We start from the raw sequence: 56086 nt of genomic DNA on the forward strand, positions 1-56086 counted from the left end.
GGCGGATCTTCGCGGCGCGGCCGGGCGCGCCCTGGCCGTCGAAGGTCCAGGCGTCGTTTATCAGGAACATCACGATGATCGCGCACTCGGTCCCGACCACCTTCGCCCACTGCGGCTCCAGCAGGGCCGTGAGGGTGAGCGCCGAGCTGATCGGCAGGTCGATCATCGCGCCGAGCGCGCCCACCGAGAGGAACCTCCCAAACCGAGCGCCGGTCGCGAGCTCGTCGAGGGTGTCCTCGAGGATACTCACGTCGGCTCCCTCCGTCCATCGCGTCCGGCCGTCCCGTGCAGCCGATCCAACAGTGACGGTCCGGGGTCGATCGGGAGCAGTCGGTGGAGCCGGCTCCCGGAGACGACCGCGGACCGGTGGTGGGCCACCGCGAGCCCGCGGAACATCCGGACGGTGTCACGGACCGGATCGACCGTCGATCCGGGCTGGTCCTCCCAGCTGATCGGGACCTCACGGATACGGGCGCCGTACGCGCCCGCAAGCGCGACGAGTTCGATGTCCCAGGCGAATCCCGGTTCGTAGACGTCGTCCCGCACCCGACGCCACGTCTCGGCGGTCATCGCCTTCGCGCCACACTGGTAGTCGTACAGCGACGGACCGAGAACGCGGCGGGCAAGCCACGCGAACCCGTCGCCGAGCGCGCGCCGGAGCACGGTCTGGTGGGACTGAACGACCGCCTCCGGGTGTCGCCTGGAGCCGACCGCGAGGTCGGCCGTGCCGTCGAGAACGGGATCGATGACGGCTGCGGCCGCGTCGGCGTCGGTCGCCCCGTCGGCGTCGAAAAAGGCGAGGACGTCGGTCTCGAGCGCCTCGAACCCCGCCGTTATCGCGGTGCCCTTTCCCCGGCGACGATCGACCGCGTTGACGTGGGCGGGAAGGTCGGATGCGTCCTGAAGCGCGTCGCGAACGGCCGGCTCGGGATCGTCGAGTTCGATCCGGATCGTCTCCGGGTCGAGCCCATCGTCGAGCGACCGGACGTACGCCATCAGTCGGTCGACGTCGGGGCGAAACGCGGGGACGACGATCCCGAGCGTCGCGGACATACCGGTCGATACCCGGCCACCGCTAAAAAACGCCGTGACTCGCCACGCGGACACGCGACCACGCCGGCGGCGGTGAACCGTCGTGGGACCGCCGGTTCCACACCGGCCCGACCCGAAGGGATTACACCGTGGCCGGGTCTTCCGGGGATATGGAGGTCCTGCTGGTCGGACGGTGGCTTCTCACGGTCGCAGTCCTTGCGGCGCTTGCGATCCCGATCGCGGCGCGGCTGTTTCGGTGGACGCCCGGGCGCGGCATCGGGCTCGCGCCGATCCTCGCGGTCGCCATCCTCACGACCGTTGGCTATTGGGTCGGTCGCGTCAGCTTCGGCGTCGATGCCCTTGCCGCCGGACTCCTCGTCCTCGGCGTCGGCTCGCTGGCTGCGTCGATCGACCTCGAGGCGGCTCGGCGGGGATCGCTCGCGATCGCGGACGATGCGTTCCCGGCCGACCGGCGGACAGCCGGGTCCGCGGCCGTCGTGTTTCTCTGTGCGTTCGCGCTCGTCCTGGCTATCCGTGCTGCGGACCCGGCGATCGCCGCCGTCGGTGGGGAGAAGTTCCTTGACTACAGCCTGCTGCGGAGTCTGCTCAGGGCCGAAACGCTGCCGCCGCTCGACCCCTGGTTCGCCGGCGAGACGGTGAACTACTACTACGGCGGCCACCTCGCGGCCGCGCTGATGACGATCCTGTCGGGAGTCCCACCCGCGTACGCGTACAACCTCGCGCTGGCGACCGTCTACGCCTGTCTGATCGCCGCCGTCTTCGAACTCGCCCGCGGGATCGCCGCGGACCGGATCGACGCCGACCCGGAGACAGCCGATCGGAACGCCGACGACCCGGAGGCAACCGACCGGATCGCCACCGGTGCCGGTGTCGCCACGGCCGTGGCCGTCGGGCTGGCGAGCAATCTCGCCACGGTGCGGTCGCTGCTCGCACGCGTCGGCTCGGGAGCGACCGCCGAGGCGGAGCCGTTCCACTACTGGGACGCGAGCCGGGTCATCGAGGGAACGATAAACGAGTTCCCGTTCTTCGCGTTCCTCAACGGCGACCTTCACGCACATATGATGGGCGCACCGTTCCTCGTGCTCGGGGCGGCGCTCGCCTACGCCTATTGGCGGACCTCCGAATCGGCGCTGCGCCGTCGCCGACTGCTCGTCTTCGGCGCGATCCCCGTCCTCGGCGGGACCATCGCGGTGGTTCACACCTGGGACCTGGCGACGCTTTTCGGGATCCTCTGGCTGGCCGTAGCGTTCGCGCCCGCCCGCCCGCTCACGCTGTTTCCGGTCGGCGACGTCCTGCCGACCGGCGACGGTCCCTCGATCGGCGACGTCCCCCCGGATGACGGCGAATCCGGCGTCGGTGTTGGACCCCCTCGATCGGTTCTCCGGACCGAGGTCGAACGAACCGGCGGCGCGATCGCGGTGACCGTAGTCGCAGCCGGGATCGCCGGAGTCCTCGCGGCACCGTTCCTGCTCGGCGCGAGCAGCGGCCAGGAGCCGGCGCTCGTTCCCCCGGATCAGCGATCGGGACTCGGGGGGCTACTCACGGTCCACGGCGCGTTCCTCGCGGCGTTTCTCGCGTTCCTCGCCGGCCGGCTCGTCGGGACCGGACCGCGAACGACCGGCGGTGACCGCTCGCCGTCGGCCGGGTGCGGCTCGCTCCTCGTCGGGGTCGCCGCGGTCGTGGCGAGCGGCCTCCTCGCCGGCGTCCCCGCGATCGCAGTCGTTGTCCCGCCGCTCGTTCTTGGCTGGGTCGCGCTGCGGGCAGACCGCGGGGCGAACTTCGAAACGGTCCTGATCGTCGGCGGCGCCGGACTGGTCGGGCTCGTGGAGATCGTCCACCTGGCCGAACAGGCCGGACCGGGCCGGCTCAACACCGTCTTCAAGACGTACTTTCAGGTCTGGACGTTGTGGGGGATCGCCGTCGGCGTCGTCCTCGCGGAGCTCTGGTCGAGAGGGTTCAGGGGCGTTACCGCCGGTCGGACGGCCCGCGTTCGGCGATCTGCGGCAACGGTCTTGCCGAAGGGGAGAACCCTCGCGCGCGCTCTCGTCGCCCTGCTCGTCGTCTCGACGCTTCCGTACGCCGCGCTCGCGCTCGACGCACACTTCGACCGGCACGACGTCGGGACCCTCGACGCGACCGCCTTCGTCGCTATCGAACACCCAGAGGAAGCACCGGCGATCGCGTGGATCGATGAGCACGCGACACGCGAGGACGTGCTGTTGGAGGCACCCGGAACGACCCGGTCGCCCGAGGGGCTCGCGCGGGCGGCCGAGCCCGGGATGTACACCTGGCGGGCGAATCCGGCCTCCTCGCTGACCGGGATTCCGACCGTCGCGGGGTGGGACCACGAGGTCGGCTACCGCGGCGTCGAGCCCTACGAGCGCCGCGTTACGGCCGTCGACCGGGCGTATGCCGGGACGACGGTCGAGCGCGTCCGAACGCTCGACGCCTACGACGTGACCTACGTGTGGGTCGGGCCGACGGAGCGCGAGCGGTACGGGGAGGACGTCGCGTTCGACCACCTCGAGGGCGTGTCGGTCGCCACCGAGACCGATCGCGTGACGGTCTACCGGGTCGATCAGGACGCGTTACCGGGGTGACCCAGCAAGCCGAGTCCGCGGGAGTGACGTGTTTCCACCGCACCGCGCCGGCGTGGATCGACTTCGAACCGTTCAACCCGTCGCGGCGGATCGGGATCGGTATGGGAACCAGACGGGAGACGCGCGAGGCGCAGGCCCGCGAGGTGATCGACCGGCTCGAGGAGGAGTACCCCGACTCGACGATCTCGCTCCGGTATTCGAACCGGCTCGAGCTGTTGATCGCGGTCGTGTTGTCGGCACAGTGTACCGACGAGCGCGTCAACACGGTCTGTGCGGACCTCTTCGAGAAGTACGAGACGGCCGAGGACTACGCGGCCGCCGACCAGGAGAAACTGGCCGAGGACATCTCCTCGATCACCTACTACAACAACAAGGCGAAATACATCCGGTCGGCCGCACGGGACATCATCGAGGAGCACGACGGCGAGGTCCCCGACACGATGGACGAGCTGACGGAGCTGGCGGGCGTCGGACGCAAGACGGCCAACGTCGTCCTCCAACACGGTCACGACGTCGTCGAGGGTATCGTCGTCGACACCCACGTTCAGCGCCTCTCCCGACGGCTCGGGCTGACCGAGGAGACGTCCCCGAAGCGGATCGAGGCGGACCTGACGGGGATCGTTCCGCAAGCGAAGTGGCAGGAGTTTACACACTTGTTCATCGACCACGGACGAGCGACCTGCACCGCGCGGAACCCGGACTGTGGGGACTGCGTGCTCGAGGACGTCTGCCCGTCCTCGAAGGCGGATCACGACGTCGATCTGGCCAGCGGCGAGCCCTGGACGTAGCGGATCGGACGGGGACGTCCGCCGCTCACAGGAGGTGCAGGTTCAGCAACCGGTAGAGCCCGGTGAGCCACGCGAGGATCCACAGGATCGTGTAGCCGAACACGCCGACGCGAAGTCGCGTTCGCCAGTGGCCCATGTCCTCGTGGAGATCGTCGATATCGATGTCCTGTTCGGGGTCCTGATAGAGGTCGGCGTTCCGCTTCGCCCGAAGGATGTGGACGATGCCGGTGAGCGCGAAGGTCAACAGCGCGTACGCCTGCACGCCGAAGAAGGCGTGCATGACCGCGGTACCCGACAATTGGTCGAACAGGCGGGGGATCATCCACCCGACCATCGGAACCGTGGTCAACACGAGCCCCACGCCGACGAACTTCAGGTGGTAGACGAGGAGGTCCCACGTGACGATCTCGGCGTCGATCATCACCCACGCGCCGTACAGGAAACACGGGAGACTCGCCGTGACCGTGACGGCGACCGCGATCGCCACGAGTGACTCCTCGACCATACCGGTCGTTCGACGTACGGCGCGTAAAGGTTCCCGATCCGCCGACGGCGACCGCGTCGCGATCGATCCCCATCGTTGCCGCGATCGGAATTGACGACGTGGGTCCCGTCCGTTTCGAGGGGATGATCGACGGCCGGGACGAAAGCGGTAACATCCCCGGCGACCGTACCGATCGACGATGACGGAGCCTGCCGGTCCGATCGACGAGGGAGCTGACGAGAACTCGTCCGCGGACCCGGAGACCCACGCGGACGGGACGACCCTCCGTGAGGAGGTCGAACGGAAGTACGACTTCGACAACTTCGGGCCGGCGGATATGGCGAAGATGACCGTCGAGGAGTGGGAGGCGGCCTTCGACCCCGAGACGTGGATCACCGGTAGCGAACTGCTCGACCGCGTCGAGGCCGAACTCAAGAACCGGATCGCGAGCCGCGACGTCTTCGCGACCTTCGAACGGGACGTCGCGGACGGATCCGAACGCCTCGTCGTCTACTCCGATGAGGGCTACGCGGTCGTCTCCGAATCCGGCGACGTGCGGGGGCGGGGGACGGTCCTTCGCGACCTCGAGCCGATCGTCGCGCTCTGCTCGATGGACGACTATGACGTTCCTGAGCCGCCGGCGAACTGGGCGCTTCCGGACCCCGAGGACGTCTCGGAGGGTTCGAACGAGCTCGGGAACCTGATGATGCAGGTCGTTGCGGGTGTCCAGTTAGTCGCCGGATTCGCCCTGTTCGGCGCGTGGATATTCGCCGGCGTCGAAACGCTCGTGGCGCCCGCACTGGGAGTTCTCTTTCTGCTCGGATCGCTGTTCTTCTTCTCGACGGTCGCGAACGCCCGACTCTCGGACCGGTTCCGGTCGGCGGAGTACCGTGATCGACTCCGCGCGCTTCAAGCGGCGCGAACCCGACCCGACGTGCCGCCGGACGCCGACGAGGTGGCGGCCGGCGACCCCGGGACCGACGAGGCCGTGGTCGACGACGCGTCGGCCGGCGACGCGTCGGCCGGCGACTCGATGACCACGAGTGGAACCGCCGCCGATACGAACGGGAGCGACGCCGCCGATCCGGGCGAGAACGCCCGATGAACCGCCGGACACGCGCTCCAGCCGATCGACGATAGTCGGTGGGTTTAAGCGCGCGCCGATCCGACTCGGATCCGTATGAAACGGCGGGAGTTTATGCGTACGGCCGGCGGGTCAGCGGCCGCGGTCGCCGCCACGAGCGCGGCGGCCGGCACGGCCGCGGCCCAGGAGGTGCGACCCGTGTGGCCCTCCGAGGTCGAGGGGAACGTGAACAGCTACACGGACGCCCGCGGACAGGACGAGGTAACGATCTCGGTCGGCGCGGGCGACGGCCTCGCGTTCGACCCCACGAAGGTCTGGGTCGACCCCGGAACCACGATCGTCTGGGAGTGGACGGGTAACGGTGGCGACCACAACGTCCACGCGGTCAACGGTCCCGCCTCCTTCGAAACCGAGATTACCGGCGAGGAAGGGTTCACCTTCGAGTACGAAACCTCCGAGGAGGACGCCGGCATCACCCACTACCAGTGTGACCCACACGCCCAGGTCGGTATGCACGGTGGCCTCGCGGTCGGCGAGGACATCGAAACCGAGGAAGTCGGTGGAGCGAACACGGGCTGGCCGGAGAACGTCCACGATATCGGCGTGCCGCTGCACGCACACTGGGTCGGGCTGATCACCGCTGTCGGCATCACGTTGACGTGTATCTTCACGTTCTACGTGCTCAAGTACGGTGAGTCTGCACACACGGGACACGGTGACCGATAATGAGCTCGAGTGAATCCTCCTACGGCGACATTCACCGATACGAACCGGCACGCGAGAGCACCGCGGCCGCGATCGCGATCGTCCTCTTGACGATCATCGAGGTCGTGTTCGTGTTCCTGTTCGTCTACGGGTTGATGTTCGGCTGGGCGACGACCGAAACTGGGAACATGTTCCTCGGTGCCCTGCTTGCGCTGGTGTTCATCGACCTCGCGTTCATCCTCGCGCTGTATCGAAAGGAGTTCCTCCCGGACGTGATGGTCGTCAAGAAGCGCCGGCGGAAGTGGGAGGACCTGTACGTGCGTGAGGAGGATATGGAGGGCGAATCCTTCGCGGACCCGGAGGACGCCTGGGAAACGGTAAAACGCGCCGTCTACCCCTACTACAAGCGGTAAATACGAACAATGAGCCTCGAAAAGAAAGACGAATTCGACCACGACGCCTGGCTCAAACGGAAGGACCTGACTGCGGTTGAGACGGTCTTTCTGACCACGTTGATCTGGATCGACAAACGGCTCCGGATCGTGGATTATCTGGAGCTGCTGGAGACGCTGTATTACCGGATCAACCTCCAGATGCCGAAGAGCCACACCGAGCAGTACGACCTCGACAACAAGTTCTGGTACTGGTACCCCCTCTACTCGCTGGGGTCATTGTCCGTCATCGCGTACCTCGTGGCCGCAGTCTCGGGCGCGCTGTTGGGCTTTTATTACTCCCCATCGACCGCCGGCGCCGCAGCGACCGGCGATCCGACGGCCGCGTGGCTATCCATCGAGATGATCATCAAGGACCTCCAGTTCGGGTTTATGCTGCGGTCGATCCACCGCTGGGCGGCGCAGTTCATGATGGCGGCCGTCTTCCTCCACATGCTCCGGGTCTACTTCACCGGGGCGTATAAGGAACCGCGCGAGGGCAACTGGATCCTCGGCGTCATCCTCATCCTGTTGACGCTGCTGTTCGGATACTCCGGATACGTCCTCCCCTGGAAGCAGCTGTCCTTCTGGGCGGCACAGATCGGCGTCGAGATGGCGCTTGCGACCCCGATCGTCGGAGAGTGGGCGGCACAGCTTATGTTCGGCGGGTTCACCCTCGGACAGGCGACGCTCGTTCGGATGTACATACTGCACGTGTTCCTGTTGCCCTTCGTGGTAACGGCGCTCATCGCCTTGCACATCGGCATCGTGTGGGTACAAGGCATCGCGGAACCACACTAGTCCAGACCAATGACCACCCAGCACACATCCACAGACCGAACCGACAACACCGATCGCGAACCGATGACCGACGGCGGCACCGACGATGCGGCACGAACCGACGGCGGCCCGCCGGCGACGATTCCGCCGGACGACGAGACGCCGACGTGGAGCGAGCGGAAGGAACGGAGTCAGGGCCTCTCACGGCTGACCTACGAGTACTTCGAGCGGGCCCGCCGTGAGGATCAGGATCTCCGACAGGAGTCGACGTACGTCGAACGCGACGTGCTCGGGTTCCCGGCCTGGCCCCACGAAACGATCCGCAACCTGGCCATCACCAGCTTCTTCGTCGGGATCATCATCCTCATCTCGGCGACGATCCCGATGTACTTCGAGAACCCGGCCAACCCCAGTTCGACGCCGTCGATCATCCTCCCGGACTGGTACCTCTACTGGTCGTTCGGCCTGCTGAAGCTCAACCCGATCAATCCGGAACTGTCGGTTCTGGGCGGCAACCTCGTGGTCTCCCACGAGTTCTACGGCGTGCTCGCACACGGCCTCATCATCGGGGTCGTCGCGCTCGTGCCGTTCCTCAACAAGGGGAACGCACGTCGCCCGGTCGAGCAGCCGTTCTGGTCCGCCGTCGGCGTGATGGGTGTCCTGTTGTCCATCACGCTGGCCGCGCTGGCCATTCAGAACTTCTTCCCGTTCGAGCTCGAGCTGCTGTTCAGTATGTCGTTCATCCTGCCGGTGCTCGGGGGCGCGATCACCTACGCCGTCCTAAAGACGATGCGCGAGGGCTATATGTACGACCTGAACAAGCGGTACTACCGACTTCGGCCGCCGAAGTAACTCGGCGAACGCGCCGGCGCGTGGTGACAGTTTCCGAACCGGTCCCACCGGATCCGAACCACCAACGGTGGCGGAGACCCGCCGTATCCGCACCCATCATCGATGATTGCTATGACTCACGAACCCGCCGACGCGTCCGACGCCGGTCCACACGGCGATCGATACCGGACGGATGGCGGTGGTATCGACGACGAACGGCCCGATAGCGGCCGGAACGTGGATTCCACGGGCGACGCCGTCCCGAAAGCCGATCGAGAGGCGAACGCGGGCGCCGAACCGACCGGACCGACGGAGGGTCCCGGCGGCCGCGAGGTCGTCGTCCCGTTACGACTATACAAAACGGTCATCGTGTTCTCGACGCTGATCGCGATCGTTACGTTCGTCGGCGGGTTCGTCCTCATCGACGCCGCGACCTTACAGGTGAGTCTGCTCCGATCGACGGTCGCGGGCGTCCTCGAAGGTCTCGGGATCACGCCGAATGCAGACGTACTCACCGTGGTCTTGGCGCTTGCCGGGTTGGCGTCGATCGTGTTCGGCTCGACCGTCTACGTCTATGGAACCCGGTTCCGGGCGCAGGGAATGGGAAAGTCTCAAGAGGACTCCGACGAAGGATGAACCAATGGCCGACGAGTTCATCAAAGGACTGGCTCTGTCGATGGTCGGCGCCCTCGGGTGGTTCATTTTCGGCGGCTGGTATCGAACCCCCGGCTACTACGTCATCGAACAGTTGACCGCGGCAGCACCCGAACCGAGCAACGTCTATCACGCGGTCGGCATCTTTGCCGGCGACGTCTCCTACTGGTTGATGCTGCTTGGCCCCTTCGTGTACTGGGTCGTGATCCCCGCATTGCGGGAGCTCGGTCGAAGCGCCACCGCATCAGCCAACTGACGCATCTGCGCCCTCGTTTTCGCTGGATCGATACGTCGATCCGCTCGTCCGTACCGAGAGCGATGATGCCGTCGGGTGCAGACCGGAGACGTCGGACCGCCAGCCAGGGCTGGACGCGTGACGATCGTGTGCACCCTTCTGGTTCCGGGACTCACGAACCGAGAGCGGGTCCGATCGAGGGACCGGGAATGTCGGCGTTGTGGTTCGATCGTTCCCGAACCGGGACGGGGACGCAGAAAGCGACTGGAGACGACACGTTCTCCCGGCGGTGGGAGGGAGGGACGGCCGTGAGCGATCGATCGGGACGGCACGGCGGCCGGGTAACTCGGTTAAACGAGCGACCGAGATGGGTTAAACGAGCGACCGATACGGCTCAGGCGAGGAGCCCGGACCAGAACGTCGCATTGAGCGCGACCAGCGAGTAATACAGCGCAAAGACGATGACGATCGGAACGATCGCGATCGAACTCTTCGGCCGTTCGATCTCGAGTTCGTTACGCGCCTCGACGTTACGTGCCTCGAACTCGAAGGCGTCGGTGAGAAGCACCGTCGCAGCAACCATCGAGATGATCGCGCCGCCGGTCGGCTGGACGAGGGTAAACAGGAAGCTCACCAACACGAGGCCGATCGTCGTGAAGACGTGTGGGAAATACCGGTCGACGCTGTCGCCGTCGGCCGCCTGTTCGACGTGTTTGGTGTGCGCTCGACGGCGCGTCGCGACGTTGGCCAGTGACAACACGAGGATGGCGAACGGAAGCGCCGGTCCCACGACGGCGAGCCAGTCCAGGGGAACGAGGAACTGCAGTGGGTCCATACACGTACCTGGGAACACGACTCATTAGAGTTTTTCCAATCGGGCGCGGTTTCGACGTCGTTTCGAGGCCGAGGAGCCGGTGGGTTCGACGTCACGTCGGGGTCGGCGTCACTTCGGGGCCGACGATCGACGGTGAAGTGGTGACACGACCGACGCGTGGTCGACGACCGAGATCTCGATCGGCGCGTGTGCCGGAACGGGCCCCCGGTCGATCCCGTCGACGACGATCGAGACAGGTTCATCGTCGCGTTCAACGGAGAGCGTCACCGAGCCGGGAAGGACCACGGTGTCTGTGTGGGTGGTAAACGGCGCGATCGGAACGACGACCAGACCGGTGCCCGGGCGCACGACCGGGCCGCCGGCAGCGCGAGCGTATCCGGTACTCCCAGCCGGCGTCGCGACCGTGACGGCGTCCGCACGAAACGTTTGCAGCGTTTCGCCGCCGTGTGTGACCCCGTACTCGGAGATCCGTGCCGGTTCACTCGTGAGGAGGGTGACGTCCAGCAGGGCCAGGTCGCGCCGGTCGCCGTCCACCGTCACCGCGACGATCGGATGATCGATGACGCGCGAGCGGTCGATGTGGGCAGGGTGGTCGGCGTCGGACGAGGTATCGACGGGCGACGGTCGATCGGTTTCGGGTGCGGAGAGAAGGGCCTGAATCGCCACCTCGGCGTCCTCGAACGCGACGGCATAGTACGCGTCGGGGACACCGACGACGAGTATGGGGACCGTCGAGTCCCCCCGGGCGGCGTCCCGAAAGGCGTCCTCGCCGACGGCGACGACGAGGTCGGCCGCGGCGGGTTCGACGACCGATCCGCCGAGCCGGCGGACGGTTTCAGGCAACCCCCGATCCGCCCCGACGATCGCCACCTCTCGACCCGTTCGGCTCATACCACCGGTTGGGAGAGGCGGCGGCAAAAACCCCCCGACACGGTCGGGCGGCTCGACGTGCTTGCGGGGAGGGAGCGCCGGCAGCCCCGTCCGGGATACGATCGCTTTTCCCGGTCGCGGCAAACCGTGTGTTCGAATGTCGACGCTGTATTTCGAGGACCTCGAGAACGGGGCCGAACGCGATCTGGGAACGTACACGGTCCCCCGATCGGAGATGGTCGAGTTCGCACGGCAGTACGACCCACAGCCGATTCACGTCGACGAGGCCGTCGCCGAGGAGACGATCTACGACGGGCTGATCGCCAGCGGCTGGTACACTGCCGGCGTCTGTATGCGACTGCTCGTCGACGGGTTCCTGAACGAGACCGCGAGCATCGGGTCGTTCGGACTCGAGGAGCTCCGCTGGCGAACGCCCGTCCGCGCCGGCGACACGATCCACGCGTACCACCGGATCGTCGAGAAGACCCCCTCGAGCTCGCGGGACGATCGCGGCTACATCGAGAACGAGGTCCGGGCGGAAAACGACGACGGCGAGGAGATCGTCTTCTGGCAGGCAACGAACATCTTCGCGCGGAAACCGTCGGACGACTAGCGGCGATCCGACCGACGGCGGTCGACCCGTGTCCGTCAGTACGTATACGAATAGACGTGGTTCAACAGGAGGTACGTGATGACTCCAAGCACCAGCGAGAGGAGCCACGATCCGGCGGCGATCCGACCGACGCGGGCGTGTGGGGTCTCGCTGCGGAGCTCACGCTCGGAGTGTGTGAGCCCCAACACGATGGCGTAGAGGACGATCGGAACCGCGAGTATCGATAGCAGGATATGGACCGCAAGCATCACGAAGTAGGCATAGGTAACGAGCTCGGGGCCCTCGAAATGCTTCGTGCCGCCGCCGGCGACCCGGGGGACGTAGATCCCGAGGAACGTCACGATCAGGACGAAGGAGGTCCCCATCGCCGCTCGGTGTTTCTCGACGTCGCCGGTTCGGATGAAGTACCACCCGAGCGCCAGCGTCACGATCGTGACCGAGTTCACCACGGCGATCGCGTGGGTGAGGAGGTCGATCGTCGACCGTGAGAGGTCCGGGAACAGTGCCTGAAACGACGGGACGAGAAAGACTCCGAGGACGACGCCGTACCCGACGACGGAGAGGATCCCGGTGAGGGCTGCCGGGTGGCGCTTCGCCCACTGACGGAGACCGTCGGCTACCATACGTGGTGGTTGGGACACGCGCGTAATGCGTCCTTTGGTTCCCAGCTCGCGGGGGATTTGGTTCCCGGCCGGTGGGAGGGGTCGTCGACGTCGAGGATTCGCGCGCGTGAGTTGTGTCCGCCGTTCGCGTCCGGACTAGATCACGTCGGTCGCGGTCGCGACCTCGATCGCCGCCGCCTCGGTAATTCCCCCGGCGAGGATCGTGTAGCGGTCGCGGATCTCGTGGGCGGTGGTGAGCGCCCGGATCAGCTCCCCGTCGTCGATGCCGAGCCCGGCCGCCGTCGTCGGCGCGTCGATGCTCGCGAGCGCGTCGCGGATGGACCGCCATTCCCCGTCCTCGCCGCTGTGGAGATACTCAGTCAGGATCGAGCCGACGCCGACCTGGTGGCCGTGGAGCGCCTTGTCGGGGGCGATCCGGTCGAGCTGGTGGGAGATGAGGTGTTCGGCGCCCGAGGCCGGCCGGGAGGACCCGGCGATCGACATCGCGACGCCCGAGGAGACGAGCGCCTTCGCGACGAGCCAGGAGGACTCCTCGAGACCGGGTTTGATAGAGTCGGCGCTCGCGACGAGCAGCTCGGCGGTCATCTCCGAGAGCGCGCCCGCGTATTCGGAGTATTCGACGTTCCGCAGCCGGCGCGCGAGCCGCCAGTCCTTGACCGCGGTGTAGTTGGAGATGATGTCCGCACAGCCGGCGGTGGTCAACTCCCACGGCGCGTCGGCGAGGAGCTCGGTGTCGGCCACGACCGCGAGCGGCGGGTCGGCCGCCACCGAGTGGCGCGTGTCGCCCTCCGGGATCGACGACCGACCGGAAACGATCCCGTCGTGGGAGGCGGCGGTCGGCACCGAGACGAATCCGACGCCGAGCCGATGGGCAGCCATCTTCGCGGTGTCGATCGGCTTGCCGCCGCCGAGCGCGACGAGATAGCCCGGATCAACCGCCTCGGCGACGTCGACGACCTCCTCGACGGCCGAGAAGGAGGCGTCGTCAACGACTGCGGTCTCGGGATCGGTCAGCTGCGCTCGGACGCGGTCGCCGGCCAACTCGTTCGGCGTCGGACTCGTGACGACGAGCGGCCGACCGGTGAGATACAGGTCGTCGAGGGCCGCGCCGAGGTCCGCGAGGACGCCGTGACCGAGCAACACGTTCCGCGGAAGCGTGATCCACGTCGACTTCTCGAACATATCGGACGTCTCACGGCCGAGTCCAAAGGCGTTGCCGCTTCGGTGTGGGTCGGCGACGACGGAAGGCGGTCGACGGAACGGCCCTACGCGAGGCTCACGCGATCGCCGCGTACACGAACGATCCGGCGTCGTACAGGAAATAGACCCCGAAGCCGGCCAGCACGACCGCCGAAAGGGCGGCGATGACCGGAGCGAACCTCTCGATCCGGCGCTCCGCGAGGACGATCGACGCGGGAAAACCGGCGATCCAGACGCCGATCCCGGCAAAGAAGCCGACGATGAGCGCCGGCGAGCCGGTGGCCACGACGAACGTGCCCGCCAGGTCGGCGCCGACGAGCGGGAGCCACGAGAGGACATCGAGGGTGCCCGGACGCAGCAGCCCGACGCCGACGGTGAGCCAGAAGAGGACCTGATAGGGGTTCGTCAACGCGAGCACGAACGCCTTGCGGAATCCCTTGCTTTTCTCGGCGACGGCACGCGATCCGCCGCCCGGCCGGAAGGACGCTCGAACGCCGTTCGCCGCGCCGTAGGCGAAGTAGAGCATCAGGACGCCGCCGAGTCCCACCATCGTGGCCCGCAGCGCGGGTCGCGACTCGACCATCGAGACGGCGCCGAGGTACGCGAGGACGAAGAAGACGGCGTCGGCGCTCGCCGCACCCAGTCCCGCGACGAGCCCCGCGAGCCAGCCGCGCCAGGCGGCCTCCTCGGCGATGATCGCGTTCATCGGGCCGGGCGGCGCCGCAAGCGCCAGCCCGAACACCACGCCCGCCAGGAGACTCACGAGACCGTTCACGGCGAATGGGACGCCGGCTGCCGTGAAAAGTTCGACGATGGCGGCCGGTCAGCCGCGCGCCAGCCGCCGACGGTGACCGCTGTCGAGCGATGAACCGTCACGTCTTATTGGGCCCGTCTCGTCGATCCGGCAATGACCGTTCCCTGCGTCGGCGTGGATCGCGAGCGCGGCGAGGCCGTTCGCCGCCGATTGGCGGAGGCGGACGCGCTCGCGGGCGAGTACGACATCGACGTCGAGGACGGCACGATCTACCTGCCGGTGACCGACCGAGACGCCGTTCCGGAGTCGCTGCGTGAGTCGGTCGTGGATCGGGACCCGGAGCCGCGGGAGACGCCGACGACGCCGGCGGACCTGCTCGGGTATGACCCCTCGATCGAGCGGCTCGGCGACGTGGTCATCGTCGACGAGGCGGACGCCGACCGCGCCGCCGAGATCGCCGAGGCGGTGATGAACTCGGACGTTCCCTGTGCAACCGTCGTGAACCGTGCCTCGCCGATCGAGGGCGAACTCCGGATCCGCCGGTGGGACGTCCTCACCGGGGACGGGACCGAGACGGTCCACCGGGAGTACGGCCACGAGTTCCTGTTGGATATCGCCGAGGTCTACTTCTCCCCGCGGCTGGCGACCGAACGGCACCGCGTCGTCGAGCAGGTGGAGCCGGATGAACACGCGTTCGATATGTTCGCCGGCGTCGGGCCCTACGCGGTCCCGATGGCCGATGCCGGCGCCGGGGTCGTCGCCTGCGACCTGAACGAACGCGCGATCGAGTATCTCCGGGAAAATGCGCGACGAAACGGCGTCGACGACCGGATCACCGCCATCCACGGCGACGTCCGCGAGGTCGGGGACGACTGGGCCGGTTGGGCCGATCGGATCGTGATGAACCTCCCGCACTCGGCCGACGAGTTCCTCGAGACGGCGGTGGCGATCGCCGGCGACGACTGCGTGATCCACTACTACGACATTCAACACGAGGACGACCCCTTCGGCCCCGGTCGGACCGCGATCGAGCGTGCGGCCGGCGACGCCTACGACGCGACCGTCGAGACGGAGCGAGTCGTTCGATCGTACGCGCCCCACGAACTGAACGTCTGTCTCGACGTCCGGCTCACGAGCCGGTGAGCCGGAGCATCGTTGCAGCCACGGCGTGTGGGACGTGCTCTCTCGCGCCGTCGTGGTGCGGTTTCGGAAGTCTTATTTTCTTCATCCGGGTAGAGGGGAGTACACGCGCCGGAGTAGCTCAGCTGGCAGAGCGATTCCTTCGTAAGGAATAGGTCGAGGGTTCAAATCCCTCCTCCGGCTTAAGGTCGGCTACGCCTCCCTTGGGAACGATAACAGTCCTTAGAGAGGCTAACACTTCAATATTCGCTTTGTGACACCTTCTCCGAGACACATTTGTTTAGGTTCACCTACCCGCTCTTGCCGGCTTCATTTGCATAGGTGACCTATGTCGGGCCGACCCGTCTTGCGATTACGAAAAAGGAGTCCGGTTGCGGCGAGAAGGCGCGCGTCGGCTTGTCCCTCGTGGCTCCCGGTTCGGGGCGGGTTTTGACACCACTCGATCGGCGGCTCGCCATACAGCGTTACCCGGCTCGCAAATTTTTGGGTGATTCTCGCGCCCGCGAAGGTGATGATAGTACCGTTCAGATCACCCGTTCCCAACCGATCGTAACGGTAGCAATCAACTGGTGGGTACTGCTGACTGAACCTCAATTATACTTTTATTGTCATTTCGCCCGTTCAAATAGGCTGATGTAGAAGATCTATTAGAATGATAGACCTCAAAAGGCGTCTTACTGATATTCTCTCCGTCTTCGATCCACAGAGGCGTTGGATAGAACGTGTCACTATGTATTTATCTCCTTACACGTCGTCTACACATTCGGCACTTTATGCCGGATCCGGAATGGCTCCAATTATGAAACATCCCCAACCGACGACCGAGACGCCGACCGGATATGAGTCTGTACGAACCTTTCTCACGGCTGTCGCGCTGCTCGCGATTTCGTCCTTCGGTGGATTGCTAATTATTGACGGGTTCAGTAGACTTCAGCCACTGGTGGGACTCGGCGACAGTTTCGCGTTGACCTTCCTCGTCGGAGGGGGACTTGCGACGCTCTGGTTCGCCGCCGTCGGCGTCGCCTACCTGCGGTTCCGACCGGTGACGATTCACTACGACCTCCGGTGGCCGACGCTTCGGGATGGCGGCTGGATCCTTGGCGGACTGGCCGGAATTATCGTTGTTTCACTCCTGGCAGAAGTCGTAGTGAACCTGTTCGGATCCGGATCGGCGACGAATATTTCGACCGCGGCGGCGATTGAGAATCCCGTGTTCATCTATTCCGTGTTCCTTGTCGGGAATCTCCTGTTCATCGCCCCGATCGAAGAGTTCCTCTTCCGCGGTGTCATCCAGGGCCGCCTCCGTGAATCGTTTGGGACAATCACCGCGATCACTATTACTTCAGTTGGGTTCGGCCTCACACACATCCCGAGTTACTGGTTCGGTGGGTCTGACCTCCTCTCCGTTGGCGTCTGGGGGGCCGTGGTGAGCATCGCAGCGACCGGCTTCATCCTCGGCTACCTCTACGAACGAACGAACAGCCTGCTGACGGTGAGTATCATCCACGGGCTCGTTAACACCGTTGGGATCGGACTCGCTCTGCTCGCAGTCCTCTAAACGCAGCGACCACCTTCCACTCCGAGGAGACTCAAAGGATGGTTCTATGATTTCTATCCCGGTCTAAGCAGACCTGTCTGTAAGGGGCCTTCTGAGTAGCCAATCCACAGACGGCGCGCAGATACAGTTAATACCAGTACGCGCTAATCCCTGAATCGTTGCACACGCATTTTCTCTGAAACATAGTCCTGTCATATTTTACTGACTTTACAGGATTTCCGTTGCTTTCTGTTGGACTTAACTCAACTCTGACACTGTTTATCCGCCCGTGATCTCATCCGGAAGCTTGTTCATATTCTCCCCAGAAACTGGCTATTCAGACCCGTGCGGTGCAGAATGGGCTACGCGGGGATCCAAAAGGTGACACGATTCTCAGCGTGCTTCTTCTTCGAGATCTCGCCGTTGTCTTCGAGGGTTTCGAGGCGGCGTTGAATAGTCCACCTCGATGCATCGTCAAAAATATCGACTAGCTCACCGACTGTGTAGGGCTCGCAGACAGACATCTCTGCGAGCACCTGCTCCGGCGTCGGTTCTTCCGGCTGTCGCGGCACACTTTCTGGTTCAGATCCGGCCATCCTTATAGATGCCCCATATGGGGCAACATACTTTATTTTCCCCCACACGGTGCAGAATGTACTGCACCACCCGGTGCAAAGTATTAAGTTTACTGCACCACTTGGGGCAGATATGGATTCCAAGTGGAAGCGGCGTTCCCGGAAGATTGCCCGTGAAATGTATTGGGAGAAGCACGAACGAGGGGCGTACGAATGCCCAGACTGTGGGCGACAAGAGGAGCAGCTTCTGAATACGTTCGAGGTTCATCACAAGGACGGGCAGCCAATGGACAACCGGCCAGAGAACCATATTGCTCTCTGCCGTCCGTGTCATAACCTCAGAGAGGGGAAGAAACCGAGCATCGAGGAGATTCAGAATATTCGGGATTCATTGGACGAAGAAGAAGATGAAGGAGACAACGACATTCTGAATGGTGTGAATCGGATCTACACTGCGGGTTCGATGCACTACCACAACGATGAAGATTCAACATGGAGAGCATCAGTTCAAGGTCGTGAATCTACTTCCGCGGAGATTGTGAGTCCAAAGGACGTGAACTATGACCACGGCGGCGATCTCTTCCTTTGCACGTTCCAAGTCGTTGTTGTTCATCGGTTCCTGTTTCCGTGCCATCGTTCAAATCTCTGTTGAAGCATTTCGATTCAGCGTTACGTCGTCAAGTACGTATTTAATTCACGCCGTGTGTCATCGACGGTCTTGTCGGTCGCCTGTGCTGGTTGCTTGCTAATCATCTGATCTTTGAGTGTCGTGACGGACCACGGCGAGACGAAGGATTGCCGCGGAAGGCTCCCACGATCAATTCGTGCTGGCGTCAGCTCGATCGCTTTATTCCTCGGGGTCGTCGTGATCACCGCGGCGACGTACTCCTGTCCGTGGAATGGATGGGAACTGTTCGACACAATCAGATACGGGCGTTTCGGGGCGCTCCCGAACGGGTCGGTCGCTAAGACGATCGCTCCCTGTGAGTACGCCATCCGATCACGCCTCGTTACTCAGGTCCGGGAGATCGTCTTCCCAGCCTTCGTTGGTCGCGTACCAATCATCGCTGAACCGGGACGCAGTGGTCTCTATACCGATGATTGCTGCCGCCGCGGCAGCGAGGCGATCATCTTCAGCCGCCGCCCAGTATGGCTCTTTGTGTCGGACGAGGCCGGCGTCTTCGAGACGCTGGAGCGTTGGACCGACGCTTCCCCTCGGGATCTCCGTCGCTTCGGCTAACTCCGCGGGTGTGAACCCAACACCACGGTTTTCAAGTAAGTATTTGAGTATCTCTCCGGCGTTCGACCCTTCCGAGAGGTCTAACCGTGACCCGCCAGGCGTATGCGTCTCAAAGTCTACCGGCATATTACGAGAAATGTATTCAAAATGTATTAGCCTTCCGGTGGAGATGGTGGGTCGTGTTTAGTTTGTAGCATTGTGCCAGACGGCGAAGGTGTGTAACCACGTTTCAGCTGTGCTTGGATCAACGTGGCTAAAACAGTTTGAGAATGAAGAGGTACGTCGTTTTATCTCACGAAAGATACGTTCGACGCTGTTCCGATTTCCGTGGCGTTCGTATCTAAAATCGAGGCCGTGTCGTTGCAGCGCAGTTTGGAGCCAATCCGCATCATCAACGAGAAACAGCGCGTCGTCGACATCGTGTTTCTCACGAAGCTCTCGGAGAAAGATCTCAGTGAGTGCAGTCGTATACGAGGAAAAGAGCCGAATATGAAGGAAGTGATTTGTAGCTGGATCGACGGCCGCGTACAGCCAATACTGCTGGTCATTGATCCGGATCACGCTCTCATCAACCGCAACGTGCTCCGGAGTGGCACCTCCGTCAAGTTGGAGATCGGCTTTCTGTACCCAATCGTGAACGGCTTTTCGACTCCGTTCAACACCCAACGTATCAAGAATAGAGATGGTATTCGAAAGTGAGAGACCAGCAACGTGGAGTTGAATACCGAGCTTCATCGCCGATCGGGGTGTCCGCTCGCGCTCCACAAAATCCAAATCGATCCAGTCGCAACCACCGCTGAGGCGTGTGATTTCGGGCATAGAGCACTCAGAAATCATCACGCCTCACTTTTCACCCTTAACTAAACACGACGGCTTCTTGCCGTGTGAGTATGTCGTCGCAGATTTCTTCGTCTTCACTGACTTTGGTGGGGATGACGAGTTCGTGGAGTCCGGCGGGAACGGCCTGTATGGTTTCGCAGAAGTGGATGAAGTTTTTGATGGTCCGCATATCGTTCCGGCAGGTGATCGGTTTCACGCTGTCGAGTCGCCAGGATTCGAACCGGACTATTTCGTCGCTGTCGACGTCCCTCATATCGTCTATGTTCCGTTCGTCAAGGAATTCTAAGAGCCGTTTGAGGGTCGTGTTGTAGTTGTAGTATGTTTTGTCGGTGACGTGTGCTTGTTTCTTTTTGAGGTATCGGTGCGTGGCGTCGTGCGAGGGTGTGGCTTTGAGTTCCATTGCTCTGGACACGTTCCCGCAGAGAATCGTCCGCGTATGGACCAGCGGTAGCGGCGAGGGACAGCGTGCCTCGTCGCGTCGAGGGTGAACAATCCCCTCCTCCGGCTCTTCTGCCGATCGAAGTGAGGCTGAAAGCCGCGGGAAGAATTTGAATCAGGGAGTGTAGCGAGCCTCGCGAGCGGACCGACCGTGGTTCATGTGTGGTTCCGGATCGTTCGAGTGACGGGGGCTCGCTGTCTCGTGAGTGAGGCTGGTCTCCCGGGCCCGACGATGGGCGTGGGTGAACCCACGAGTTCCGCGGTCGCGACGACGTTCCGGGAGCGTGACTGCACCTCCACGGGCATCGTCGCCGAGGTGGCCGTCGGCGACGCCGTCCGGACGCAGCACGGTAGGTTTATACACCGTAACGTGGTACCAGTACACATATGTCGACGACCGATGTCCACCTGTACTGGGCGACCGGCTGTACCAGCTGTCTGCGGGCCAAGGAGTTTCTGGAGCGAAACGACGTCCCGTTCGTCTCCCACAACGTGGTGCAAAGCGACGAGTCGAACGCGGACCCCGCCGATCCAGGTCGGATCGGGGTGCAGGGTGCGGATCCGGCGATGATCGACGAGATGGCCGAGTTGGGACTTCCGGATCACGTGCCCATCGTGCGGGTCGACGACGACCACGCCGACGCGAAGGACCTGCAGGCGGTCGCGGACCTCGTGGGAATCGACCACGCGGCCGACCCGCTTCCGGTCGAGGAGCTGTACGACCGGCTGGGGACCATTCTCGAGGCGACTCAGGAGTACCTACAGCTGATCCCGGAGTCGGAACTCGACACCGACATCCCGAACCGGCCGCGGAGTTACGCGGAACTCGTTCGACACGTCTTCGCGCTGCCGGACGTCTTTTTGATGCGTGAAGCCGGGACGCCGATGGATAGCGTGCCGCGGATGGAACACGACTGGGACCCGAACTCGACGGTCGCGCTCGCGACGTACGGCGCCTCCGTGCAGGGGCGATTCGACGATTGGTTCGCGGCGGCTGCGGACACGACGGACTGGTCGGCGACGGTCTCCGTCTTCTGGGGACAGCCCACGAGACACGAGTTCTTCGAGCGAACGGTCTGGCACGCCGGCCAGCACACGCGACAGCTCGAGTGGATCCTCGAACACGAACTCGGCGAGGACATCGATCCGATCGACTCCGCCGTGTGGGAGGGCCTGCCGATGCCCGAAAAGGTCTGGAACGAGTGAACTACCCACCTACTCCACGGGGGGCAATGGCCCCGATCGCTCGTTGAGGATGTCGTCAGAACGCATCGCGTTCTGACTGCGAACCAGAAATCATCGATTTCTGGGGACGGCGGAGATACTGTAAGCCGATGTTGTTTGCTGCGTTGTAGGAAACCGTCACCCAAACGTGTAGGAGTCACACGACGTGCCGTCGATCGTCGCGCCGGGGGCGCACTCGATCGTCACCGTCGAGGGGTCGTCGGCCTCGAGCTCGCCGGTGATGGCCGAGTTCGGACCCATGGTCAGCGTGGCGTTCGAGCCGATCGAGACGTCGCCGTCAACCCGTGCGTTCTCGCCGAGATCGAGGTCGCCGCCGGCAGTGAGATCGTCTTTGATCTGGGCGTTCTCGCCGAGCGAAACGTCCCCGCCCGCGTCCACGGCTCCCTTGATCTGGGCGTCGTCGCCCAGAGAGACGTCATCAGCCGCGCTGACATCGCCGTCGATGTCGGCCGTCCGACCCAGGGAGACGCTGCCGCCGTCCGCGGTCGCATCCCCTTTGATCTGGGCCTTCTCGTCGACGGAGACGTCGCCGGCGGCGTCCGCGGACCCCTTGATCTGCGCTCCGGTACCGAGTGAGATACTCCCGCCGGCATCGGCATCGCCCTTGAGTTGAGCGTCATCGCCGGCCGTGATGTCGCCGCTGGCGGTCGTATCGCCCTCGATCTGGACCTTCTCGCTGGCGGAGACGTCGCCACCGGCGTCCGCGGACCCTTTGATCTGGGCGTTCGAGTCGAGGTTCACGGTACCGCCGGCATCGGTGTCTCCCTTGATCTGGGCCTTCTCGCCGACGGAGACGTCGCCACCGGCGGTCGTGTCACCCCCGATCTGTGACTTCACGCCGACGGAAACGCCACCCTCCGTATCGACGTCACCCTTGGCTTGGGCCTTGTCACCGAGGGTGACGTCGCTGCCCGCATCGATGGCACCTTTGATTTGAGCGTTCGAGCCGAGTTGGACCTTCGCGCCAGCCGATACGTCGCCGCCGATCTGTCCCTTGTCCTTGACGATCACGCACTCGGCGGCGTCCACGTCCCCGTTTACTCTCACGTTCGACGAGAGCACGACGGACCCGTTATCGACGTCGACGTCACCGTTGACGTTCCGATCGAACACGTGCCGCGGGCCGGTACAGACGCCGACGTCGATCTCCTCGACGGTCGTCGAACGCGTCAGGGACACGCTGATGCCATCTCCCCCTTGGCTGACGGCGTTGAGATCAAATTCGATCGTTTCCGGCTGCCGTGCGGGGTTGACGTTGACCGAGAACGTCGTGCTCTCACCGGGGACGATCGTCGCTTCCTGCATACCGGCTGGGATACTGACGCCCGGATCGGTGTTCGAGGTGAGCGAGAGTCCGACCACGAGAGGCTCTTCAGCGTTGTTCGTGACTGTAACAAGCGTGCTCCCGCCACGTGCCTCCACGGGTTGTTCGATATCGATGCCGAGCAGGGCGGACTCGTCGCTCGCCGCGTCGATCTCGCCGATCCGGTCGGCGGTCACGGCGGAGAAGGCGCCGGTTCCGAACACGATGGCCGAGAGGCTGGTGACGATCACCAGGAGACTCAGCCATTTGACCAGTGTTGGCATTGGTTGAACTTTTTCGGGGATCGCCCGAAATTATGTAACCCCGTTTACACTACACGATCATACAAACGGCCCCGATCGGCTTGAGCGTATCGGTCGGAACGACACGTGGCTGTAGCGCCCGACGATCGGGACGAAACGGTCAAGACACGACGCACGAGGATCGACGTGGAGGGACGGACGCTCAGAGGACCCCGATCGCGATGATCCAGAGGTTCCAGATCGTCACGAGAACACCCAGTGTGCAGAGCCCGAGGGGAATCCCGGTGTTGTGGGGTCGCGGGACGCAGACCCACAGGGCGAAAAAGTACGCGATCAGAAGCACCTTGATCGGGGCGATCGACCACAACCCGAGGGACCGAACGATTCGAACCCCGACGGGGCTCGCCTCGACCACGGTGGGGAGATACAACCCGATCAACGTCGTGAGGACGTCCCCGGCCCCGAAGAAGGCGAGCGCGCCGCCCCACCACCACGGCGTCATCCCGGTGAGAACGTCGATCGATCTCGGCGACGCGGTCGTTCGGGGCGTCGGCGTCGCTTCCGACAGCCGATCGTCGGTCCGTGTTCGGGGACCCGAAGCATCCCCCGTCATACGCGAACATATATATTGTAGCTATAATTAATTAATTGAAGTATTCGGAGGGGTTACAGGTAAACGGTGCGACGGGACACGCCAGCAGTTCGGGGGAACACCTTCATCCGCGACGAACGCGTATCGAACACCGAAACGCCGCCCGTGAGATAGATGAACCCGACACGCCTCCTGACCGGTCTCCTCACGATCATTGCCGTGCTCATCGCCGTCTCGATACTGGCGGGTGCGGTCCTCGGGCAGCCGATCGGCATCAGTTACGTGGAAACCGGCAGTATGTCGCCGACGCTGGATCCCGGGGACGGGTTCATCGCCGTTCCGACGGCGGTGGCGGGGCCGATCGAACCCGGCGACGTGATCGTCTTCGACGCGGTCAACATCCACGACGGGGGGCTCGTGACACACCGGGTGGTCGGCGAGACCGAGTCGGGATACATCACCCGCGGCGACGCGAACCCGGTCACCGACCAGGACGGAGAGGAACCGCCGGTCGACCCGGGACGGGTCGAAGCGACGGCACTTCAGGTCGGCGGCGACGTCGTCGTGATCCCGGGCTTCGGCACCGTGGTGACGGGGGCAAGCGGACTGATCGAGTCCCTGCAGCAGTTCCTGGCGTCCACGCTGGGAACGCGAGCGCTCCTGGGTACCCAGGGCGCGGCCTATCTCGTGTTCGGCTTCGGCGTGGTCACCTACGTGCTCGCCTCGCTGGCGGAGACGGCCGGGTCACGGCGCCGCGATCGACGGACCTCACGGTGGTCCGGGTACGTCACTCCACAGGCCGTCATCGGGACGATGGCGATCGTGTTGATTCTCGCGGTGACCGCCAGTATGGTCGTTCCCGCCGGCGTCCACACCTTCCAGTTCGTGAGCTCCGAGGTCGAATCCGAAAATCCGAGCGTCATCCAGCAGGGAACGACGTCGAACGTCACCTACGTCGTGCCATCAAACGGACCGATCCCGGTCGTGGGGGTGATCGAGCCGGCAAGTAGCGGAGTGTCGGTGTCCCCGCAAACCGTCACCGTTCCCGGCGGCGAGACGGCGAACGTCACCGTCACGATCCAGGCGCCGCCCGAAACCGGCGTGTACACCGAATCCATTCGTGAACACCGATACCTCGCGCTGCTCCCGACCGGCGTCATTCTGACGCTGTACGCCGTTCACCCCTGGCTCCCGATCGTGGTCACCGACGTCCTCCTCGGGGTCGGATTCATCGTGGTCGCGGTCGCGCTGATCGGGATCGACCCGATCCGACTCGACCGACGACGGCGAGCCCCGCTCCGTGTCCGGATCCGCCGCTGGTTCAAGTGAGCGGGGGCATCACCGACGGGAGTCCTACCGACGGGAGACTATCGACCGGAGACTATCGACCGGAGTCCCACCGACGGGAGTACCGACCGGAGTCCCGTCGGTCGGAGTCCCACCGGTGGTCCGACCGCCGTCGCCATCACTGACTCCCCGAGAGCCCGACCCAGGAGTCGATCTGTGTGGGATCGGCGGCGTGATAGTAAATCAGGTCGTCGTCGACGACGCTGTAGGTCTCCAGGTCGGGATCGTAGATGACGCGTTTGTTCGTGTCGATCGCGACGTCGACGAGATCCTCGAGGGTCGTGATGTAGATGTACTGCTTGTCGGAGTCCGCCGGGAACTCCCCGGTCGAGATCCACTCGTCGTACTTCGATCGGACGATCTCCATCTCCAGCTCGTGCACGTCCTGTCCCCGGACGTTCCAGACGATGAGTCCCGTCCCCACCAGGATGAGGACGACCCCGATCCCGAGACCGCCGTAGACCGTCGTCATATCGGGTGATAGCTGGCGCGTTCCTCGCTGTCTCGTTCGACTCTCGGTCGTCGTCGCCGAGAGGTCGCCGTCGAGCCAGTAGGCGTCGTTGCCGACCTCGAAGGGAACCGTCCCGGAGAGCGATCCCTCGTAGGTTTCCCCGCCCTGGGCCGGGGCGGCGTAGGTCGTCTCCAGCCGAAGCTCCGTCGAGACGCTGCCCACGCCGGCCATCGCGCTCTCGTAGGCGTTCACCCGCTCGACGACGTCGGGAACGTCGACCGATGCCGTCGTCTCGTGTGTGCCGTCGGATATCGACGCCTCCTCGGCGATCACCGTCTCCTCGCGTTCCCACACCACGTCGTCGTTGAACGTTCCTCGATGAACGAGGACGAGCCGGTGGGTGAGGCCGACGGTGCGATCGTCCGGTACGTCCGTCTCGACTGTGAGGTCGAGTTCCGGCGTCGAGTTGGTGAAGTACACCGGCTTGTTCTCGATCGTCTCACCCTCCGCGTACAGCGGCGTCTCTCCGGTGACCGTCGCGGCGTGGGTAACCGTCACGCCGAACTCCTGTACGTCGTACTCCTCGGGCGGAAGGTCCTCGACCGGCGGGTTGGTGTAGGCGTATCCCGCGCCGCCGACGGCGAGCAGTCCGGCAAGGACGAGCGCGATACCGAGTATCCCGCCGTATATCGCGAGCTCACGTTTGATCCGGGCGGTCGTGGACATCGTTAGGTGCCGTCGCGGGTGAGCGGTCGGCCGGTGGCGGTCGACGTGTCGGGTACCCCGAACCGTCCCTCGATCGCCGTGGGTGATCCCACGAGGCGTCGATCAGCGGTTCGATTCGAACGACCGATGGCCATCCGCATCACTGTTCAGGCGGTGGCTCGCGAGTCTCTTAACAGTTTGTGGTGCCGGCTCGTCCCGATCCGGTGACCGAAAGCAACACCGTCGTCGACCGATATCGGCCGTTCCATCCCGGCGAGGCGTTTCGCCCACCGATCAGCTTATGGTTCTGCCTCGTAACCTCTCGGCCGATGCGCGAAATACTCACGATGTGGCGTGACACGCGGATGATTATGCTCGTCGCCGTGGTCGCGGCGGTGTACGCGGCGGTGCTCATCCCGTTCCAAACTTTTCAGATCATTCCCGGCATCACCAGCATTCGGCCGGCGAACGTCTTCCCGGTCATCTTCGGGATCATGTTCGGCCCCGCGGCGGCGTGGGGATCGGCGATCGGCAACCTGATCGGCGACATCTTTGGCGGCACCTTCGGACCCGGGAGCGTCGGCGGGTTCGTCGGAAACTTCACGTTCGGCCTGGTGGGCTACAAGCTGTGGGGGAACCTCACCCCGCTGTCCTCGCGAGTCGAACCCGACTTCCGCGAGAACGCCGGCGTCCAGCTGGGCGAGTACGCCATCATCGCGGTGGCCGCCTCCGCGGCGTGTGCGGTCATCATCGCGTGGGTCGTCGACCTCCTGGGGCTGGTTCCCTTCGCCGTCCTGGGTCCGACCATCCTGATCAACAACTCGATCGCGGCGGTCGTGCTCGGCCCGCCGCTGCTGTACCTGACGTACCCGCGGCTCAAGGAGATGGGACTGCTCTACCCCGATCTGCTCCGCGCTGAGGACCTCTCGAGCGCCGGTTCGAACCTGAACCCCATCGCTGCATGGGGGCTGGTCGTCGTTCCGTTGGTCTGGCTCGGTGTCGGGTTCTTCCTCAGCACGGGCGCCGGCGCCGGCCTCACGAGCGTCACCGCGCTCGGCGCGGTCGGCATCGTGGTTCTTGCAGCCTGTACGGTCATCGTGGGCGAGCGGCTCTCGACGATCGTCGGCCGAGCCTGACTCCGACGCCATCGACCAGCCGATCGCCACGAGTCGAAACAGCTACCCGGGCGGCCTCGTTTTGGACAGATATCCAATGACGGACGAGGAAGACGGTATCGCGGCCCGACTCCGAAACGTCGTCTTCTCCTACGACCGGGACGAGACGCTGCCCGACCCCGAGACTCTCGGGACCACCGACGTGGATCCCGACGATCGCGAGGGTCCCGTCCTCCGGGGTGTCGATCTCGATGTCCCAGCCGGCTCCTTCACCGTCGTGATGGGCGCCTCCGGCGGTGGTAAGTCGACGCTGCTCCGGACGCTCAACGCGATCATTCCGGACTTCATCACCGGCTCCTTCGACGGCGACGTCGACGTGCTCGAGCGCGACGTCACCGCCACGCGCGTGAGCGAGATGGCGACCGATGTCGGGATGCTCCTCCAGGACTACGAGTCCCAGCTGTTCGGCACCAGCGTCGCCGCCGAGGTGGCCTTCGGTCCCGAGAACCTCGCGGTCCCCCCCACGGCGATCGGCGACCGGATCGACGACACGCTCCGGCTTGCCGGCCTCGAGTCGCTCGACCGCCGACGGGAGCCATCCGGCCTCTCAGGCGGCCAGAAACAGCGGCTCGTCTTCGCGGGCGTGGCGGCGATGCACCCCCGACTGCTCGTTCTCGACGAGCCGACGAGCGACCTCGACCCCTCCGGCACCCGCGAGCTGCTCTCGGCGATCGGATCGCTGGCCGGCGCAAACCTCGACCGGAGCCCCGGTGCCTCCGAGACGGCCGTCGCCGCCGAGGCGGACTGGGACGGTCCCGAGACGATCGTGATGGTGACCCACAAGATCGAGGAGGCGCTGCTTGCCGACCACGCGGTCCTCCTCCAGGGCGGCACCGTCTATCGGGAAGGGCCGGCGCGCGAGGTGTTCACCGACGTCGAGTCGCTGCGTGCCTCACGGGTGGCGATCCCCCCACTCGTGGAGGCGTTCGACCGCCTCGGCGTGCCGAACGAGGGCCTCCCGCTGGTCCCCGAGGAGGTCCCCGCGGCCGCCGACGAGCACGGCTTGCGGTGGACGCCGCCGGGGCGGGTCGATACGGAGCAATCCGAATCCGGTAGTCCGGGAGCCCCGGCCGACACGGGAACCGACCTCGGCGACCCCGTCTTCGAGCTCGAGGACGTGGTGTACGAGTACGACACCGACCGGGGGCCGGTCCGCGCCGTCGACGGGATCTCGCTGACGGTCCGGGAGGGTGAGGTGCTCGCGCTCGTGGGCCACAACGGCTCGGGGAAGACGACGCTGGCGAAACACCTCAACGGGCTCCACGAGCCCGATGCCGGCAGCGTCCGGTACGACGGCCGGGAGGTCGCGGACTACTCGATGTCCGGGATCGGCCGCGACGTCGGCTACGTCTTCCAGAACCCCGACCACCAGATCTTCGCGGACACGGTGCGCGAGGAGGTCGCCTTCGGCCCGGAGAACTTCGGGCTCGAGGGCGAGGAGCTCGACCGGCGCGTTCGCGAGGCGCTCGAGACCGTCGAGCTCGACGGGCTCGAGGACGCCGACCCGTTCGCGTTCTCGAAGGGCCAGCGCCAGCGGGTCGCGCTCGCGGGAATCCTCGCGACCGACCCCGAGGTGATCGTCTTCGACGAGCCGACGACCGGCCTCGACGCGACCCAGCAGGAGCGATTTATGCAGCTCGTCGCGACACTCAACCGCGAGGAGTCGGTCACCGTCGTGATGGTCACCCACTCGATGGACACGGTCGCGCGGTACGCGCCGCGCACCGCGGTCCTCAAGAACGGGCAGGTCGTCTTCGACGGGAGCACGCGCGAGCTGTTCGCCGACGCCGACCTGCTGGCCGACAACGACCTCCAGCCGCCCCACGTCGTTGAAGCGTCCCACGAACTGGCGGCCGCGGCCGGGATGGACGACGCGCTGCCCGCCCTGTCGATCGACGAGCTCGTGGCCGGGTTGGGCGCCGAGGCGGATATGGGACCGGAGGCGGATATGGGACCGGAGGCGGATGTGGGTTCGGGAGCGGATGCGGACTCGGAGAGGGATACGGACTTGGGGGCGGATGCGGATCCGGGGGCAGATGCGGATATGGATGTCGACGACGCGGAGGTGGACCGATGAGCGCGACCTCGCTGTACGTCGACCGCGGGACGTGGATCCACCGCCTTGACGCGCGCAGCACCCTCGCGTTCGTGCTGGCGATCTTCGTTTCGGGGTACATCTTCGACGACCCGCGATTTGCCGCGGTTCCGCTCGTCGTCGCCTTCGTCTCCCTGCTCGCCGTCGGCGGGTGGCCCAACTTCAAGCGGCTCTCGCCGATCGTCGCCGCGCTGTTCGTCGTCGGACTGATCGTCTGGCCGCTGTTCACCGGGCCGGGCGGTCCGACCGTGATCGACGTCGGTCCGCTCGTGCTCTCCGAGCGCGAGCTGCTGTTCGCGCTCGGGCGTTCCGAGCGCATCGCCGTCTTCATCGTCGGCGGGCTGCTGTTCGTGACGACGACGTCGAACGAGGAGATCGTCAGCGGGATGCGCCAGATCGGGATCCCGTTTGCGTTCTGTTTCGCGGTCGGGACCGCACTCCGGCTGTTCCCGACGTTCATCGACGCCGCCGGGACGGTCAAACAGGCTCAGGAGGCGCGCGGCCTGGACCTCTCGGACGGCAACCTGATCGAACGGCTTCGCAGCTTCGTCCCCCTGCTCGTGCCGGTCTTTATGACCGCCTTCCGAAACGTCAACACCCAGTCGATGGCGCTCGAGGCCCGTGGCTTCGACACCCGCCGCGACCGGACCTTCTACGGCGCCAGCTCGATGGGCGGCGTCGACTGGGTCGTCACGGTTGCCTCCCTGGTCGTGATCGTCGGCGTCGTCGGGCTACGGCTCGCCGGCTACGGTACCTTATAAATCACGTAAATCCGTCATCCTCAGCTTCTCCATCCTCAGCTTCTCCGGCTTCCTCTTCTCCTTCGGCTTCTTCGTCTTCCCCCTCAGTCGACGATTCTCTGGGGAGCTCACGCCGTCGCGAGAGGTACACGGGGATCACGATCAGGCCGCCGGTCGGGATCAGGATACCCAGCCAGTAGATCTCCGGGTTCTCCAGTCCGAGTCGACGGGCATCGAGGTAGACGATCGCGGCGATCGGGATCTGCACGACTAGGAGGGCGAGGAGGACGAGGACCACGAGTTCGGGCATTTCACGTCGGATGACGGCTCCCGGCGCAAAAACGGTGGCTCCCCGGATTTATAAGGAATGCCGTCTATCCGAACGCCGGTATTTAAAAGCTGCTGCCCTCGTGGCGCCAATCGGTGGCGTATTCGCGCTGGGACTCGATCATCTCGTCGATCGTGACGTCGAGGGTCTCGAGTTTACGCTCGGCGACCTCCCGATCGAGGCGGTCCGGGATCGCGTAGGCGCCGGGCGTGAGGTCGCGGTTCTCGACGATCAGGTCGTAGGCGGCGACGAACATCATCGAGTGGGTCGTGTCGATCACCTCGGCGGGGTGGCCCTGGCTGTAGGGGCCGGTGAGGTTCACGAGCCGGCCGTCGGCGAGCAGGTTGATGTCGCGGCCGTCGGGCATGTGGTACCGGGTGACGCCTTCCTTCGGGGTCGAGGTATCGCTCGCGAGACTTTCGAGCGCGTCGACGTCGATCTCGACGTCGAAGTGGCCGGCGTTGGCGAGCTGGACGCCGTTGGTCATCGCCTCGAAGTGCTCCTTCCGGATGACGTCGCGGTTGCCGGTCGTGGTGATGAACAGGTCCCCCACCGCGGCGGCCTCGGTCATCGACATCACGCGGTGGCCGTCCATGTGCGCCTCGAGGGCCTTCCGGGGGTCGACCTCGGTGACGATCGTCTGTGCGCCCATCCCGCGCGCCTTGCGCGCGATCCCGCGGCCGCAGTAGCCGTAGCCGGCGACGACGACGTCCTTGCCCGAGATGATCGTGTTCGAGGTGATGGCGATGTTTGTGAGCGCGGACTCGCCGGTCCCGTGGACGTTGTCGAAGAAGTGCTTCATCGGCGTGTCGTTCACGGTATAGACCGGGAACTGTAACACGCCCTCCTCTTCCATCGCTTCGACGCGGGTGATGCCGGCGGTCGTCTGCTCGCCGCCGCCGATCACGTCCACCGCGACGTCGGAATGGTCGGCGTGGGCCTTCGAGATGAGCTCACAGCCGTCGTCGAGGATGAAGTCGGGCTCGTTCTCGAGCAGCTCGTGTTGTTGGGCGTCGAACTCCTCGTCGCTCATTCCCTCCCAGGCGAAGGCGGTGACGCCGTCGATCGCGTCGAGTGCATCCACGACGTCGCCGTGGGTCGACTGGGGCTCGCTGGGTGCAAAGAGCACGTCCGCGCCCGCTTCGTGCAGCGTCTCGATCAGGATCCCGCTTTTCGCCTCGAGGTGCGTCGCGACGGCCACGGTGTGGCCCGCGAGGGGCTCGTCGTCGCCGTACTCGGCCTGAAACGATCGAAGGATCGGACAGTAATCGCGTGCCCACGTCAGGGGGTCGGTCTCCTGGCTCATACCCGAGCCATTCGCGCCGGCGGTCAAATAGCTGGCCACTTTCAGCGGCAGGTCGATCCTCGCCGTGGGATCGCTTCTCGTCGCGGGATCACTCCTGGCCAGCCCATTCCTCGGCGGCGTCGACGACCTCGTAGCTCACGTTGCTCTTGCGGAGCTCGTCCGTGTGTGCCGACAGACGCGGGGCCGTGGCCACGAGCAGTACGTCGAGGCCCTTGGTGGCGGCCTCCCGGACCGCCGCCGTGCTCCCGAACTTGACGTCGGGATCGAGATTCGCGTCGGTCGCGGCGACGAACGCCTCCACGCCGGCGACGGCGAGCAGGTCGTGGTCGGCGGCGATCCGCCGAAGCCGGTCGGAGTCGACCGCCCGACTCCCGCCGTCGCGGACGTGCGGGACCGAGACGGCGGTGACGGTGCCCAGATCGTACTCCACGACCCCCTGGAAGTTCGTGATCCCGACGTCGCTGCCGGCCTCGGCGTCGGTCACCGCGACCGCCGTCGCGCCGCCGGTGTCGCCGGCCATCGCCCGGAGCACGCCCTCCCGCATCGTCAACGAAACCGTCTCGCCCTCCGCGATGGCGGTGGTCGCGAGGGCCGTCTCCACCTCGACCTGTCCGATCACGTCCTCGGAGACGTGCGTGATGATCCCACGGAGTTCCTCGGTTCGCGAGATCAACCAGTCGACGCCCTCCTTGGTGACCTCATAGCGTCCCCGACCGTGCTTCTCGACGTAGCCCTGCTCGATCAGGTCCCGGAGGTAGTCGCTGACCGCCTGCGCGGTGACGCCGATCGCGTCCGCGATCTCCCGCTGGTTGACCGCCGGCTGGCGCTCGGCGATCTCCACCAGGATCTGATACCGGGTGGCGTCGCGCTTGCTCCGGAGGACGCCGAACGCCTCGGACTCGTCCGCGTTTCCCGCCATTACCGAACCTGTGACCGTGCAACTCAAATACCTTTGGCTTACTCCGCCGTGAGTTGTGCTATCTCGGCGGAAACGCGACATTTAGACAATTCAATTAGCACTAATTCAACCAAAATTGTTTTAGGTCCTACGCGAGTTGTTCACCTCGATGGCGAACGTCTCGCTTCCCCACGACGCGAAGGCCGGGCCGACGAAACCCGAGGTTCGGGCCGTCCTGTTGTCGAAACTCGACCTCGACCGGTCCGATCACTTCGTGGAGGTCGGATCTTGTACCGGCGCGGTCACGATCGAGGCGGCCTGCCGGGCCGGTCGCGTGACCGCGATCGAACGGAAACCCGATCGACTGACCGTGACCGAGCGCAACCTCGCGGCCAACGGGATCGGCGTCGACGACGGTTCCGGGCTCGCAGCGGCGGATCCGACGGATTCAGTGGATCCGGCGTCTCCGGTGGCCCCGGCGGATCCGGGGAGTTCCACGGACGGCGGTCGTGGCTCGGCCACGGTCACCCTCCGGGAGGCTGAAGCGCCCGCGGGGCTCCCCGACGATGCCGACGCGCTGTTCCTCGGCGGGAGCCGCAACTACGAGGCGGTGCTCGACCACGCCGCCGCGACCGGCGTCGATCGCGTGGTGATGAACGTCTCCCGACTGGAGGTCGCCGGCGCCGCGACCGAGGCGTTCCGCGATCGCGATCTCCTCGAGGACGTCGTGCAGTTCCAGGTCAGCCACGGCTACGAGCTGGCCGGCGCGACGAGCTTCGACTCGGACAATCCGGTGTATATGCTCGTCGGCGGCGTCGACGAGGAGGACGACGATACGGCGTCCGTCGAGGATGCTGACCGCGCGGAGGCTGCCCGATGACCCTCTACGGCGTCGGACTCGGTCCGGGCGAGGCCGACCTCGTGACCGTCCGCGGGCGGAAGGTCCTCGAGACCGCGGACGTGGTCTACTCGCCGGGCCGGCTCTCGCGGTCGGTCGCGACCGAGCACGTCCCGGACTCGCGGATCGGCGACCTCGACTTCCCGATGACCCGAGACGAGGACGAACTCCGGGACGCCTGGCGGGACGCGGCCGCCGAGATCGCCCCACGAGCTCGCGATGGAACGGCCGCGTTCGTCACGCTTGGCGATCCCAACGTCTACTCGACGTTCGGACACCTCCGGCGGACATTCGCGGCGTTCCATCCCGACGTCGACCTCGAGGTGGTACCCGGCGTGAGCGCCGTCACCGCCTTCACGACCGCGCTCGGGGTCGAGGTGGCCGCGGGATCGAGCCTGGCGCTTCGGGAAGCCGCCCGCGGCGCAGCCCCGACCGGCCCCGGCCGGATGGTGCTGTTCAAGGTCACCGACGTCGAGGCGACCCACAATAAACTGGTCGATGCGGGCTACGACGTCGTCTACGGTCGGCGCCTCTTTATGGAACAGGGCGAGACCGTCGTCACCGACGACCCTGCGGAACTCGCCGACCGGGACTACTACACGCTCGCGTACGCGGAACGACGCGACGCCGACTTCGACCGGCCGGCGACCGCGGCTTTCGAGTCGACGCCCGACTCCCTCCACGTGGACGGGACGGCGACCGACGGTGGCGTCGAGGCCCTCGCACACACCGAACTGGCGGAGGGTGAAGCGTGCGGCGACCGCCCGGTGGATGCGTCCGGGTCCGGCCGAGAGGGCGGTTCGGTCGACGTCCCCGGGGGAACCGGGCGGACCGGAGAGGCCGGGCGGACTGGAGAAACTGGAGGGAGCCGTCGATGACCGACCCGCAGGCGGAGACTGGCCCACGGAGCGAGACTGACCCCCAGGACGCGATCGACGCGGCGGCGGACGCGGCGGGGACCGATCGTGACCTCCGCATTCACGAGCGGACAGCCGGTGAGGTCCCCGATCCCGGCGACGCCATCCCCTTCATCGGAGCCGGTCCGGGTGATCCGGGACTGCTCACGGTAACCGGTCGCGAGCTCGTCGAGGCCGCCGACCTCGTCGTCCACGCGGGGTCGCTCGTCAACAGCGAGCTGCTCGAGGCGTACTGCGCCGACGCCGAACGGGTCTCGAGCGTGGGCAAGGACCTCGAGGAGCTGATCCCGCTGATGCGGGACGCCCACGAGGCGGGCCGGAACGTGGTCCGGCTCCACAGCGGCGATCCGGCGATCTACGGCGCGGCGCTCGAACAGATGGACGCGCTCGAACACGAGGGCGTTCCCACCACCATCGTGCCGGGCGTCACGTCGGCGTTCGCCGCCAGCGCGACTCTTCGGACACAGCTGACACTCAACGGCGTGGCCAATCACGTGGCGTTCACACGCCCGCAGGGAACGACCCTCGATCCCGAGGACGACCACATCGGCGAGTTCGTCGGAATGGGCGACGTGACGACCTGCATCTACCTCGGGACGCACGCGATCCCCGAGACGATGGACCGACTGCTCGAGGACGGACACGACCCCGAAACGCCCGTGACGGTCGTCTACCACGCCTCCTGGCCCGACGAGGACGTGATCGAGGCCACGATCGCGACGATCGGCGAGGCGGTCACGGACGCGGGCTACCGGGCCTCGGCGCTCGTGGTCATCGGCGACGCGGCCAGAAAGACCGGATACGAGCGGTCCTACCTCTACGGCGACTGGGCGAACCGCGGCTCGGCTGCGACCGACGGAACCGACGCCGGCGAGGCGGACGACTAGTTCGACTGATTCGACTGACCCACTGATGAGCACCGACACCGACGCCACACCGGACGACGCATCGACCGGCACGAACACCGACGCATCGACTGACGCAAACACCGACACGAACACCGACGCAGCGACCGATTCCGGCGGCCACTGCTCGACCCCCGATTCGGACGGCGAGGTCGCCGAGGAGATCGCGATCGTGAGCTTCGAGCGGAAGCTCGATACCGCCGAGGAGATCGTCGCGGAGCTCGCGGCCGACTACGAGTGCATCGATGTCCTCGAGTACCACGGCGACGTCTTCGCCGAGCACTGGGGTGAGTACGACTGCTTCCTGGGGCTGATGGCCTCGGGGATTGCGATGCGCAAGACCGCCCCCCTGCTCGACGACAAGTGGGACGACCCCGCGATCGTCGTCGTCGACGAGGCGCTCACCTGGGCGATCCCGATCACGGGGGGCCACCACGGCGCGAACCAGGTCGCCCACGACCTCTCGCGGCTGGGCGCGGTCCCGGCGATGACCACCGCCAGCGAGGCCGCCGGCAAGCAGGGCGTCGAGAGCAAGGCGAAGGCGCTCGACAGCCACGTCGTCAACGGAGACTCGACGGTGGCGACCAACCTGGCCGTCCTGAACGACGAGCTGGGACCGGTCGCCCGACTCGACGGTCCCCGAGCGGTTCTCGTCGACGATGACGTGACCGTCCTCAAGCGGAACGGCGGTGACGACTCCGACGCGAACGAGTCGACCGATCGCGTCGTCCTCGGCACCGGAACCGTCTCGGGCGTCCGGTCGGAGCAGGTCCTCGAGGCCTGGGAGACCGCCCTCGACGACCTCGATCTGACGGTCGACGACGTCGACTTCGTCGCGACCGGCACCCGGAAGGAGGGCGAGGAGGGCCTCTACGAGGCCGCGAAGGCGATCGACGCCGGCGTCGTCCTCTTCGAGAAGGAGACGCTCCTGGAGTTCGAGGGCCCCTCGCCGTCCCGCTCGAAGGAGCTGATCGGCTGGCCAGGGATCGCGGAGGCGTCCGCGATCGCCGGCGGCCGCGAGCACGAGCTCGCCCGCGAGAAGGAACGGTTCGACGACGCCGTGACCGTGGCGGTGGGGCGGTAGGATGGCGGGTGCTCACTCCGGATCTGCGTCGAATTCGGGATCCGAGACGTCCGACTCCGAGATGTCCGACACCAAGACGTCCGACACCGAGACGGCCGGCACCGAGACGGCGGAGTACGGAACCCTCTACGTCGTCGGGATCGGTCCCGGGCTTCCACACGCGATGACCCAGCGGGCCCGGGACGTGATCGCCACCGCCGACTGTGTGATCGCCTCGAACCTGTATCAGGAGTTCCTGCGGCGCGACGGTACTCTGCCGCCCGAGAGTGCGGCGGTCGAGGATACGGAGGCCGGGACGGAGAGGGGAGCGGAGACCGGGACGGAGAGGGGAGCGGAGGCCGAGACGGAGACGGGAACGGGGACCGAGACGGAGACGGGAACGGGGACCGGGACGGAGGCGGCGGACTCAACGGTCACCGACGGCGGCGCCGCGACCGAGGACACCGGAACCCTTCTGGAGCGCCCGAACGGGAGCCGACAGACGCTCGTCCGGTCCTCGATGGGCCGACAGGTCGAGCTGGCTCGTGAGGCCTTCGAGCGCGTCCGCGCCGGCCAGGACGTCGCGCACGTCTCCGGCGGCGACCCCAACGTCTACGGGAAAAGCGACCTCCTGTACACGATGGCCGACGCTGACGACGCCCGCGACGTGCCGATCGAGATCGTCCCCGGCGTGACCGCGGCGCTCGGCTGTGCGGCCAACCTCGGAGCGCCCCTCTCGAACGACTTCTGTACGATCTCTCTGTCCGACAAGTGGCGCGGGTGGGACGAGATCGCGGAGAAGCTCCGGGCGGCCGCGATCAGCGGCTTCGTGATCGTCTTATACAACTGTTGGCGGGATTACGAGCGCGCGATCGAGGTGATCCGCAAGGAGCGGTCCGACGACGTCCCGGTCGGCATCGTCAACGACGCCGGCCGCGGCGACGCGGGGCGCAATCTCGAGGACGAGACGCACACGATCACCACCCTCGGCGAGGCGACCGACCACGACGAGGAGGTCGGCGGGATGGGGACCTCCATCCTCGTCGGCACACACGAGACGACCGTCTGGGAGAACGACCAGGGCGCCCACCTCGTCACCCCGCGCGGCGGGCGTGACGTCGACGACTTCTAACCACACCAATGAGCACGAACGACACCACCGAGACGACGGAATCGAACGCGACGACCACCGAGACGAACGCTGCCGCCGAAACGACCGACGCGGCCGACGCGAACGCCGTCACCACCGACTCGGCCGAATCGGACGCTGCTGAGGCGACCGACGAAAACACCATCACCACCGACACGACGGCGTCCGCGTCGAGTTCCGCCTGCGGCGCCGGAGGGTCGACGGACGACTCGGCGACAGATGGGAGTTCGGCTCGCAGCTGTGGCGGCTCCGAAACGGACGCCGCGGCGGCCAAGAAGGCCGCGACCGACGAGCAGGTCGGATCGACCGCCGCCGACTTCGCGGCCGACCCCGGCCGCCTCGTCGCGGTCGGGCTCGGGCCGGGTCAACCGGACGGGATGACCGCGCGCGCTCGCGCGGCCCTCGCCGACGTCGATCACATCGTGGGGTACACGACCTACGTCGAGCTGCTGCCCGAGGAGATCACCGACTCGACCGAGGAAATCTACGACACGCCGATGTGCGGGGAGGTCTCCCGCACCGAGGAGGCGATCGACCGGGCGCTGGCGGGCAACGACGTCGCGATCATCGGCAGCGGCGATCCGAACGTCTACGCGCTCTCGGGGCTGGCGCTGGAGATCCTCGAGTCGAAGGATGCGACCGCCGAGGCCGTCGATTTCGAGGTCGTTCCCGGAGTGCCCGCCGCCCAGTCCTGTGGCGCCCGTCTGGGCGCGCCGCTCGTCAACGACACCGTCAGCGTCTCCCTCTCGGACCACCTCACACCGATGGACGAGATCGAGTCCCGACTCCACGCGGTCGCACCCGAGGGGTTCACGATCGCGATCTACAACCCCTGGAGCCGCAAGCGCCGCGAGAACTTCGAAACGTGTTGTGAGATCCTGCTCGAGCACCGCGCTCCCGAGACGCCGGTCGGGATCGTCCACGCGGCGGGTCGGGAGGACGAACGCGTCGAGATCGTCGATCTCGGCGAGCTTGCGGACCTCGGCGAGACCGACCTGATAGACATGACGACCACGATCCTGGTCGGCAACGAGGAGACATACGTCTGGGACGACCGGATGGTGACGCCGCGGGGGTACGAGTCCAAGTATGACTACTGACTCCGCCCACGGTGACGGGGCCTACCGGGTGACCCTCGACCGGGACGCCTGTGAGGGCGTCTTCGCCTGCCTCGTTCGCGACGAGCGGTTTCGGGAGGCCGCGGATGGACTGGCGACGATCGACGATGGAGGGGCTGACCACGCTGGCGCGCCATCGGCGGGAGGATCCGGTGATTCAGACACCCTCGTCGCCCGGTTCGACGACGACCGGATCGCGGAGGCGCAGCAGGCGGCCGCGGCCTGTCCGGTGGACGCGATCGCGATCGATCTGGAGGTGGCTCCCGATGAGTGATGCGGCCCCGAACCACGAGACCGGGATCGAGCCCGCGGCCGACCTGCTCGATGCGACCCCGGAAACGGCGTACTTCTGGGGCCGCGTGGCGGGCGACGGCGAGGTGACGGCGGACGGCGTCACGACCCGTGCCGGCGACGAGACGGCCGCCGAGGCGCTCGCGGCGATCGCGGGCACGAGCCGGACCGGGACCGACCACCGGGTCGAAGCCCGCGAGTCGGCACACGACGCCTCGATCGTCCGGTTCGAGGACGAGTACGAGATCCAGGTGATCGGCGCGCCGGCCGAGCGCGCGAGCGCGGCCTTCGGCCTCCCGATCGACGGCCAGCCGGGGGGCTACCGGTTCGACGCGTTTTCGGACCACCGCGCACGACTGATCCGGGGGCTGCTCGAGGCCTGCGGGACGGTCTGCTTCCGGGAGTCGGCCGGCTCCGTCGGCGTCTCGTTCGTCCACGAGGACCGTGCGCTGCTCGACACGATCCGCTCGCAGCTGTCTGCGGCCACGCCCCACGTTCCGACCGACGACCTCGCCGAGACGTCGTCGGGCGGCTACTGGTTCGGGCTCGCGGACGACGCCGACGTTGCCACGTTCGCCGAGTGGGTCTACGCCGGCAGCGCGGCGTCCGGCCTCTACGCGGACGACCGCCGGGCGAAGCTCCGGCGGAGCGTCGAGCGAGCGACCGGCGCCGACGTGGGCACGCTGGAGGGCGAGTGATGGCGGGAGCGGAACCGCCGGTGACGGCGGACGCGGAATCGCCGGCGAGGGCGGACGCGGTTCCGACCACGCTTGACGACGAGGCGGTGCTGTTGGTCGGCCACGGCTCCCGCCGTGAGCGGTCGAACGAGCAGGTTCGCGAGCTGGCGGCCGGGCTCGAGGACCGCCTCGGGATCCCGGTCGACGCCGGGTTCATCGAGCTGGCGTCACCCTCGATCGACGAGGCGATCGCCGGGCTCGCGACGTCGGTCTCGCGGGTCACCGTCGTCCAGCTCTCGCTGTTTGCCGCCAGCCACGTGAAGGCGGACGTCCCGCTCGCGGTTCAAGAGGCTCGGTCGGTACACCCCGAGCTCACGATCCACAACGGCTCGCATCTGGGGATCCATCCGGCCATCATCGACCTGCTCGAGGACCGGGCGGCGGCCGTCGAGGCCGAGTTGGACGTTGACCGGGAGGCGGGCGACGTCGCCGTCGTGCTCTGTGCCCGGGGGTCGAGCGACCCGGACGCCAACGGCGACGTCCACAAGCTCGCCCGGCTGCTCCACGAGGGGCGCGCGTTCGACCGCGTCGCGGCGTCGTTCATCGGCGTTACGGAGCCGCGGCTCGCGGAGACGCTCCACCGGATCGCCACCGACCGGCCGGACGCCGTGGTCGTGCTCCCGTATATGCTCGGCGACGGCGTCCTGACGGAACGGATCCGCGAGGGAGCCGCGACCTTCGATGCGGAGTACCCCTACGTCGACGCCGCGGCGGGGGATCCGCTCGGAACCGACGACCGACTGCTCGACGTCCTCGGTGATCGCTGGCAGGAGGCCCGGACCGACAGCGTCGAGATGTCCTGTGACACCTGCACGTACAAGGTCGAACTGGACGGCTACGAGGAGGACGTCGGCGGAGCCAGGGCGATGTTGCGCGCGCTCACCCACCGCGAGTCGCACGCCGACCGCGACGACGTCGACGACGAGCCCCATACTCACGACGCGCCGGCCCACCACGTGGCCGTCTGCACGAATCGGACCTGCGCGGCGGACGGTTCCGCGACAGTTCTCGAGCGGCTGCGGCAGGCCGCCCGGGACTCCGAGGCCTGCGACGCGCGCATCACGCGATCGTCGTGTCTCGGTCGCTGTGGCGACGGGCCGATGGTGGCCGTCTCCCCCGACGGCGTCTGGTACGGCGACGTCGACGAGGCCGACGCCGAACGCATCGTCTCGTCCCATCTCGACCGCGGCCGGATCGTCTCCGACCTCGTCGACGTCACGCTGTGATCCCACTGGTGACTGGCCGATCATCGGTCGACCCGACTCGAACCGCTCGACCCGAACCGACTCGAATCGAACCGAACCAGACACACCCGAACGATACCCAAAACACACGATCCACGATGAGCTGCCACGAACTCGAAGCGCTCCGACTCGCGCTGTTGAACGTCCTCGGAACCGGGGATCGAACCGCCCGCGAACACGCCGAGGCCGAACTCGAGGGTCACCTCGAGGGGCCGATCGAGGCGCTCGCGAACGCCGAGACGCTCGACGCGATCGAGCGTCACCTCGACGCCGCGCTCGTCGACCTGGAGGCCGAGGTCGCCGCGACCGATCCGGACGACCCCGAATACGACTACCTCCGCGGTCGTCTGGTCGCCGTCCGCGACGCCGAACGCGCGGTGCATCGCCTGACCGCGCAGGGCGAGAGCGTCCTCGACGGGCTCGCGGACGCCCACGACGTGCTCCACGAGACGTTCCCGGTCGAGGAGTGATCGCTGGAAAGCCTCGTGGTACCACACCACGGGATAGGTAGACTTTTGTCCCGCATCCCGTCTGTACGAACGTGACAGATATCCACACGCACTCGGCGACCCGGATCGCGCGGGAGATCCGCGCCGGTGACCGGTCGCCGGTCGATGTCGTCGACGCGACGCTCGACCGCATCGAGGAGCGAAACGACCGCACGAACGCCTTCGTGACCGTCACCGGCGATGCCGCCCGCGAGGCCGCCCGCGAGGCCGAGCGCGCCGTCAAACGGGGCGACGACCTCGGTCCGCTGCACGGCGTCCCCGTCGCGATCAAGGACCTCGACGACGTCGCGGGCGTCAAAACGACCTTTGGGTCGAAGCTGTTCGCGGACAACGTCGCCGACGCCGACGACGAGTTCGTCCGCCGGCTCAAAGCCGCCGGCGCCATCGTGGTCGGCAAGACGAACACGCCGGAGTTCGGCCTCGGGTGTACCACGGACAACCGCGTCGTCGGTCCGACCGGGACGCCGTTCGATCCGGACCGGATCTCCGGCGGCTCCTCGGGCGGCGCCGGCGCCGCGCTTGGGGACCGGCTCGTGCCGATCGCGCAGGGCTCGGATACGGGCGGATCGATCCGGACCCCCTCCTCGTGTTGTCACGTGTTCGGGCTCAAGCCCTCATTCGGACGCGTTCCGCGCGTTGATCGCCCGAACGCCTTCTCGGACCAGACGCCGTTCTCCCACACCGGCCCGATGGCCCGCACCGTCGCGGACGCGGCGTTGATGTTCGAGGTGATGGCGGGACCGGACCCGGGCGATCCCTTCAGCCTCCCGGCCGACGACACGGACTACCTGGCGGCGACCGACCGGCCCGTGGACGACCTCCGGGTCGCCTATAGTCCCGACCTGGACACCTATCCCGTCGAGCCGACCGTCCGGGCGGTCGTCGACGACGCGGTCGGCGCCTTCGAGGACGCCGGCGCGACGGTCGAGCGTGCCGATCCCGATCTCGGTCACGACCAGGGTGAGATCCTGGATGCGTACTACACGATGGCCAAGATCCTCTGGGAGTCCCTCTTCGACGGTCTCGAGCGCGATCACGGGCTCGACCCGCGCGGGGCAGACCGCGACCGACTCCGGCCCGTCACGGTTGAGACGATCCTCGAGGCCGCCGACGTGTCAACGCGGGAGTACACGCGGGCACAGATGGTCCGGAGCGACGTCTACGACGGGATCGTCGACCTCCTGGCGGAGTACGACGTTCTCGTGACCCCGACGCTGGGCGTCACCCCGTTCGAACACGGTGAGCATCCCGAATCGGTCGACGGAACGCCGGTCGACCGGCTGCGCGGCTGGCTGCTCACGCAGCCGTTCAACTTCTCGGGCCATCCCGTCGGGGCGGTCCCTGCCGGCCTCACCGATGAGGGGCTTCCGGTCGGGATGCAGGTGGTCGGACGGCGCCACGCCGACGACGTCGTGCTGGCCGCCAGCGCCGCGGTCGAACGGGAGCGACCGTGGCACGACGCGTATCCCGCCTGACGGCGTCGGCCCGGAGTCCGATACGGTTGGAGCGACGGTCGACTCCCGCCGGCGACGCCGCCATATGTGGTTCACTATTAAACCGGCAGCGTCTAGGGTGTATACTACTAACCCCCGCTATTCGGTCCGATCCCCGTCGTGGCGGGACGATCACGCCGTTGCCACCTATGACACCCACTACAGCATCCCTCGATTCGTCTCACGTCGTGGTCGCCGGCGACACCGCGGCGATCGACGACTACGCCGACGCGCTGGCCGCCGCGGGCGCCGACGTGCGGCGTCCCGAGACCGCGGCCGCGGCCCTCGAAACGGTCCGAACGGATCCGATCGACTGTCTCGTGACCGAGGCCGCTCTCCCGGACGCGACCGCCGTCGAGATCCTTGAGGCGACTCGGGAGGAGTCGTCGACGCTGCCCGTGATCGCCGCCACCGCCGATGGCGACGAGACGGTCGCGAGCGAGTTGATCGGTGCCGGGGTCACGGACTACCTGGCGCTTCGTGATCCGGATTCGGAGCCGGAAGCCCCTGACGCGGAGTCGGCACACCCGGTCGAACGGTCCGGCGAGGAGCTACTCACCCGAACCGAGCGCGCCATCAGGACGGCGCAGCGAGCCGAGACGCGTCGCGAACGAGCCCGGCGGTTCGACGCCGTCCTCGAGGACACGCGAACGGCAACGTGGGTGCTCGACGCCGACGGCACCCTCGAGCGCGCCAACCGGACGGCACGGGACCTGGTCGACGCCGACGTCGACGCGCTCGTCGGCGATCCCTTCTGGACGCTCCCCTGGTGGTCGGCCGCCGAGGGGACGATGGCCGACGTACGCCGACTCGTGGAGATGGCGCAGTCGGGGTCGTTCGGCAACGCGGTCGTCTCGCGATCGGCGTCGCTGGCGAATCCCGACGTCATCGACCTGTCGGTCCGACCCGTCCGGGACGACGGCGGGACGGTCACCTCGATCGTCGTCGAGGGGGTCGACATCACCGACCGTGTCTCACTTGAGCGCGACCTCCGTCGGTCCGAGGAGCTGCATCGGGTCACGCTCAACAACATGACCGACACCGTCCTCATCACGAACGAGGCGGGCGAGTACACCTACGTCTGCCCGAACGTCCACTTCATCTTCGGGTACACCGCCGCGGAGATCGAGGACCTGGGGACGATCGACGACCTCCTCGGCGCCGACCTCTTCGACCGCGAGGAGCTGGCCGAGAACGGCGTCCTCAAGAACCTCGAGTGCACCGCGACCGACAAGGCGGGGCGGGAACACACCCTGCTCGTCAACGTCCGCGAGGTCGCGATCCAGGACGGAACGCTGCTGTACAGTTGCCGGGACGTCACGAAGCGGAAACAGCGCGAGGAGGCGCTGGCGACCCTGCAGGAGACCGCGCGTGATTTCCTCTACGCGGAGACCCACGAGGAGATCGCGAGCCACGTCGTCGACGACACGCCGAGCGTGCTCGATCTGGACGCGAGCGCGGTCTACCTGTTCGACGACGACGCCACCGAGCTGCGCCCCGCTGCGCGTTCACGGGGGATGCGGGATCGACACGGACCGCTGCCGTCCGTCGGCGCCGACGACACGACGCTCGTGGGTCACAGCTTCGTCGCGGACGACGCGCTGTTCCTCGACGACGCCCACGACGACGACCGGCTCGGAAACCGGGCGAGCGACCTCCGAAGCGTGGCGGCCATTCCGCTCGGATCACACGGCGTCTTCCTCATCGGGTCCACGTCGGTCGGCGCCTTCGACGACGTCACGCGTGAGCTCGCCGACCTGCTCGCGGCGACCGCCGAGGCGGCGCTCGACCGCGTCACCCGTGAGTCCCGGCTTCGTGAACAGGAGCGGACGCTCCAGCGTCGCAACGAGGAGTTGACCGGACTGAACCGGGTCAACGAGACCATTCGGGCGATCGACCGGGCCGTCGTCCGCGCCGAGACGGGCGCGGAGATCGACCACTCCGTCTGTGAGCATCTCACCGATGACGACCGGTTCCGGTTCGCGTGGATCGGAACGGTCGACGAACGATCCGGCACGGTCGAACCGCGGGCGTGGGCGGGTGAGGCGGACGGCTACCTGGACGCACGACCGTTCACGATCGGCGCCGACGAGGGCGATCCGGCCGGCCGAGCCGCGGCGACCGGCGAGACCACCGTCGTCGAGAACGTCGCCGAGAGGGTCCGCGAGGAGTCCTGGCGCCGGGACGCCCTCTCACGGGAGTACCGATCGGTGGTGAGCATCCCGCTCGTGTACAACGACCTCTCTCACGGGATCCTCACGGTGTATGCGACCACCCGGAACGCTGTCGACGACACGACGCGGGCGGTTCTCGGCGAACTGGGGGAGACGATCGCCGCCGGGTTCAGCGCGAACGAGCGCAAGAAGGCGTTGCTCACGACCTCGCTGACCCGCGTCGAGTTCGCGGTCGACGACCCCACGTTCGTCCTGTCGCGGCTCGCCCGCCGGGCGGATTGTACGATCGCCTACCACGGCGGCGTTCGACAGACCGATGAGGGACGATACGTGTTCGTCACCGTTCAGGACGCGCCGCTCGATGCGGTGGCGGACGCGGCCGCCGACCTCGTCGCGATCGACGACGTCCGCCGGATCAACGGGGGACGCGCGAACGACGCCGGAGCTTCCGGTGATGCCGACGATGCTGGCGGGACGGGCGGCGTGTTGCGGCTCCGTCTCACCAGTCCCTTCCTCGCGCTGGACCTCGCCGATCACGGCGCCGTCGTTCGAGAGGCGACCGCCGATCCCGACTCGGCGACGCTCGTGGTGGCGGTTCCCGACGGGATCGGCCTCCGGCGGGTCACGGAACTCGTGCGGGAGACCTTTTCGGACGTCGAACTCCGGTCCAAACGGACCCTGGATCGATCGCTCGACCACGATCGGTCCGCGCGCGTGCTTGCGGACGTGACAGACCGCCAGCTGGAGGTCGTGCAGACGGCCTACTACAGCGGCTTCTTCGAGTCGCCCCGGGAACACACCGGGGAGGAGGTCGCGGACACGCTCGATATCTCCCCGCCGGCGTTCTACCGACACGTCCGGACGGTTCAACGGAAGGTGTTCACGGCGCTCTTCGAGGAGGGAACCGTCCCGCTCGCGGCTCGCGAGTAGGGGTTCGTGCTCGACGACGCCGGGTAGCAGCCGTCCGCCCCGGTGGTGGTTATATAACGAACACCTCTTCTGAATCCGTGTTCACTACTTAACGATCACCCATTCCCTTATACGCCTATTATCTCCTGATAGAGCGTGCTGCGGACGACGCTCACGAACCCATGAAGGACGCACCCCTATCCACCGAGGACCGAACGCAGTACGAGTGTTTCGAGTGCGGAATGACCGTGTTGGCCGCCGATCCGCCGGGAGAATGTTCCGAGTGTGGCGGCGAGCTCCGGAACCGCGGGACGCCGATCGAATAATGGCGGCGGGATCGAGAGCGGACCACGTCGTCGACGCCGCCGATACCGACGACGCCGACGACGCCGCCGATGCCGCTGACGCCGCCACTGCTGACGGCGATGCCGACGCGGAACCCGAATCCGCCCTGGAGACGGCGCGTCGCCAGCTGCAGCACGCCGCCGATCGGCTCGACATCGACCCGAACATCGTCGAGCGACTCGCCCATCCCAAGGCGGTCCACGAGGTGACGGTTCCGGTCGAGCGTGACGACGGGAGCGTCGAGGTGTTCACCGGCTACCGCGCCCAGCACGACAGCGTCCGCGGACCGTACAAGGGCGGTCTGCGGTACCATCCTGAGGTCACCCGCGACGAGTGCGTCGGGCTCGGGATGTGGATGACCTGGAAGTGCGCCGTGATGGACCTGCCCTTCGGCGGGGCCAAGGGCGGCGTCGCGGTGAACCCCAAGGACCTGAGCGAGACCGAGACGGAGCGGCTGACCCGCCGGTTCGCCGGGGAGATCCGCGACGAGATCGGCCCGACGATCGACATTCCGGCCCCCGATATGGGGACCGACCCGCAGACGATGGCGTGGCTGATGGACGCCTACTCGATGCAGGAGGGCGAGACGGTCCCCGGCGTGGTCACCGGCAAGCCGCCCGTGATCGGTGGGAGCAAGGGCCGTGCCGAGGCTCCCGGTCGCAGCGTCGCGATCATCGCCAGGGAGGCGATCGACTACTACGGGAAGCCGATCGACGAGACGTCGATCGCGATCCAGGGGTACGGCAGCGTCGGCGCGAACGCCGCCCGACTGCTCGACGACTGGGGCGCCAACGTGGTCGCGGTCAGCGACGTCAACGGCGCCGTCTACGACGTGAACGGCCTCGACACGCACGCGATCCCCGCCCACGAGGAGGAGCCCGAGGCCGTGATGGACCACGCCGCCCCCGAGACGCTCACGAACGACGAGCTGCTCGAGCTCGACGTCGACGTCTTGATCCCCGCCGCGCTCGGGAACGTGCTCACCGCTGAGAACGCCGGGCGCGTCTCGGCGGATATGGTCGTCGAGGGCGCAAACGGCCCGACGACGAGCGCCGCCGACCGGATCCTCGCGGACCGGGACGTTCCCGTCATCCCCGACATCCTCGCGAACGCCGGCGGCGTCACCGTCTCCTACTTCGAGTGGCTCCAGGACATCAACCGCCGGGCGTGGTCGCTCGAACGGGTTCGCGGGGAACTCGAGGATGAGATGCTCGAAGCCTGGAACGCCGTCCGAGGCGAACACGAGTCGCGCGGAGTGACCTGGCGGGATGCCGCCTACGTCGTCGCCCTCTCCCGGGTCGCCGAGGCCCACGACGCCCGCGGGCTCTGGCCGTAGTTCGGGTGGTTGACCCTCGGCGCGATCGGGAACGCGTTCCTGCTCGGTGCCTCGAACCGTGCGAGTGAGATTGCCCTCCAGCTGGCGGCTCACTCCTCGTCGATCGTTCGTGTACCGAACTCCCGAGTCAGCAGTTCGGGAACGTCCTCGGACGTCACGTCCGCGTACCAGTGCCCGCGTGGATGGATCGCGACTGCCGCCCCGTCCGTGCTGCAGAGCCCGAGACAGCTCGTCTCGGCGACGGCGACGCCGGACCAGAACAGGTCACGATCCCGGAGCCACGTCCGGACCGCGTCCAGAACCGCCTCGCCGCCCGCACCGGCGCAACAGGCGTATTCCGAATCGCGATCGTGTGTACAGACGAGCACGTGGTCCGTGACGCCGCGATCGCGGACCGCCTCGGTTCGGTCGCGCATCAGTCCGCGCTCCGCGGGCGACTCGATCCTGTCCCCGGATCGTCATCGGGGGTGCGTCCGGCGTCAGACTCGCTGTTGACCGCGTCGATGGGCCGACCGGTTCCGCGTCGCCGACGCACCAGCCACGCGTGTGCACCGGCCAGGGTCGCCCACAGCAGGAGCTGCCCGAAGACGGTCATCCCGACCAGCCCGGCCGAGAGGCTCGCGGGGAGTGTGCTCTCGACCGTGGTGGTCGGGGCGAGGAACGCCGCGATGACGAGGAGCCCGAACGGCGCCAGCGCGCCGGCCGCGGCCAGCGCCGGCGAGCGACCGTGTCCGTCACGTCCGTCGGCATCGACACGCCCGTCGACATCGGCGCGTGCGGCGACGTCGGCACGCTCGGCGGGACGAAGCCGGTCGAACGTCCACAGCGCGAGCAGTCCACTGATCGCACCCAGGACCATCATCCCGCCGTACAGCCACAGACGCGTCGAGATGGTCAGCGACGCTTCGACGCCCGGCGACCGTGGCGGCAGCACGAGCCAGGGCGCACCCGAGACGGTGATGAACCCGATCCCGGCCAGGACCGCCTGTTTGACGCCCGACCCTGGCGCGCCGGGGAGCAGCGGCTCGAGCAGGTAGAACCCGGCCCCGAAGACGACGGCGCCGAGAAGCACCCCCCAGAGCGCGCTCGAAGCGATGCTCACCACGGTCGTGACCGGTCCGGAGACGGCGGCGTCGTGAGCGTGGCCGCCCTCCTCAGCGTGATCGTGGCCACCATCATCCCCGTGGGCGTGGCCACCCTCCTCGTGAGTGTGATCGGCCGTCGTTGCGTCCGTGCCACCTGCCTCGATCGCGGCGTCGTCGTGGCCGAGTTCGTCGGCGAACGCCACGGTCGGCGCCGCGACGAGCGCGACGAACAGGCCGAACACGAGGCCCGCGACGGCGCCGGCCTTCACGCCGCGAGTGAGATACTCGGCAAGCATCCTCAGTGGCAGGTGACGCCGGCGGCGTGTCGGAAGTGGTGTAGCGAGTCATGGACCATCGGTTCCTGCACGAACAGCAGCGCGAACCCGAGCGCGGCGACGAGCGCGAACGCGGTCGCGATCTGCGTCGGAGTCGCCTCCCGTCGTGCGATCTCGAGTCGTCCCTGTACGGTGTCCCCCGCGTTCCCGGTCGGGATCGTCGGTGCACCATCGGCCGTGACGTCGGTGGTCGGCGCCATTGTAAATACAAGTTGTATAAAATCAAGTTTAGTTGTAAAGCTTACGGGTGGGATCGAACCAGTCGGTTCAGTCGACCCGATCGACCCGATCAAGTCGGATCGGTTGCGATATATAAATCCCGACGGACACCGGCCGCTAGAGCTTATAAACTATAGGGCAGAGCCATCGTGACTCCTTATAATACGACGTGACGCCGGTGACGACTGTCAGTCCCGATCGACCCGTGCGACCTGCCCGTCGATCCGCTCCGCCGACAGCGCCGACAGCGGGACCCGCTCGCCGCCGGTCGCCTCGAGAAGGGGACCGATGAGGCTCGACCGGTCCCGGTTCGATCGGCGGTCCCGGTTCGATCGGCGGTCCCCGCCGGCGTCTCTGTGCTCGCTGCCGGCATCCACCACTACCACGTGTGCGCCCGTCCCGGCGAGTTCCCGGGCCGCGGCGCGCGTCTCCGCGCTCGGACTCCCGTCGGCGACGTTCGCGCGCCCGTCGGTGACGACCACGACGACGCCGGCCGCGGGGTCGGCTCGCCGAACGACCGTCGCCGCCGTCCGCAGGCCGGCGGGCAGCGGCGTCCGGTCGCCCGTCGGGAGGTCCTTCAAGTGTCGGGCCGCCATCCCGACGCTGTCCGTCGGCGGGAGCAGCACGTCGGCGTCCGTGCCGGCGAAGGCGACGAACGCCACCTCCTCCCGTCCCTCGTAGGCGTCCCGCAGCAGCTCCAGCACGACCCCCTTGGCCGTCCGCATCGCCGGCCGCATCGAGGCGCTGGCGTCGACGACGAAGGTCACGAGCGTGTCGGCGTCCCCGCGCCGCACTGACTGCCTGAGGTCCCGGGATTCGATCGACGATGCCCCCCGACGTGTCGCCGCGCGGAGGGACGCGCCGACGTCGACGTCCGCGCTCGCCGCGGTCGCGTCGGCTCGCTCCGATCGGACGCGGGGCCCGGCGACGTCGCCCTCCGCGGACGGCCGCGTCCCGGATCCGGACCGGAGGTCGGCTGCGTCGTGTGCGTCCGGACCGGCGTCCCCAGCGTCCGGGTCCGAGATCTCGGGCGCACGTCCCTGGCCGACGGACGCGCGTGACTGGCCGGGCACGATGGGTGTTCGATCCTCCCGATCGCCGCCATTTGTGTCTCCATCGATCGTGTCCCCATCGATCGCGTCCTCGTCGGTCGCGTCGTCTCCGTTCGCATCCCCCTCGTTCGCCCCACCTTCGTTCATCGCTCCCTCGTTCGCGTCGTCCTCGTCCGTGTCACCCTCGGCGTCCGCGTGCTCGCCAGCCGGTTCCGGATCGCCGCCGCGATCGGGTGTATCGGGATCGATCTCGGACCCGGTTTCGGTGTTTGCGTCGCGTTCGGCGTCGTCCGCGGGCTCCGCGTCCGCGCCGTCGGCGCCCTCCGGATCGCCGGCCGTGGCGTTCGGCGTCGCGCCCCCGTTGCGCCGACCGTCCTCATCCGCTGTCGCGTCTTCCGTGTCCTCCGGAGCGCCCTCATCGCCGTTGGACTCGAAATGGTCGTCGATGCGCTCCTCCGGATCGGGGTCCGAGTCGAACGGGTCGGACCGCAGCCGGTGAGGAAGTGCGAACGTCGCCGCCTCGCGGACGTCGGACTCGAGCACGCGCCCGCGGTCCGCGAGCGCGGCGAAGGTACGCGCGGCGCGGGCGGTCGCGATGTCACCGCGGTGGCCCTCCACGCCGGCGTCGCGGCACAGTTCCGCGATCTCCTCGCGGAACGACCGCGGCAGCGTGACGTCCGGGAGTCGACGGCGGGCCCGCCGAAGGCGCTCGCGGTACGCATCCGTGTCGAGTGCGTCCGCGTCCGTGTCGGGGTCGTTCGCGTTCGCTTCCCCCTGTCCGTCCTCCCGCCCCCGCTCCTCCCCGTCATCACCGAGCGCGCGATCGATGATCGCCACGCGGTCGTCGATCGAGTCACAGCCCGTCACGGTCGTTTGGAGGGCGAACCGGTCGCGCAGCTGTGGTCGAAGGTCGCCCTCCTCCGGGTTCATCGTCCCGACGAGGGTGAACGACGCCGGGTGAGTGACGCTGACGCCGTCGCGCTCGACCCGGTTGACGCCGCTTGCGGCGGCGTCCAACAGCGTGTCGACCAGGTGGTCCCCGAGGAGGTTCACCTCGTCGACGTAGAGGATCCCCCGGTTGGCCCGCGCAAGCACGCCGGGATCGAACTCGAACTCGCCAGCCAGCGCGTCGGCCACCGAGAGCGTTCCGACCACGCGCTCGCGGGTCGCGCTCAGCGGGAGCGTGACCACCGGCACCGACCGTTCGGTCGTCTCAATCTCCGCCGACGAACGCGACCGACAGTCCGCACACTGTCGACCGGGGTCGTCCGGCGGACAGCCGTACGGACACCCCTCGACCACGGTCTGGGTCGGCAGCAGGCCGGCGAGGCCACGCACCGCCGTGGACTTCGCCGTCCCCTTCGCACCGCGTATCAGGAGCCCGTCGAGGTCGTCGTTGGCCGCGACGGCGAGGAGCCCCCGTTTGAGGTCATCCTGGCCGACGATCGCCCCGAACGGGAGCGATCCGTCCCGCTCGCGTCCACGAGCTACCTCCCGGTCGCGTTCCCGAGCGTCCCCCCGGTCGCGTTCCTGCTCCGCTCTCCGAGATCGCTCCGCCCCTCGATCGTGCGAAGCCTTTTTGTCCGATCCTAATTCAACCATACTTGTCTTAGACACAAGGAGATTTAACAACCTTATGCCAACCATCGGGATCTACACCGCGACCGAGAACGAACTGGGGGCGATCCAACGCGCGGCGGCCGACGTCGACGCCGAGCTAGTCGTCCGGTCCGCGAGCGACCTCGACGACGAGGCCGACGCCGCCGCGTTCGTCGACGAGCTGACCGACGTGACCGCCGTGATCTGCTGGCTGCACGGTTCCGAGGCGAGTATGCCGGGCTACGAACGGTCGATCGACCGGCTGACCGAGGCGGGCGTTCCGCTGGTGGTCAAATCGACCGGCGACGCCTACGCGATCGAGGACACGACCGTCGACGCCGCCGTCCGCGATCGCGTCTACGAGTACCTCGATCGGGGCGGCACCGTCAACGTGGCCAACTGCCTCCGCTTCCTCGCGCACGAATACGGCGGCACGAATGGAGGGGAAGAGTCGCCGGACGAGGGCTTACCCTACGACGACCCCGTCGACTTGCCGACCGAGGGCGTCTACCACCCGGACCATCCGGGCGCGAGTTACGAGGAACTGCTTGCGACACTCGATGCCGACGCGCCGACGGTCGCCGTCTGGTTCTACGAATCCCACTGGACCCACGAGAACCTCCGGTACGTCGACGCGCAGGTTCGGGCGATCGAGGCCCAGGGGGCGAACGCGCTGCCCGTCTTCTGCAACCCGGCCTCCGAAGAGGACGGGGGCTGGGACGCCGAGCGCGTCACCGACGAGTGGCTCACCGACGTGTCGGGGGAGCCGATCGTCGACGCCGTCTGCTCGTCGTTCATGTTCTCCCTCTCGATGGACGAGCGGGGCCGCGAGGCCAGCGACGAGGGCGATTCAGTCGAGGACGTCTTCCTCGACCGCCTCGGCGTCCCCGTCATCCAGACCGTCACCACGATGCGCTCGCGGTCGCGGTACGCCGCCAGCGACACGGGCGTGATGGGCTTCGAACTCGCCCTCTCGGTCGCGCTCCCGGAGTTCGACGGCAACGTGATCTCCCACCCGATAAGCGGCAAGGAGCGGACGGACGACGACGCCGACATCGGCACCGCGCCCAAGCAGCACTTCCCGATCGACGACCGCATCGACCACGCCGCCCGGCTCGCGGTCAACTGGGCCCGGCTCCGACACACCCCTAATCCCGACACGCGCGTCGCGGTCGTCCTGCACAACTACCCGCCGAGCGACGACGGGATCGGGACCGCCTTCGGACTCGACACGCCCGCGAGCACCGTCAACCTCCTGGAGGAGCTGGCCGAGCGCGGCTACGACCTCGGTACCGACGTGGGGGTCGAGAACGAATCGGCCAGTGTCGGCCCGCCCGTCGACGGCGCCGACCTCATCGACCGGCTGACGAGCCAGCTGACGCTCGACGACCGGTGGGTCGCACCCGAGGACGTCCGCGAGGCGAGCGTCGACGTCATCGGCCCCGGCCGGTATCGCGAGTGGTTCGATGCGCTCGACGACGACCTCGGCGAGGCCGTGCGTGAGGAGTGGGGCGACCCACCGGACCGCCCGTTTGCGATCCCCGGCGTTGAGTTCGGGAACGTCCTCGTCACCGTCCAGCCGCCCCGCGGGTTCGGGATGGATCCCTCGAAGGTGTATCACGACTCCGATCTCCAGCCACCACACGACTACGTGGCCTTCTACGCCTGGCTGCGAAACGCCTTCGAGGCGGATGCAGTCGTTCACCTCGGCACCCACGGGAGCCTCGAGTGGCTCCCCGGGAAGACGGTCGGACTCGACGGGTCGAGCGCGCCGGACGGGCTGGTGGATGACCTCCCGAACGTCTATCCATACGTCATCAACAATCCCGGCGAGGGGACGCAGGCGAAGCGTCGCTCGTACGCGGCGATCGTCGACCACCTCACGCCCGTGATGGGAACCGCCGGCACCTACGACGAGCTCGCCGAGCTGGAGGAGATCGCCGACCGCTACCGCGAGGCCGGAGTGGCGGACGCCCGGACCGACGACGGCGAGCGCCTCGAGCGCCTCCTGCGCGAGACGGTCGACGACCTCGATCTGGCGGTCGAACTCGGGATCGAGGGCACGATCGACGAGCGCGCCGACGTTCGCGGCCCCGAGGCGGCGGGGTCCACGCTGGCCGAGGGCGACGTCGAGGGCGACGCCGTCGACGTCGACGAGCTGGTCGAGCGCGTTCACGAGTACCTCACCGACGTGAAGACGACGCAGATCCGGTACGGGCTGCACACGATGGGCGAGCCGCCGGCCGACGACCGGCTCGTGCAGTACCTCGTTGCGCTCACGCGCCTCGAGAATCCCGGCGGACCGAGCCTCAGGGAGAGCGTCGCCGGCGTGCTCGGCGTCGACCACGACCGGATGGTGAACGAGCCCGGCGTCTACGACGAGAACCTCGGGATGACGCTGTCGGCGGCGGCCGACGTCGTCCACGAGACGAGCCTGGAGCTCGTCACCGCCCTCGCCGAGCACGACTTCGACGTGCCGGCGTCAGAACTCGCCGACCCCGACAGCGAGGTGAACATGAACCTCCTCGTGGTCGACCTCGACCCGATCGGCGACGCACGCGTGCAACCGGGCGCTCACGAGGACCTGCGGGAGGCGCTCGCGTTCGTCTGCGAGGAGGCTGCGCCCCGCGTCCGGGGCGCCAGCGAGGAGATCCCGCGGACCGCGGACGCGCTGGCGGGCGAGTACGTCCCGCCGGGCGGCAGCGGCGCGCCCACGCGCGGCGGCGTCGACCTGCTGCCGACCGGGCGCAACTTCTACACGCTCGATCCCCGGAAGGTGCCGGCCAGGAGCGCCTGGTCGGTCGGTCGGGAGGTCGCGGCGGGCGTCGCCGAACGCCACCGTGACGAGCACGGCGAGTATCCCGAGGAGATCGGCGTCGTTGCCTGGGGGACCCCGACGGTCCGCACCCGCGGGGAGACCATCGCGCAGGTACTCGCGCTGATGGGCGTCGAGCCGGAGTGGACCGACGCCGGCCGGGTCGACGGCGTGGAGCCGGTCCCGCTCGAGGAGCTCGGTCGGCCCCGGATCGACGTGACGACGCGCGTCTCGGGACTCTTCCGCGACGCGTTCCCGCAGGCGGCCGGCGTGATCCACGACGCGGTCGAGGCGGTCGTCGCGCTCGACGAGCCGCACGACCGGAACTACGTGAAGAAACACGTCGAGGCGGAGACCGACCGCCTCCGCGAGGCCGGCATCGAGGATCCCGAGGCGGCCGCGACCCATCGCGTGTTCACGACGAAACCCGGCGGCTACGGTGCGGGAACGAACAAGGCCGTCGACGAGGGGAACTGGGAGGACCGTTCGGATCTCGCCGACGTCTACACCCAGTGGGGCGGCTACGCGCTGGGGTCGCGGGGCCGGGTGACCGAGGCCCGCGAGGCCTTCGAGCGCCGGCTCGGGAACGTCGAGGCGACCGTGAAGATCGAGGACACCGCCGAGCAGGACGAGTTCGACAGCTCCGACTGGTACGCCTTCCACGGCGGGTTCATCACCGCCGTCACGGAGATCGCGGGCGAGGAGCCGGCGTCCTACGTCGGCGACTCGAGCGATCCGGACGCGGTCTCGGTGTACACGAACGAGCAGAAGGTCCGGAAGGCGATGCGCGCCCGCGTTCTCAACCCCGAATGGATCGACAGCATGACCGAGCACGGCTACAAGGGTGCCGGCGACCTCTCCACCACGGTCGACGTCGTTCTCGGGTGGGACGCGACGACCGGCGTCGTGAGCGACGCCCTCTGGAGCGAGGTCGCCGGGAAGTACGCCCTCGATGCGGACCGTCGTGAGTGGCTTCGCGAGGTGAACCCCTGGGCGCTCGAAAGCATCGCCGACACCCTGCTCGAGGCGATCGACCGCGGCCTGTGGGACGCCGACGCCGCCGTCGAGGACCGACTTCGCGACGTTCTCCTGCAGGCCGACGGCGACCTGGAGGCCCGGGCCGGCGACTCGGAG

General features: G+C 67.0%; 57 protein-coding genes and 1 tRNA gene (2 of these 58 only partly in view). 34 read left to right on the top strand and 24 right to left on the bottom strand.

Annotated features, from left to right (window positions below; genetic code table 11):
- Positions 1 to 250, bottom strand: partial view of a GtrA family protein gene (locus BLW38_RS02835; RefSeq protein ID WP_245710032.1) — the 5' portion only. The gene continues 209 nt to the left of window position 1, outside the view; 250 of the gene's 459 nt are visible here — the first part of the coding sequence; its start codon is at positions 248 to 250; its stop codon lies beyond the left edge, outside the window.
- On the bottom strand, positions 247 to 1053 hold the full coding sequence (locus BLW38_RS02840; protein WP_092813987.1) for a glycosyltransferase: 807 nt from the start codon (positions 1051 to 1053) through the stop codon (positions 247 to 249). Before BLW38_RS02840 ends, BLW38_RS02835 begins: the two co-directional genes overlap by 4 nt.
- Positions 1054 to 1202: 149 nt before the next feature.
- On the opposite strand from BLW38_RS02840, the gene BLW38_RS02845 reads away from it, so the two are divergent.
- Together BLW38_RS02845 and nth are read left to right on the top strand one after the other, a co-directional pair.
- Positions 1203 to 3653: a DUF2298 domain-containing protein gene (locus BLW38_RS02845; RefSeq protein WP_092813990.1), complete on the top strand. Its 2451-nt coding sequence runs from the start codon at positions 1203 to 1205 to the stop codon at positions 3651 to 3653.
- A 101-nt stretch (positions 3654 to 3754) separates the two neighbouring features.
- Positions 3755 to 4441 carry an endonuclease III gene (gene nth, locus BLW38_RS02850; RefSeq protein WP_092815552.1) on the top strand — a complete coding sequence of 229 codons (687 nt, stop codon included), beginning with the start codon at positions 3755 to 3757 and terminating at the stop codon, positions 4439 to 4441.
- A gap of 25 nt (positions 4442 to 4466) precedes the next feature.
- Here the strand turns inward: nth and BLW38_RS02855 are convergent, their stop codons facing one another.
- Positions 4467 to 4946, bottom strand: coding sequence for a DUF7321 family protein (locus BLW38_RS02855; protein ID WP_092813994.1), 480 nt, complete (start codon positions 4944 to 4946; stop codon positions 4467 to 4469).
- A 178-nt stretch (positions 4947 to 5124) separates the two neighbouring features.
- Between BLW38_RS02855 and BLW38_RS02860 the strand changes: the two genes are divergently transcribed.
- The 7 genes from BLW38_RS02860 (at position 5125) to BLW38_RS02890 (ending at position 9666) form a co-directional block, all read left to right on the top strand.
- Positions 5125 to 6030: a DUF7319 domain-containing protein gene (locus tag BLW38_RS02860; protein WP_092813996.1), complete on the top strand. Its 906-nt coding sequence runs from the start codon at positions 5125 to 5127 to the stop codon at positions 6028 to 6030.
- A gap of 75 nt (positions 6031 to 6105) precedes the next feature.
- Positions 6106 to 6735, top strand: a complete 630-nt coding sequence (locus BLW38_RS02865) for a plastocyanin/azurin family copper-binding protein (protein ID WP_092813998.1) — start codon at positions 6106 to 6108, stop codon at positions 6733 to 6735.
- The gene (locus tag BLW38_RS02870; RefSeq protein ID WP_092814000.1) at positions 6735 to 7127 is read left to right on the top strand and encodes a DUF7318 family protein; all 393 of its coding nucleotides are present in this window, start codon (positions 6735 to 6737) and stop codon (positions 7125 to 7127) included. Before BLW38_RS02865 ends, BLW38_RS02870 begins: the two co-directional genes overlap by 1 nt.
- A gap of 9 nt (positions 7128 to 7136) precedes the next feature.
- A complete protein-coding gene (locus BLW38_RS02875; RefSeq protein WP_092814002.1) occupies positions 7137 to 7946 on the top strand; it encodes a cytochrome b in 810 nt (269 codons plus the stop codon).
- Between the two features lie 63 nt (positions 7947 to 8009).
- Entirely contained in the window at positions 8010 to 8777 is a 768-nt protein-coding gene (locus tag BLW38_RS02880) for a cytochrome b family protein (RefSeq protein ID WP_092815556.1), read from the top strand.
- A gap of 183 nt (positions 8778 to 8960) precedes the next feature.
- Complete coding sequence (locus BLW38_RS02885) at positions 8961 to 9392, top strand: DUF7315 family membrane protein (RefSeq protein WP_092815559.1); 432 nt, start codon at positions 8961 to 8963, stop codon at positions 9390 to 9392.
- A 4-nt stretch (positions 9393 to 9396) separates the two neighbouring features.
- Positions 9397 to 9666: a DUF7314 family protein gene (locus tag BLW38_RS02890; RefSeq protein ID WP_092814004.1), complete on the top strand. Its 270-nt coding sequence runs from the start codon at positions 9397 to 9399 to the stop codon at positions 9664 to 9666.
- A 373-nt stretch (positions 9667 to 10039) separates the two neighbouring features.
- On the opposite strand, the gene BLW38_RS02895 is transcribed toward BLW38_RS02890, so the two are convergent.
- The gene (locus BLW38_RS02895) at positions 10040 to 10480 is read right to left on the bottom strand and encodes a DUF7313 family protein (RefSeq protein ID WP_092814006.1); all 441 of its coding nucleotides are present in this window, start codon (positions 10478 to 10480) and stop codon (positions 10040 to 10042) included.
- A gap of 108 nt (positions 10481 to 10588) precedes the next feature.
- Complete coding sequence (locus BLW38_RS02900; protein ID WP_092814008.1) at positions 10589 to 11371, bottom strand: NAD(+)/NADH kinase; 783 nt, start codon at positions 11369 to 11371, stop codon at positions 10589 to 10591.
- Positions 11372 to 11507: 136 nt separating this feature from the next.
- Here BLW38_RS02900 and BLW38_RS02905 point away from each other — a divergent pair, with 136 nt between their 5' ends.
- Positions 11508 to 11963 (top strand): MaoC family dehydratase, encoded by a 456-nt coding sequence (locus BLW38_RS02905; RefSeq protein WP_092814010.1) that lies wholly within the window; start codon positions 11508 to 11510, stop codon positions 11961 to 11963.
- A gap of 35 nt (positions 11964 to 11998) precedes the next feature.
- On the opposite strand, the gene BLW38_RS02910 is transcribed toward BLW38_RS02905, so the two are convergent.
- The 3 genes from BLW38_RS02910 to BLW38_RS02920 form a co-directional block, all read right to left on the bottom strand.
- Positions 11999 to 12586 (bottom strand): DUF420 domain-containing protein, encoded by a 588-nt coding sequence (locus tag BLW38_RS02910; protein WP_092814013.1) that lies wholly within the window; start codon positions 12584 to 12586, stop codon positions 11999 to 12001.
- Between the two features lie 135 nt (positions 12587 to 12721).
- Entirely contained in the window at positions 12722 to 13768 is a 1047-nt protein-coding gene (locus BLW38_RS02915; protein WP_092814015.1) for an NAD(P)-dependent glycerol-1-phosphate dehydrogenase, read from the bottom strand.
- 94 nt (positions 13769 to 13862) lie between these two features.
- Positions 13863 to 14561 (bottom strand): LysE family translocator, encoded by a 699-nt coding sequence (locus BLW38_RS02920; protein ID WP_092814017.1) that lies wholly within the window; start codon positions 14559 to 14561, stop codon positions 13863 to 13865.
- Between the two features lie 132 nt (positions 14562 to 14693).
- On the opposite strand from BLW38_RS02920, the gene BLW38_RS02925 reads away from it, so the two are divergent.
- The 3 genes from BLW38_RS02925 (at position 14694) to BLW38_RS02935 (ending at position 17238) form a co-directional block, all read left to right on the top strand.
- Positions 14694 to 15683 (top strand): class I SAM-dependent methyltransferase, encoded by a 990-nt coding sequence (locus tag BLW38_RS02925; protein ID WP_092814019.1) that lies wholly within the window; start codon positions 14694 to 14696, stop codon positions 15681 to 15683.
- Between the two features lie 107 nt (positions 15684 to 15790).
- A tRNA-Thr gene (locus tag BLW38_RS02930) sits at positions 15791 to 15863 on the top strand.
- A 469-nt stretch (positions 15864 to 16332) separates the two neighbouring features.
- The gene (locus BLW38_RS02935) at positions 16333 to 17238 is read left to right on the top strand and encodes a CPBP family intramembrane glutamic endopeptidase (RefSeq protein WP_092814021.1); all 906 of its coding nucleotides are present in this window, start codon (positions 16333 to 16335) and stop codon (positions 17236 to 17238) included.
- Positions 17239 to 17579: 341 nt separating this feature from the next.
- Here BLW38_RS02935 and BLW38_RS02940 read toward each other — a convergent pair whose 3' ends face one another.
- Complete coding sequence (locus BLW38_RS02940; protein ID WP_092814023.1) at positions 17580 to 17789, bottom strand: MarR family transcriptional regulator; 210 nt, start codon at positions 17787 to 17789, stop codon at positions 17580 to 17582.
- Between the two features lie 136 nt (positions 17790 to 17925).
- Between BLW38_RS02940 and BLW38_RS15635 the strand changes: the two genes are divergently transcribed.
- Positions 17926 to 18444 carry an HNH endonuclease signature motif containing protein gene (locus tag BLW38_RS15635; protein ID WP_143040787.1) on the top strand — a complete coding sequence of 173 codons (519 nt, stop codon included), beginning with the start codon at positions 17926 to 17928 and terminating at the stop codon, positions 18442 to 18444.
- A 17-nt stretch (positions 18445 to 18461) separates the two neighbouring features.
- Here BLW38_RS15635 and BLW38_RS16770 read toward each other — a convergent pair whose 3' ends face one another.
- The 5 genes from BLW38_RS16770 to BLW38_RS15640 all read right to left on the bottom strand — a co-directional run bounded on the left by BLW38_RS16770 (position 18462) and on the right by BLW38_RS15640 (position 20695).
- The gene (locus BLW38_RS16770; protein ID WP_092814025.1) at positions 18462 to 18788 is read right to left on the bottom strand and encodes a type II toxin-antitoxin system PemK/MazF family toxin; all 327 of its coding nucleotides are present in this window, start codon (positions 18786 to 18788) and stop codon (positions 18462 to 18464) included.
- Positions 18789 to 18792: 4 nt separating this feature from the next.
- On the bottom strand, positions 18793 to 19158 hold the full coding sequence (locus BLW38_RS02950; protein WP_092814027.1) for a winged helix-turn-helix domain-containing protein: 366 nt from the start codon (positions 19156 to 19158) through the stop codon (positions 18793 to 18795).
- 57 nt (positions 19159 to 19215) lie between these two features.
- Positions 19216 to 19851, bottom strand: a complete 636-nt coding sequence (locus tag BLW38_RS02955; RefSeq protein ID WP_092815563.1) for an IS6 family transposase — start codon at positions 19849 to 19851, stop codon at positions 19216 to 19218.
- A gap of 37 nt (positions 19852 to 19888) precedes the next feature.
- Positions 19889 to 20272, bottom strand: coding sequence for a phage integrase SAM-like domain-containing protein (locus BLW38_RS02960; RefSeq protein WP_092814029.1), 384 nt, complete (start codon positions 20270 to 20272; stop codon positions 19889 to 19891).
- Between the two features lie 153 nt (positions 20273 to 20425).
- Positions 20426 to 20695, bottom strand: a complete 270-nt coding sequence (locus BLW38_RS15640) for a hypothetical protein (RefSeq protein ID WP_143040788.1) — start codon at positions 20693 to 20695, stop codon at positions 20426 to 20428.
- A 2-nt stretch (positions 20696 to 20697) separates the two neighbouring features.
- Here BLW38_RS15640 and BLW38_RS02965 point away from each other — a divergent pair, with 2 nt between their 5' ends.
- The gene (locus tag BLW38_RS02965; RefSeq protein WP_092814031.1) at positions 20698 to 21516 is read left to right on the top strand and encodes a DinB family protein; all 819 of its coding nucleotides are present in this window, start codon (positions 20698 to 20700) and stop codon (positions 21514 to 21516) included.
- Positions 21517 to 21672: 156 nt separating this feature from the next.
- Here BLW38_RS02965 and BLW38_RS02970 read toward each other — a convergent pair whose 3' ends face one another.
- Together BLW38_RS02970 and BLW38_RS02975 are read right to left on the bottom strand one after the other, a co-directional pair.
- Complete coding sequence (locus BLW38_RS02970) at positions 21673 to 23142, bottom strand: polymer-forming cytoskeletal protein (RefSeq protein ID WP_092814033.1); 1470 nt, start codon at positions 23140 to 23142, stop codon at positions 21673 to 21675.
- Between the two features lie 181 nt (positions 23143 to 23323).
- Positions 23324 to 23734 carry a hypothetical protein gene (locus tag BLW38_RS02975; protein ID WP_092814035.1) on the bottom strand — a complete coding sequence of 137 codons (411 nt, stop codon included), beginning with the start codon at positions 23732 to 23734 and terminating at the stop codon, positions 23324 to 23326.
- Positions 23735 to 23887: 153 nt separating this feature from the next.
- Here BLW38_RS02975 and BLW38_RS02980 point away from each other — a divergent pair, with 153 nt between their 5' ends.
- Positions 23888 to 25042 carry a signal peptidase I gene (locus BLW38_RS02980; RefSeq protein WP_092814037.1) on the top strand — a complete coding sequence of 385 codons (1155 nt, stop codon included), beginning with the start codon at positions 23888 to 23890 and terminating at the stop codon, positions 25040 to 25042.
- Between the two features lie 136 nt (positions 25043 to 25178).
- Here BLW38_RS02980 and BLW38_RS02985 read toward each other — a convergent pair whose 3' ends face one another.
- Positions 25179 to 26237, bottom strand: coding sequence for a DUF5305 domain-containing protein (locus tag BLW38_RS02985; RefSeq protein WP_092814039.1), 1059 nt, complete (start codon positions 26235 to 26237; stop codon positions 25179 to 25181).
- Between the two features lie 308 nt (positions 26238 to 26545).
- On the opposite strand from BLW38_RS02985, the gene BLW38_RS02990 reads away from it, so the two are divergent.
- From BLW38_RS02990 to BLW38_RS03000, 3 genes are all read left to right on the top strand, one after another.
- On the top strand, positions 26546 to 27352 hold the full coding sequence (locus tag BLW38_RS02990; RefSeq protein WP_218143022.1) for a QueT transporter family protein: 807 nt from the start codon (positions 26546 to 26548) through the stop codon (positions 27350 to 27352).
- Between the two features lie 76 nt (positions 27353 to 27428).
- Complete coding sequence (locus BLW38_RS02995; RefSeq protein ID WP_092814041.1) at positions 27429 to 29468, top strand: ABC transporter ATP-binding protein; 2040 nt, start codon at positions 27429 to 27431, stop codon at positions 29466 to 29468.
- Positions 29465 to 30247, top strand: a complete 783-nt coding sequence (locus BLW38_RS03000; RefSeq protein WP_092814043.1) for an energy-coupling factor transporter transmembrane component T family protein — start codon at positions 29465 to 29467, stop codon at positions 30245 to 30247. The genes BLW38_RS02995 and BLW38_RS03000 overlap by 4 nt, the downstream gene beginning before the upstream one ends.
- Position 30248: 1 nt before the next feature.
- Here BLW38_RS03000 and BLW38_RS03005 read toward each other — a convergent pair whose 3' ends face one another.
- From BLW38_RS03005 to BLW38_RS03015, 3 genes are all read right to left on the bottom strand, one after another.
- A complete protein-coding gene (locus BLW38_RS03005; RefSeq protein ID WP_177167406.1) occupies positions 30249 to 30536 on the bottom strand; it encodes a hypothetical protein in 288 nt (95 codons plus the stop codon).
- 82 nt (positions 30537 to 30618) lie between these two features.
- Positions 30619 to 31860 (bottom strand): adenosylhomocysteinase, encoded by a 1242-nt coding sequence (locus BLW38_RS03010; protein ID WP_092814045.1) that lies wholly within the window; start codon positions 31858 to 31860, stop codon positions 30619 to 30621.
- A gap of 88 nt (positions 31861 to 31948) precedes the next feature.
- Entirely contained in the window at positions 31949 to 32779 is an 831-nt protein-coding gene (locus BLW38_RS03015) for a DUF7839 domain-containing protein (protein ID WP_092814047.1), read from the bottom strand.
- A 148-nt stretch (positions 32780 to 32927) separates the two neighbouring features.
- On the opposite strand from BLW38_RS03015, the gene BLW38_RS03020 reads away from it, so the two are divergent.
- The 14 genes from BLW38_RS03020 (at position 32928) to gdhB (ending at position 47847) form a co-directional block, all read left to right on the top strand.
- Positions 32928 to 33638, top strand: coding sequence for a hypothetical protein (locus BLW38_RS03020; protein WP_092814050.1), 711 nt, complete (start codon positions 32928 to 32930; stop codon positions 33636 to 33638).
- On the top strand, positions 33635 to 34534 hold the full coding sequence (locus BLW38_RS03025; protein WP_092814054.1) for a cobalt-factor II C(20)-methyltransferase: 900 nt from the start codon (positions 33635 to 33637) through the stop codon (positions 34532 to 34534). Before BLW38_RS03020 ends, BLW38_RS03025 begins: the two co-directional genes overlap by 4 nt.
- Positions 34531 to 35460 carry a cobalt-precorrin-4/precorrin-4 C(11)-methyltransferase gene (locus BLW38_RS03030; protein ID WP_092814057.1) on the top strand — a complete coding sequence of 310 codons (930 nt, stop codon included), beginning with the start codon at positions 34531 to 34533 and terminating at the stop codon, positions 35458 to 35460. The genes BLW38_RS03025 and BLW38_RS03030 overlap by 4 nt, the downstream gene beginning before the upstream one ends.
- 25 nt (positions 35461 to 35485) lie before the next feature.
- Positions 35486 to 36562, top strand: a complete 1077-nt coding sequence (gene cbiG / locus BLW38_RS03035) for a cobalt-precorrin 5A hydrolase (RefSeq protein ID WP_092814060.1) — start codon at positions 35486 to 35488, stop codon at positions 36560 to 36562.
- 61 nt (positions 36563 to 36623) lie between these two features.
- Positions 36624 to 37673, top strand: a complete 1050-nt coding sequence (locus tag BLW38_RS03040; protein WP_092815571.1) for a precorrin-3B C(17)-methyltransferase — start codon at positions 36624 to 36626, stop codon at positions 37671 to 37673.
- Between the two features lie 8 nt (positions 37674 to 37681).
- The gene (gene cobJ / locus BLW38_RS03045; protein ID WP_177167407.1) at positions 37682 to 38791 is read left to right on the top strand and encodes a precorrin-3B C(17)-methyltransferase; all 1110 of its coding nucleotides are present in this window, start codon (positions 37682 to 37684) and stop codon (positions 38789 to 38791) included.
- Positions 38781 to 39083: a ferredoxin gene (locus tag BLW38_RS03050; RefSeq protein ID WP_092814063.1), complete on the top strand. Its 303-nt coding sequence runs from the start codon at positions 38781 to 38783 to the stop codon at positions 39081 to 39083. Before cobJ ends, BLW38_RS03050 begins: the two co-directional genes overlap by 11 nt.
- Entirely contained in the window at positions 39076 to 39798 is a 723-nt protein-coding gene (locus BLW38_RS03055) for a cobalamin biosynthesis protein (protein WP_092814066.1), read from the top strand. Before BLW38_RS03050 ends, BLW38_RS03055 begins: the two co-directional genes overlap by 8 nt.
- Complete coding sequence (locus tag BLW38_RS03060) at positions 39798 to 41063, top strand: CbiX/SirB N-terminal domain-containing protein (protein ID WP_092814069.1); 1266 nt, start codon at positions 39798 to 39800, stop codon at positions 41061 to 41063. Before BLW38_RS03055 ends, BLW38_RS03060 begins: the two co-directional genes overlap by 1 nt.
- Positions 41064 to 41179: 116 nt before the next feature.
- Positions 41180 to 41551: a DUF3209 family protein gene (locus BLW38_RS03065; RefSeq protein ID WP_092815578.1), complete on the top strand. Its 372-nt coding sequence runs from the start codon at positions 41180 to 41182 to the stop codon at positions 41549 to 41551.
- 71 nt (positions 41552 to 41622) lie between these two features.
- Positions 41623 to 43065, top strand: coding sequence for an amidase (locus tag BLW38_RS03070; protein WP_092814072.1), 1443 nt, complete (start codon positions 41623 to 41625; stop codon positions 43063 to 43065).
- A gap of 167 nt (positions 43066 to 43232) precedes the next feature.
- Entirely contained in the window at positions 43233 to 46187 is a 2955-nt protein-coding gene (locus tag BLW38_RS03075; protein ID WP_092814075.1) for a bacterio-opsin activator domain-containing protein, read from the top strand.
- Positions 46188 to 46348: 161 nt separating this feature from the next.
- Entirely contained in the window at positions 46349 to 46492 is a 144-nt protein-coding gene (locus BLW38_RS15645) for a rubrerythrin-like domain-containing protein (protein ID WP_143040789.1), read from the top strand.
- A complete protein-coding gene (gene gdhB, locus BLW38_RS03080) occupies positions 46492 to 47847 on the top strand; it encodes a glutamate dehydrogenase GdhB (protein ID WP_092814078.1) in 1356 nt (451 codons plus the stop codon). The genes BLW38_RS15645 and gdhB overlap by 1 nt, the downstream gene beginning before the upstream one ends.
- Positions 47848 to 47936: 89 nt before the next feature.
- Here gdhB and BLW38_RS03085 read toward each other — a convergent pair whose 3' ends face one another.
- From BLW38_RS03085 to BLW38_RS03100, 4 genes are all read right to left on the bottom strand, one after another.
- Positions 47937 to 48263, bottom strand: coding sequence for a (2Fe-2S) ferredoxin domain-containing protein (locus BLW38_RS03085; protein WP_092814081.1), 327 nt, complete (start codon positions 48261 to 48263; stop codon positions 47937 to 47939).
- Positions 48263 to 49228 (bottom strand): CbtA family protein, encoded by a 966-nt coding sequence (locus tag BLW38_RS03090; protein WP_092814085.1) that lies wholly within the window; start codon positions 49226 to 49228, stop codon positions 48263 to 48265. The genes BLW38_RS03085 and BLW38_RS03090 overlap by 1 nt, the downstream gene beginning before the upstream one ends.
- A 2-nt stretch (positions 49229 to 49230) precedes the next feature.
- The gene (locus BLW38_RS16775) at positions 49231 to 49467 is read right to left on the bottom strand and encodes a CbtB domain-containing protein (protein ID WP_092814089.1); all 237 of its coding nucleotides are present in this window, start codon (positions 49465 to 49467) and stop codon (positions 49231 to 49233) included.
- Positions 49468 to 49674: 207 nt separating this feature from the next.
- Positions 49675 to 52140 carry a VWA domain-containing protein gene (locus BLW38_RS03100; protein ID WP_092814092.1) on the bottom strand — a complete coding sequence of 822 codons (2466 nt, stop codon included), beginning with the start codon at positions 52138 to 52140 and terminating at the stop codon, positions 49675 to 49677.
- Positions 52141 to 52174: 34 nt separating this feature from the next.
- Here BLW38_RS03100 and cobN point away from each other — a divergent pair, with 34 nt between their 5' ends.
- Positions 52175 to 56086 carry the 5' portion of a cobaltochelatase subunit CobN gene (gene cobN, locus BLW38_RS03105; RefSeq protein WP_092814095.1) on the top strand. Its footprint extends 51 nt past the window's final position, so the window shows 3912 of its 3963 coding nt (coding positions 1-3912); its start codon is at positions 52175 to 52177; its stop codon lies beyond the right edge, outside the window.

The organism is Halopenitus malekzadehii (assembly GCF_900108505.1).
In the GTDB taxonomy this organism is placed as follows: domain Archaea; phylum Halobacteriota; class Halobacteria; order Halobacteriales; family Haloferacaceae; genus Halopenitus; species Halopenitus malekzadehii.

Coding starts and splice junctions, on each gene's coding strand:
- BLW38_RS02840 (WP_092813987.1), bottom strand. CDS start 1,053: ATGTCCGCGACGCTCGGGATCGTCGTCCCCGCGTTTCGCCCCGACGTC.
- BLW38_RS02845 (WP_092813990.1), top strand. CDS start 1,203: ATGGAGGTCCTGCTGGTCGGACGGTGGCTTCTCACGGTCGCAGTCCTT.
- nth (WP_092815552.1), top strand. CDS start 3,755: ATGGGAACCAGACGGGAGACGCGCGAGGCGCAGGCCCGCGAGGTGATC.
- BLW38_RS02855 (WP_092813994.1), bottom strand. CDS start 4,946: ATGGTCGAGGAGTCACTCGTGGCGATCGCGGTCGCCGTCACGGTCACG.
- BLW38_RS02860 (WP_092813996.1), top strand. CDS start 5,125: ATGACGGAGCCTGCCGGTCCGATCGACGAGGGAGCTGACGAGAACTCG.
- BLW38_RS02865 (WP_092813998.1), top strand. CDS start 6,106: ATGAAACGGCGGGAGTTTATGCGTACGGCCGGCGGGTCAGCGGCCGCG.
- BLW38_RS02870 (WP_092814000.1), top strand. CDS start 6,735: ATGAGCTCGAGTGAATCCTCCTACGGCGACATTCACCGATACGAACCG.
- BLW38_RS02875 (WP_092814002.1), top strand. CDS start 7,137: ATGAGCCTCGAAAAGAAAGACGAATTCGACCACGACGCCTGGCTCAAA.
- BLW38_RS02880 (WP_092815556.1), top strand. CDS start 8,010: ATGACCGACGGCGGCACCGACGATGCGGCACGAACCGACGGCGGCCCG.
- BLW38_RS02890 (WP_092814004.1), top strand. CDS start 9,397: ATGGCCGACGAGTTCATCAAAGGACTGGCTCTGTCGATGGTCGGCGCC.
- BLW38_RS02895 (WP_092814006.1), bottom strand. CDS start 10,480: ATGGACCCACTGCAGTTCCTCGTTCCCCTGGACTGGCTCGCCGTCGTG.
- BLW38_RS02900 (WP_092814008.1), bottom strand. CDS start 11,371: ATGAGCCGAACGGGTCGAGAGGTGGCGATCGTCGGGGCGGATCGGGGG.
- BLW38_RS02905 (WP_092814010.1), top strand. CDS start 11,508: ATGTCGACGCTGTATTTCGAGGACCTCGAGAACGGGGCCGAACGCGAT.
- BLW38_RS02910 (WP_092814013.1), bottom strand. CDS start 12,586: ATGGTAGCCGACGGTCTCCGTCAGTGGGCGAAGCGCCACCCGGCAGCC.
- BLW38_RS02915 (WP_092814015.1), bottom strand. CDS start 13,768: ATGTTCGAGAAGTCGACGTGGATCACGCTTCCGCGGAACGTGTTGCTC.
- BLW38_RS02925 (WP_092814019.1), top strand. CDS start 14,694: ATGACCGTTCCCTGCGTCGGCGTGGATCGCGAGCGCGGCGAGGCCGTT.
- BLW38_RS02935 (WP_092814021.1), top strand. CDS start 16,333: ATGATAGACCTCAAAAGGCGTCTTACTGATATTCTCTCCGTCTTCGAT.
- BLW38_RS15635 (WP_143040787.1), top strand. CDS start 17,926: ATGGATTCCAAGTGGAAGCGGCGTTCCCGGAAGATTGCCCGTGAAATG.
- BLW38_RS16770 (WP_092814025.1), bottom strand. CDS start 18,788: ATGGCGTACTCACAGGGAGCGATCGTCTTAGCGACCGACCCGTTCGGG.
- BLW38_RS02950 (WP_092814027.1), bottom strand. CDS start 19,158: ATGCCGGTAGACTTTGAGACGCATACGCCTGGCGGGTCACGGTTAGAC.
- BLW38_RS02955 (WP_092815563.1), bottom strand. CDS start 19,851: ATGCCCGAAATCACACGCCTCAGCGGTGGTTGCGACTGGATCGATTTG.
- BLW38_RS02960 (WP_092814029.1), bottom strand. CDS start 20,272: ATGGAACTCAAAGCCACACCCTCGCACGACGCCACGCACCGATACCTC.
- BLW38_RS02965 (WP_092814031.1), top strand. CDS start 20,698: ATGTCGACGACCGATGTCCACCTGTACTGGGCGACCGGCTGTACCAGC.
- BLW38_RS02970 (WP_092814033.1), bottom strand. CDS start 23,142: ATGCCAACACTGGTCAAATGGCTGAGTCTCCTGGTGATCGTCACCAGC.
- BLW38_RS02975 (WP_092814035.1), bottom strand. CDS start 23,734: ATGACGGGGGATGCTTCGGGTCCCCGAACACGGACCGACGATCGGCTG.
- BLW38_RS02980 (WP_092814037.1), top strand. CDS start 23,888: ATGAACCCGACACGCCTCCTGACCGGTCTCCTCACGATCATTGCCGTG.
- BLW38_RS02985 (WP_092814039.1), bottom strand. CDS start 26,237: ATGTCCACGACCGCCCGGATCAAACGTGAGCTCGCGATATACGGCGGG.
- BLW38_RS02990 (WP_218143022.1), top strand. CDS start 26,546: ATGCGCGAAATACTCACGATGTGGCGTGACACGCGGATGATTATGCTC.
- BLW38_RS02995 (WP_092814041.1), top strand. CDS start 27,429: ATGACGGACGAGGAAGACGGTATCGCGGCCCGACTCCGAAACGTCGTC.
- BLW38_RS03000 (WP_092814043.1), top strand. CDS start 29,465: ATGAGCGCGACCTCGCTGTACGTCGACCGCGGGACGTGGATCCACCGC.
- BLW38_RS03005 (WP_177167406.1), bottom strand. CDS start 30,536: ATGCCCGAACTCGTGGTCCTCGTCCTCCTCGCCCTCCTAGTCGTGCAG.
- BLW38_RS03010 (WP_092814045.1), bottom strand. CDS start 31,860: ATGAGCCAGGAGACCGACCCCCTGACGTGGGCACGCGATTACTGTCCG.
- BLW38_RS03015 (WP_092814047.1), bottom strand. CDS start 32,779: ATGGCGGGAAACGCGGACGAGTCCGAGGCGTTCGGCGTCCTCCGGAGC.
- BLW38_RS03020 (WP_092814050.1), top strand. CDS start 32,928: ATGGCGAACGTCTCGCTTCCCCACGACGCGAAGGCCGGGCCGACGAAA.
- BLW38_RS03025 (WP_092814054.1), top strand. CDS start 33,635: ATGACCCTCTACGGCGTCGGACTCGGTCCGGGCGAGGCCGACCTCGTG.
- BLW38_RS03030 (WP_092814057.1), top strand. CDS start 34,531: ATGACCGACCCGCAGGCGGAGACTGGCCCACGGAGCGAGACTGACCCC.
- cbiG (WP_092814060.1), top strand. CDS start 35,486: ATGAGCACCGACACCGACGCCACACCGGACGACGCATCGACCGGCACG.
- BLW38_RS03040 (WP_092815571.1), top strand. CDS start 36,624: ATGTCCGACACCAAGACGTCCGACACCGAGACGGCCGGCACCGAGACG.
- cobJ (WP_177167407.1), top strand. CDS start 37,682: ATGAGCACGAACGACACCACCGAGACGACGGAATCGAACGCGACGACC.
- BLW38_RS03050 (WP_092814063.1), top strand. CDS start 38,781: ATGACTACTGACTCCGCCCACGGTGACGGGGCCTACCGGGTGACCCTC.
- BLW38_RS03055 (WP_092814066.1), top strand. CDS start 39,076: ATGAGTGATGCGGCCCCGAACCACGAGACCGGGATCGAGCCCGCGGCC.
- BLW38_RS03060 (WP_092814069.1), top strand. CDS start 39,798: ATGGCGGGAGCGGAACCGCCGGTGACGGCGGACGCGGAATCGCCGGCG.
- BLW38_RS03065 (WP_092815578.1), top strand. CDS start 41,180: ATGAGCTGCCACGAACTCGAAGCGCTCCGACTCGCGCTGTTGAACGTC.
- BLW38_RS03075 (WP_092814075.1), top strand. CDS start 43,233: ATGACACCCACTACAGCATCCCTCGATTCGTCTCACGTCGTGGTCGCC.
- BLW38_RS15645 (WP_143040789.1), top strand. CDS start 46,349: ATGAAGGACGCACCCCTATCCACCGAGGACCGAACGCAGTACGAGTGT.
- gdhB (WP_092814078.1), top strand. CDS start 46,492: ATGGCGGCGGGATCGAGAGCGGACCACGTCGTCGACGCCGCCGATACC.
- BLW38_RS03085 (WP_092814081.1), bottom strand. CDS start 48,263: ATGCGCGACCGAACCGAGGCGGTCCGCGATCGCGGCGTCACGGACCAC.
- BLW38_RS03090 (WP_092814085.1), bottom strand. CDS start 49,228: ATGCTTGCCGAGTATCTCACTCGCGGCGTGAAGGCCGGCGCCGTCGCG.
- BLW38_RS16775 (WP_092814089.1), bottom strand. CDS start 49,467: ATGGCGCCGACCACCGACGTCACGGCCGATGGTGCACCGACGATCCCG.
- BLW38_RS03100 (WP_092814092.1), bottom strand. CDS start 52,140: ATGGTTGAATTAGGATCGGACAAAAAGGCTTCGCACGATCGAGGGGCG.